Source organism: Pseudomonas sp. 05N432 (assembly GCF_056396945.1).
Genome location: NZ_JBFTMM010000031.1, coordinates 1 through 56,458, shown reverse-complemented (window position 1 = coordinate 56,458; position 56,458 = coordinate 1). Strand labels below are relative to the sequence as shown.

Below are 56,458 nucleotides of genomic sequence, written 5' to 3'. Positions count from 1 at the left end.
GAGATCCGCGAGATCATGTTGCGCATCCGTACCATTTCCCTGCGCATGGCCCTGGACCCGGATCTGAAGAACATTGCGCAGTACCGCAGCCAGATGGACACCCGCGACAAGGAACTGAGCGACAAGATTGCCGCCTACGACAAGCTGGTCACCACTGCCGAAGGCAAAGGGTTGTATGACCAGTTCAAAAAAACCTTCGCGGCCTATCGTTCGGGCATCGCCCAGTCCTTCGTCCTGGCCGAGCAAGGTCGGCGTGACGAATTGACCAAGCTGCTGCTGGTCGACATGAAAACCGTAGTCGACGGTTCCGGCAAACAGCTCAATGACCTGGCAGAACTGTTCGCCAAACAGGTCGCCACAGAAAGCCAGAACTCCGCAGCGCGTTACCTGAATTCGCGGCTGATTGTCAGCCTGTTCATCGGTCTGGCCGCTCTGGCGACCGTCGGACTCGCCATGTTGCTGACCCGCAGCATCGTGCGCCCCCTGACTGTGGCCCTGAATGCAGCCGAAAGCGTGGCGCGGGGCGACCTGACCCAACCCATCGAAACCCATGGCAACGACGAAGTCAGCCGTTTGCTCAAGGCGCTGGCGACCATGCAGCGCAACCTTCGGGAAACCCTGCAAGGCATCAGCGGTTCGGCCACGCAATTGGCCACGGCAGCGGATGAGTTGAACGCGGTGACCCTCGACAGCACTCAGGGCCTGCAACAGCAGAACAACGAGATCGAACAGGCGGCGACTGCCGTCAACGAAATGACCACCGCCGTGGAGGAAGTCGCGCGCAATGCGGTGTCGACTTCCGATGCGACCCGTCAGTCCAGTGAGTCGGCGCAATTGGGGCAGGAGCGGGTCAGCGAAACCGCCAGTGCCATCAGCGCCCTGGCCAACGATGTGCAGCACACCGGTGAACTGGTGCAGTCACTGGCCAACCAATCCCAGGACATCGGCAAGGTGCTGGATGTGATTCGCGCCATTGCCGAGCAAACCAATTTATTGGCCCTCAATGCGGCGATTGAAGCTGCCCGGGCGGGCGAAAGCGGTCGGGGTTTTGCGGTGGTGGCCGATGAGGTACGGGCGCTGGCGTACCGCACGCAGCAGTCGACCCAGGAAATCGAGCAGATGGTGCAGGGCATGCGCAAAGGGTCGAGCCTGGCGCTCGAGTCGATGCAGGCCAGCGCCTCCCGTGCCGCCAGTACGCGGCTACTGGCCGAGCGGGCGGGCGAAGCCCTGCAAACCATCACCGCGTCGGTGCATGAAATTCACCAGCGCAATCTGGTGATCGCCAGTGCCGCCGAAGAGCAGGCACAAGTGGCGCGGGAAGTGGATCGAAATCTGCTGAACATCCGTGATTTGTCGGTGCGTTCTGCGGCAGGTGCGGATCAGACCAGCGCTTCCAGCCATGAGCTGTCGAAACTGGCCAGCGCGTTGCAAGGCATGGTGCGGCGCTTTCAGGTGTAAATTTGAGCGATAAAAAATGTGGGAGCGAGCCTGCTCGCGATGGCGATAGGTCAGTCAACATTGAGTTAACTGGCAGTCCGCTATCGCGAGCAGGCTCGCTCCCACATTACTGGTTTTGTTAGTGCAGCTTCAGGCGCGGTTCAGTGCCACGCCCAATCCTGCTGCCGAGCATCAGCATCGCCGTGCGGAACGGGCCGTACAGCGCGACCTGGTGCATGCGGTACAGCGACACGTAAAACATCCGCGCCAGCCAGCCTTCAAGCATTACGCTGCCGGTCAGGTTGCCCATCAAGTTACCCACAGCCGAAAAACGCGACAGCGAGATCAGGGAGCCGTAATCGGTGTACTTGTACGTCGGCAACGGCTTGCCTTCGATGCGCAGTTTCAACGATTTGGCCAGCAGCGAGGCTTGTTGGTGTGCGGCTTGCGCACGTGGCGGTACGTTGCGATCGGTGCCGGTTTGCGGGCAGGCGGCGCAGTCACCAAAGGCGAAAATGTTTTCATCGCGGGTGGTTTGCAGGGTCGGCAGCACTTGCAGCTGGTTGATCCGGTTGGTTTCCAGGCCGTCGATATCCTTGAGGAAACCCGGCGCCCGGATCCCGGCTGCCCAGACTTTCAGGCTGGCCTTGATCTCCTGGCCGCTGGCCGTGATCAGCGCATCGGCAGTGACTTCACTGACCGCCGCGTTGGTCAGCACCGTGACCCCGAGCTTCTCCAGGGTTTTATGCACAGGGCCGCCGATCCGCTCCGGCAGGGCAGGCAGCACCCGTGGGCCGGCTTCGATCAGGGTGATGTGCATGTTTTCCGGCAGAATCCGGTCCAGGCCGTATGCGGCCAGTTCGTGGGCCGCGTTGTGCAGTTCCGCCGCCAGTTCAACGCCGGTGGCACCTGCGCCGACGATGGCCACGCTGATCTGTTGCACTGCATCGGATTGCCCGGCGTGGGCGCGCAGGTAGTGGTTGAGCAATTGCTGGTGGAAGCGCTCGGCCTGTTTGCGGGTGTCGAGGAACAGGCAGTGTTGCGCCGCGCCCTGAGTGCCGAAATCGTTGGTGGTGCTGCCGACCGAAATCACCAGCGAGTCGTAACCCACCTCGCGTGCCGGCACCAGTTCCCGGCCATTTTCATCGTAGGTAGCCGCCAGCTGGATTTTCTTCTGGGCACGATCGAGCCCGCTCATGCGCCCCAGCTGGAACTCGAAGTGGTTCCATTTTGCCTGGGCGACATAGTTGAGTTCGTCTTCGGAAGAGTTCAAGGAACCGGCCGCCACTTCATGCAACAGCGGTTTCCAGATGTGCGTCAGGTTCGCGTCGACCAGCATCACACTGGCGGTGCCACGCTTGCCCAGAGTCTTACCCAGACGGGTAGCCAACTCCAGACCGCCGGCGCCGCCGCCAACGATGACAATACGATGAGTCATGGGGATATCTCGCAAGGCTAAAGGAAATCGGTGCAATTACCCGAGCGAGCGCCACGCTGCTCATAGCGTCAGGTAACTGATAAGTCGGCTCACAAGGCCCAGGCCAATGGTCACTGCCAATACCACCACGAGGAGCATCCACGGCCGGAAAGGCCGGCGCTCGACTCGGTTCTGCGACAGTTGCAGATACTCTTCGACATGCTGCTGGTCGTCGGGTTTCAGGCGGCTGGTCATGATAAGCCCTCGTCAGGTAGACGTTGCTAAATGTATAGAAGCTACAGCAGGGGCGCCAACAATTGCTGTCGTGGGTTCACAGGCTGATCCCGACGTCGAAGAGGATGCTGCGCCCCAGATTACCGCGCAAAAAGTCCGGTGCATCGGGATGGGCAAACAGCACGCGGGCGAAGGTCGGGCCCACCAGTGACAGCGAGCGCCACCCCTGGCGCAGGTATTCGGTCGGCGGCGGGAAATGGCTGTTGAGGTCAAGCACTTCGCGCTTGAGGCTGGCGAAGGCGATGATGTCCAGTTCGCCCAGGTCCATCCCCCGCTCTTTGTAGTTATGGGCTTTTTTGCGCAAGGTCGGTGCCAGTCTCAGCAAGAACTCGTTGGCTGGAATACGCCTCGGCTTGGCTTCGCGGCGCACCAGTTGGCTCAGGGAGAACGCACTGCGCCGGCGTTGCAGTTCGTCGCGCCACTCGTCATTCAACCGTCGACCTTCGTCGAGCACGAAGAACACCTCGAAATTTGCCTCGCGAAACAGTACGTCCGGCGGTTCTCCGGCGGGGGTGAATTCGTCGACGCGGTAGGGAATGTTCAAGCCTTGCAGCAGGCGTTGGCAAACCCAACGCTCACGCTCCCATTTGCGGGCATTGGAAAGGAACGCGTTGGCTTGCTCGGCCGCGATGGTCAGCAAGCGCAAATAATCTGAGTCATCCATAGGCCAAGCTTAGCGTTCAAATGCGATCGCAAAGAAGACAGTTTGTCGGAGAGGAAAAACTTTCCCGGGTCTTCATCGTTGCAGGCATCCGGCGATCTTCCTCCAAAACCCGGTCCAGGGCACTGCACAAAACGGATAGCGATCTGCACAAAGCGGATATTGCCGTGCGCCAAGCGTCCCTACCCTCAGCTGTACGGACGTTTACCGCGTTACCGAAGCTCATAAAAAAACAACAACAAGAGAAAGATGCCATGCGCACGATCGACGTACATGAGGTTATCGACAACGCACGCTTCAACCGTTTTCACTGGAGGGTGCTGTGCTGGTGTGCCCTGATCATCATCTTCGATGGTTACGATCTGGTGATCTATGGCGTGGTGCTGCCGATGCTGATGAAGGACTGGGGGCTGAGTCCTCTGCAGGCAGGTGCATTAGGCAGTTATGCACTGTTTGGCATGATGTTCGGGGCACTGTTTTTCGGCCCGCTGTCGGACAGGATCGGCCGCAAAAAAGCCATCACCCTGTGCGTGATGCTTTTCAGTGGTTTCACCGTGCTCAATGGTTTTGCCAGCAACCCCACTGAATTTGGCATTTGCCGGTTCATTGCCGGGCTGGGGATTGGCGGGGTGATGCCCAACGTGGTGGCGCTGATGAACGAGTACGCGCCGAAAAGAATCCGCAGCACCCTGGTGGCGATCATGTTCAGCGGTTACTCAGTGGGTGGCATGCTCTCGGCTGGGCTGGGCATTGTGCTGATCCCGAGCTTTGGCTGGCAGTCGGTGTTTTATGTGGCGATTTTTCCGTTGCTGCTGTTGCCGCTGATCATGTACTTCTTGCCCGAGTCGGTAGGTTTCATGCTGCGTCAGGGCCGCAATGAACAGGCGCGCAAGGTTCTCCAACGGGTTGACCCGGCTTATGTTGCGCAAGCCACCGATCAACTGCACATGACCGAAGTAAAAGGCCGCGGCACCCCGGTTTTACAGCTGTTTCGTGAAGGCCGGGCGATGCGCACGCTGATGTTGTGGCTGGCGTTTTTCTGCTGCCTGTTGATGGTGTATGCCTTGAGCTCCTGGCTGCCGAAACTGATGGCCAACGCCGGTTATAGCCTGGGTTCGAGTCTGTCATTCCTGCTGGTACTGAACTTCGGTGCCATCTTCGGCGCGGTCGGCGGCGGCGTGTTGGGTGACAAACTCAACCTGCCGAGGGTCTTGGCGGTGTTCTTCGCCATCGCCGCCATATCGATCACCTTGCTCGGCTTCAACAGCCCGATGCCGGTGCTCTACCTGCTGATCGCCATTGCCGGTGCCACCACGATCGGCTCGCAGATCCTGTTGTATGCCTGCGCCGCGCAGTTCTATTCCAYGGCCATTCGTTCCACCGGATTGGGCTGGGCCTCGGGTATCGGCCGCAACGGGGCCATCGTCGGCCCGCTGTTGGGCGGTGCGTTGCTGGGGATCAGCCTGCCGCTGCAACTGAACTTCATGGCGTTCGCCTTGCCAGGGGCGGTCGCCGCCATCGCCATGGCCGTGTTCGCCCTCAGCAGTCAGCGCACCAGCAAAGGCGTCGCCTCGAGACTGGCGCCGACCAGCGTCTGACTCCCACCACCCGCATCGCAACGCTGCGGGTGGCATTCGCCAACCTGTCGATCAATAACAATAAGAGAAAAGCGATGAAACAGATTCTCCCCACACTGGGTTCAGTGGCGTCCCTGGCGGTCGCCTCGGGTTTCTCCAGTGGCTTGATGGCCGCGGAGGGCGGCTTTATCGAAGACACCAGCGCCACCTTGCAGGCGCGCAATTACTACTTCAGCCGGGACTTTTCCGACATCGTCGGGGCCAACAAACAGTCGAAGGCCGAAGAGTGGGCCCAAGGCTTCATCCTTAACGTCAAATCCGGCTACACCCAAGGCACCATTGGTGTCGGCGTGGATGTCATCGGCTTGCTCGGCCTCAAGCTCGACAGCAGTCCGGATCGGGTCAATACCGGGCTGTTGCCGGTACAGAGCGATGGGCACGCGGCGGATGATTACAGTCGTCTGGCCGGTGCGTTGAAGCTGCGTTACTCAAAGACCGAATTGAAGGTCGGTGAATTGCAACCCAACCTGCCGGTGCTGGCCTTCAGCGATATTCGCTTGCTGCCGCCGACCTACCAAGGGGCGAGCATCAGCTCTAGCGAGATCAACGGCCTGACCTTGCAGGCTGGGCATTTGAGTTCGACCAGCCTGCGCAACGAGTCCGGCGAGCAAAAGATGCAGGCCATGCTCGGCCATGTGCCGCAGCGCCAGGCCAGCAGTGACGGTTTCAACTTTGCGGGCGCCGATTACGCCTTCAATGACAAACGCACCTCGGTCAGTGCCTGGTACGGGCAACTGGAAGATATCTACAACCAGCGCTTCCTCGGCCTCAAGCACAGCGAACCGTTGGGCGACTGGACTCTGGGCGCCAACCTGGGCTACTACGACTCCCGTGAGGACGGCAAAAAATGGCTGGGCAACATCGACAACCGGGCGTTCTTCTCCTTGCTGTCGGCCAAGCATGGCGGCCATACGTTCTATGTCGGTTATCAGGGGATGTATGGCGACAGTGCCTTCCCACGGGTCTTCGCCAACATCTCGCCGCTGGGTAACGAGGTGCCGACCTACGAGTTCGCCTACACCGACGAACGCTCCTGGCAGGCGCGCTACGACTACGACTTCGCCGCCCTCGGGGTGCCGGGGCTGACCAGCACTGTGCGTTACATCACCGGCAACAACGTCGACACCGGCAAGGGTTTCGAAGGCAAGGACCGCGAACGCGATCTCGATCTCGGTTATGTGCTGCAGAGCGGCACCCTCAAAGGTCTCGGGATACGCGTGCGCAACGCCGTGGCGCGTTCCAACTACCGCAGTGATATCGACGAAAACCGCTTGATCCTCAGTTACACCTGGACGCTGCTATGACCGGCGTGCAAGAACGCGGGCCGCGCAAGATCGGTGCGGGTTTGTTGTTGATGAGTGCTGGCGTGGGCGCTGTGATGTTGGCCTGGGGTGATAACGGGCGGCTGCTGCTGGCTGGTGGGATCAACCTCGCATTGCTGTTCGCTGCGGCGCTGTCTCGTCGACAGCCACCGGTGACAGTGACGCCGCCGCTTGAGTCTGAAGTTCCCGAGCCGAGCGTGGAGCTGATCGAGTCCCCGACCCCGGCAGTGCAACCGGAGCGCGAATGGCCCGGTGCGATTGTGCACCTCACGCTGGAGCAATTGACCGAGTCGGTGCTGCAAACCGAGGAAGACATGCGTTTTGCCAATCAACTGGCGCGCACGGCCGGCGAGCGGGTGAAGGCGAGTGCGCTGAGCATGCAGTCTTCGGCCAGTGTGCTGGGGGACCTGAACCTCTACATGCAGCGTCTCGATCAAGTGTTCGATGAACTCGGCGCTCAGTCGATGCGCATCGGTGCGATTGTCGGCAGCATTCAGGATATTTCCCGCCAGACCAATCTGCTGGCGTTGAACGCAGCCATCGAAGCGGCACGGGCAGGCAGCCATGGCCGAGGCTTTGCGGTGGTGGCGGACGAAGTGCGTAATCTGTCACGTCAGGCGGCGGATTCCAGTGCGCAGATCAGGCAGATCGCGACGGGCCTGGAACAGTCCGCCGAGCATGCGCGCCAAGGTATCGAGCAGTTGGCCGGTTCAACGCGTCTGGGGCTGGAAAAGGCCGAAGTGGCGCTGCACTCGATGGGCGAACTGCAAAGTGGTGCGCTGGCCCGGGTCGAAGTGGTCGAGCGCATCATGGCGCGCTTGGCCGGGCTGCATGATCTGGCCTTGCAGGCGAAACGGATGGTCGTTTGAGTCGTGCGGCGAGCCAGGGATCACAGGTCGCTCGTGCAACTGCCCATGACCTGATAAGTCACGCGACGGGTCTGGCCTTGATGATCGATGTAGACCATGGTCGCCGGCACGACGTCGCAGGCGGTGGCGGTGTTCGTCACGGATACCACTTTGGCGATGTCCAGCGGTTGCGCCGGGTTGTACGGAGTGGTGGGTTCGTTGCCGGCGGCCATGGCGGAGGTGGCGACAACGGTCAGAAACAGGCTGATCAAGGTTTTCATTTTTGTGTGCTCCGTGTGGGTTCCGATGATTGAAGTCTATGCCTTGCCCGCTACCGATAAAGGGGCAAACGCCTGATGCAGCCTTACGTGTAACGCAACAGTCAGTGCCTGAGGAGGGCCTATGGATTTGCTCAACAACTTGCGGGTGTTTGTCCGCGTGGTGGACAGCGGCAGCTTTACCGCCGCCGCCGACGCGCTTGAACTCTCGACCGCGCAAGTGTCCCGATTGGTCGCGGATCTGGAGCAGCATGTGCAGGCGCGTCTGCTGCAACGCACCACCCGGCGGTTGAGCCTGACCGAGGCCGGCGAGCGCTTTTTGCTGCGCAGTCGGCAAATACTCGAAGAGATGGAAGAGGCTACGGCCGAAGCGCGTGGCGCTCATCTCAAGCCCAGCGGTCGGTTGCGGGTTCACAGCATGCATGGCCTGGGTGTGCTGATTACGCCGCTGATCGCTCGATACACCGAACTCTATCCTGATGTGGTGTTCGAGCTGACCTTGTCGCAACGCAATCCGGATCCGCTGGAAGGAGGCCATGACGTGGTGATTTCGATTGCCCATGAGCTGGCCGACTCGCAGTTTGTCGCCCAGGTCGTCGGGCAGATTTACAGCGTGCCCTGCGCCTCCCCGGGCTACCTGCAACGCCAGGGTGTGCCAGGCAACCCGCTGGCACTGAACGATCATCGATGCCTGCGCATGCTCGATCCGTTGTACAGCGATCAATGGGTGTTCCATGACGCGCAGGGTGAGCATCGCGTCAGCCCGGCGAAGACGTTTCAGTGCAATGTTGCCGAGTCGATGGTCAAGGCTTCCGAGGCGGGGATGGGGGTCAGTCTGTTGCCGTTTTATACCGCGACACGGCCGTTGAACGACGGCACGTTGCTGCGCCTGCTGCCTGCCTATCGCCCGCGTGAGCGCAATGTCTACGCGCTGTATCCGTCGCGGCGCTTTCTCGATGCGAAGGTCCGAACCTGGGTGGACTTTCTGAAGGCCGAGTTACCGCGCCTGTTCGCCGAGCATGAGGCAGTGATGAGCGATCCACGCCACTGGGCCTGAGGTCGAAGGGCGCGCGCAGGGCGGTGTAGACTCAAGGCTTGTTTCGGTTCAGGAAGGAGTCTGGAGTGAAGGTCTGCTCAGCAGGGTTAGCGGGTTTTGTGCCGTTGTGCGCGTGGGAGTGCCTGGCGCGATGATCAGTGCTGCACTGCTGTCACCCGAAACCCTCACGGTCGGCTGGCTGATCTACGTGCCGGTGCTGATCTGGGCCGTTGCCCGAGCGCCGTGGGTCGAGTTGTTCACTGACAGTCGACGTCAGCATTTGCTGTTTGGCACCGTGTTCGCGTTGTTCGTCCTCTGGCTCGTGCGACGGGACTTCGACACCGGCGTGTCTTATCACATCATCGGCATGACGGCGGTGACGTTATTGCTGGACTGGCCGCTGGCGATTGTCGGCGGGCTGGTGGCGCAGGTGGGGCTGGTGCTGCTCGGGCGTCAGGACCTCGCCGCAATGGGGGTCAATGGCGCATTGCTGATTCTGTTGCCGGTGCTGATCACCGAATGCTGCGCGATCCTGGTGGAGCGGGCGCAACCGCGTAATCCCTTTGTGTATATCTTTTGCTCGGGTTTTTTGGCCGCCGGGCTTTCGGCGTTGCTCTGCCTGCTGGTGGCGCTGGGGCTGTTGTGGTTCGACGAGCGTTTTGCGATGCCGGAATGGCTGGAGGATTTTGTCGGTTACCTGTGGCTGATCATTTTCCCCGAGGCGTTTATCAACGGCATGGTGATCAGTTCGCTGGTGGTGTTCTGTCCGGAGTGGCTGGAGACCTTTAACCGCACGCGTTATTTGTCGGCGCCGTGGAAGGACGACGACAAGCCTTGATCCATATCAAATGCTCGAATCGGCTGCGATTCCATGCTCTGGAAAATCCTCAGGAGCAGTGGCATGAGCGTTTACGAATGGGCAAGACAGGAATTGCGCAACAGTCTGGAGTCAGCGCATGAAGCCGGGTTTGAACCAGGGTTGAGCCTGCGCGCCTTGCTCAGTGCGGTGGTGCAGCAGAGCAAGGGCGTACGCAGTGTCGAGGATCTGGCCGATGAGTTGCAGTTTCTGGCGGAGAATCTCGATGACAGCCAGGACTACGGGTTTATGCGGCCCTGAGGGGCGGGATCAGTGGCGCGGGTCGAAGTCTTCCGAGAACAACTCGTCTTCAGAGTCGGGGCTGACCGGGATCTTGTGTTCTTCCGAGGCCCAGGCGCCCAGATCGATCAGTTTGCAGCGGTCCGAGCAAAACGGCCGGAAGGTGCTGGCTTCGCTCCATTCAACAGGGGCGCCGCAGGTTGGACATTCGACGACAGGGGGTTGGCTCATGACTGGCCTCCACGCAAAGTAAGGTAAAAGTGATGCAGGCGTTCGACCTCGCTGTGCAGCCAGGCGAGGTCGCGGTCGTTGACCACCACATCGTCGGCATGGCTGAGGCGGTCCTGACGGCTGGACTGGGCCTTGAGGATCGCCTGGACCTGCTGTTCGCTGGTCTGGTCGCGCTGCAGGGTTCGTTCGATCTGTAAGTGTTCCGGTGCGTCGATCACCAGCACTCGCTGGGTCATTTTGTACTGCCCGGACTCGATCAACAGCGGCGACACCAGAATCGCATAAGGTGATTGTGCGCGTGCCAGGTGAGCCGCGATCTCCTGAGCGATCAGCGGATGCAGCAACGCTTCGAGCCAGCGGCGTTCTTCGGGAACTTCAAAGATCAGCTTGCGCAGTGCCGCACGATTCAATTGGCCATCGGCTTGCAGCACGCCGGCACCGAAGTGCTCGGCAATCTGCGCCAGCGCCGGGCGACCGGGTTCGACCACCCAGCGTGCGGCATGATCGGCATCCACCGCATGCACACCCAGATCGATGAAGTGCTGGGCCGCCGCGCTTTTGCCGCTGCCGATGCCACCGGTCAGGCCGAGAATCCAGGGTTTTTCCACAGGGGTATTCATTTGAAACCGACAAACTGCCAATAGAAGCCGGTTATTTGACCACCCCAGAGCAAGGCAATCCAGCCGGCAATTGCCAGATAGGGTCCGAAGGGGATCGGCGTCGAGGTGTTGGCGTCTTTCAGGCGCAGCAAAATCACTCCCCCGACAGCGCCCACCAGCGATGAAAGCAGGACCGTCAACGGCAGAATCTGCCAGCCGCCCCAGGCACCAAGCAGCGCCAGGAGCTTGAAGTCGCCGTGACCGATACCTTCCTTGCCGGTCATCAGTTTGAACAGCCAATACACCGACCACAGCAGCAGGTAGCCGGCTACCGCCCCCCACATTGCCGCCTGCAAAGGTACGAAAAGATCGAAGCTGTTGACGATCAGACCCAGCCACAACAACGGCAATACCAGTACATCCGGCAGCAATTGGTGGTCGGCGTCGATCAGACACATCGCCAGTAACCCCCAACTCAAGACCAGCCCCCACGCAGCTGTCCAACCGAAGCCGAAGTGCCAGGCGACAAACGCCGAGAGCACGCCACAGGCCAGTTCGGTCAAGGGGTAGCGGGTACTGATCGGCGCTTTGCAATTCGAGCATCGGCCGCGCAATACCAGGTAACTGAGCAGTGGAATGTTTTCCCAGGCGCGGATTCGATGAGCGCACTGTGGGCAGTGTGAATGCGGCAGCATCAGGTTGTAGGTCGGGCCCGGTGCTTCGGGCGGTAAACCCAGTACGTCCAGGGCTTGTTGCCGCCAGTCGCCCTCAAGCATTTTCGGCAGGCGCMAGACCACCACATTGAGAAAGCTGCCGATCACCAGCCCGAGCACGAGTGCGGTGACAACAAACGCCAGTGGGTAACCGGCCATGAATTCACTCAAGGGCATGTTCAAATCGCCGAGCCGAGTTGGAAAATGGGCAGGTACATGGCAACCACCAGCCCGCCGACAATGACGCCGAGCACCACCATGATGAACKGTTCCAACAGGCTGGTCAGGCTGTCGACCATATTGTCGACTTCAGCTTCATAGTAGATCGCAACTTTGTCGAGCATGTCGTCCAGTGCGCCGGACTCCTCGCCAATGGCGGCCATTTGAATCGCCATGTTGGGAAATATCCCGCTGGTGCGCATCGAGAAGTTCAATTGCATGCCGGTGGAGACATCTTGCCTGATGCGCAAGACCGCCCGTTTGAACACGATATTGCCAGTGGCGCCCGCTACCGAATCCAGGGCTTCGACCAAGGGCACACCCGCGGCGAAAGTGGTCGACAGTGTGCGGGCAAAACGGGCCACTGCCGATTTGTAGAGCAGTGCGCCGACTATCGGCATTTTCAGCAATTGCGCGTCCAGCCAGTCGCAAAAGCGTTGTGAGCGCCTGAGCGCATGGCGAAAGCCCAGAGACCCACCGATCAGGCCGCCGAGCAACAGCCACCACCACGCCTGCATGAACTCGGACAGACCGATCACCATCAGGGTGAAGGCTGGGAGTTCTGCACCAAATCCGGAGAACACCGACTGAAACTGCGGGACCACTTTGACCAGCAGAATGCCGGTGACGATGATTGCGACAAAGACCACGGCCAGCGGATAGGTCATGGCTTTTTTGATCTTGGCCTTGAGGCTTTCGCTTTTTTCCTTATAGGTCGCTATCCGCTCCAGCAACGTGTCGAGCGCGCCGGCCTGCTCGCCCGCGTCGACCAGGTTGCAGTAGAGCTCATCGAAGTACTGCGGCTTCTTACGCAGCGCGGTGGCGAAGCTGTTGCCGGCGGCGACTTCCTGTTTCACCTCGTCCACCAGCTTGCGCATGTTCGGGTTGTCGAAGCCCTCGCCGATGATGTCGAACGACTGCAGCAAGGGCACACCGGCTTTCATCATGGTCGCCATCTGCCGGGTGAAGAGGGCAATGTCCAGCGGCTTGATACGGTTGCCGAGATTGAACAGCGAAGCGGTTTTTTTCCGTACTTTGCCCGGGTTGATACCTTGTTTGCGTAGCTGCGCCTTGATCACTGCCGGGCTATGACCGCTCAGCTCGCCGGATATTTTGCTGCCTTTCCTGTCAGTGCCTTCCCAGGCGTAGACGCTGACCTTGATTGCTTTGACCGCCATGACTCAATCCTTGGTGACCCGGTTGATTTCTTCAAGGCTGGTGACGCCCTGCATGGCCTTGAGCAGGCCCGAGGTGCGCAGGTCATTGAAGCCGTCCTTGCGCATCTGCGTATCGATTTCCAGAGAATTGCCTTCAGCCATGATCAGCCGTTGCAGCTCCGGGGTGTTTTTCACCACTTCATAAATACCGACTCGCCCTTTGTAGCCGTTGTTGCAGTGATCGCAACCGACGGGTTCGTAGATCGTGAAGGAGCCGATGCGTTCCCGTGGGAAGCCTTCCTTGATCAGGGTATCGTCGGGAATCGAAAGGCTTTTTTTGCAGTGGCTGCACAGCTTGCGAGCCAGGCGCTGGGCAATGATCAGGTGCACGGCCGTGGCGATGTTGAACCCCGGGATGCCCATGTTGTGCAGGCGGGTCAGGGTTTCAGCTGCGCTGTTGGTGTGCAGGGTGGAAAGCACCAGGTGCCCGGTTTGCGCAGCCTTGATCGCAATTTCGGCGGTTTCCAGGTCGCGGATCTCGCCGACCATGATCACGTCCGGGTCCTGGCGCAGAAATGAGCGCAACGCCTGGGCGAAGTCCAGGCCTTGCCTGGGATTGACGTTGACCTGGTTGATGCCTTCCATGTTGATTTCCACCGGGTCTTCGGCGGTGGAGATGTTGATGTCGACGGTGTTGAGGATATTCAACCCGGTGTACAGCGACACGGTTTTCCCTGAACCCGTCGGCCCGGTAACCAGTATCAGCCCCTGAGGTTGCTTGAGCGCCGCCATGTACAGGTCTTTCTGGTCGGGCTCGTAACCCAGCGCATCAATGCCCATCTGCGCGCTGGAGGGGTCGAGAATCCGGATCACGACTTTTTCGCCCCACAACGTTGGCAGGGTGTTGACCCGAAAATCGATGGATTTGCTTTTCGACAGGTGCATCTTGAGCCGCCCGTCCTGGGGTTTTCGACGTTCCGAGATGTCCAGGCTGGCCATCACCTTGAGACGGGCAGCGATGCGATTGGCCAATTGAGTCGGCGGTCTGGCGACTTCGCGCAGCATGCCGTCGGTCCGCACCCGCACCCGATAGATTTTTTCGTAGGGCTCGAAATGCAGGTCTGAGGAGCCGCCCTTGATCGCGTCCAGCAGCATCTTGTTGACGAAGCGCACCACCGGGGCATCGTCGGAGTCCTGGCCGGTGACAGCGTCCTGACGCTGGTCGTCGACGGCTTCGATGTCCAGGCCCCCGAGGTCGATATCGGCCATGTCTTCCAGGCCCGTGCTGTGGCTGTCGAAGAATTTCTCGATGGCGTCGCTGAGCTTGTCGTCTTCGACCAGGATCGCTTCGGTGGTGAGCCCGGTGCTGAACTGGATATCGTTGATCGCCTGCTGATTGCTCGGGTCGGAAATGCCTACGAACAGTTTGTTGCCGCGCCGCCAGAGTGGCAGGGCGTGGTGCTGGCGAATCAGCTTTTCACTGACCAGGTCTTTGGGCTGGGAGTCTTTGTCGAGACAGTTGAGGTCAAGGAAGGCGACACCGAAATGCTCGGAGGCAATTTCCGCAACCTGGCGACTGCTCACCATTTTGTTCTGTACCAGATAGCTGACCAGGGAAACGCGATTGCGTTGAGCTTGCTGATACGCCTGTTGCGCGCTTTTGTCAGTGAGCAGTTCGGCCAGCACCAATTGCTTGGCCAGGCCGCTGAGAGCGATGTCATTCATTCGAGTACCAGGCACAGACAGTTCAAGACTTATAGCCTAGTCAACGGATGGGAGCGCACCAGCACTCTTGAGGTGACAAAAAGTGTCAGATAGTGCGGTTCCTCGGGGTACGCACCGGGCTTTTGCCGATCTGACACCCTGTAAGCAGGGGGCGCAGGGGTTGGCATGTGCTGTGCTTTGACTGGTTCAGGACATGAGATTTCGCCTCATGCATGGAGCCTGTTCTATGAATAATCAAAAAGGTTTTACCCTCATCGAGCTGCTGATCGTGGTGGCAATCATCGGCATCCTGGCGACGTTCGCGTTGCCGCTGTATTCCAAGTATCAAGCGCGGGCGAAGGTCACTGCGGGGCTGGCGGAAATTTCAGCACTGAAGGTGCCTTTTGAAGACATTATCAATCAGGGCACCGACCCGACACTGGCGCTGATCGGTGGCACGGCAACTACCGGTAACTGCACAATCACGGCATCGGGTACTGCTTCCAGCGGTGCAGGCACGATTGTTTGCACGATTGTCAATGCACCAGGTCCGGTGCTCAGCAAAACCATCACGCTGACGCGGACACTGGCCGGTGGCTGGACCTGCGCGACCACCGCGTTGCAGGACTATGCGCCCAAGGGTTGCACAGGCGTCTGATCCTGTATCGAAGCCTCAATGCCTCGCCTCTACGGACGCGAGGCATTTTTTCGACCGTTCGATGGCATCGCGGTAATTCGATAAAAGCCGCAACTTGCATGTCAACAACACCCGGGTCATGCATTTTGCATGACTTCAGTTAATTGGTTTTTTTGTAATATATTGATTTTTATCGGTTTATTTCGCTGTCTCAAGTTGGCACAGCCTTCGCACTGTCTCTGTTAACCCTGCTGAGAAGGCATGCAGCAGATTTTCTGGAAGAACAGGAGTTACTCGTATGAAGACGTTCGCTATCGCTGCCGCAGCTGCAACCGCTCTGACCCTGACCATGGCCAACGCTGCATTTGCGCAGACCACTCAAGCCACACAGTCGCCGATGGTGGTGGCTGCCGGTGAAATGACCAAGGCCGAGGAAGCTACTTCCGATACCTGGATCACCACTAAAGTGAAAAGCGATCTGGTCACCGAGAAAGGGATTCCTGGCACCGACATCAAAGTCGAAACCAACAAAGGCGTAGTTTCCCTATCGTCGAAAGTAGCCATTACCCAGTCTCAGAAAGAAATGGCCGTCGCTATCACCAAGAAAATCAAAGGCGTCAAAGCCGTATCGGCTGATGGCCTGATGACCCAGTAAGACCCAGGGTTTCCTGAGCCGGGAGAAGGGAATCTTGAGAGCGCTGTAGAACCAATGTGGGAGCGAGCCTGCTCGCGATGGCAACTCTTCATTCATCCTCTATGTTGAATGTCAGTCAGCTATCGCGAGCGGGCTCGCTCCCACATTGGCACATTGGATAGTCGTAACTTCAGCTACCGCGCTTGCTGGTGATTCGTACCAGACGGTTGCCTTCAAAACGCAGATATTGGTACATGCCGCTGTTCGGGCCGTAGGTCCATTCCTCAACCGGGACTTCTTCCCGGCGATTGGCGCTGCGTTTGTAGCCCAACGCATCACGTGCAACCGGCTCGCCACATTTGTGCAGCACTTCACTTGTGCGATCGCCGACACTGATCAACTGACTGCCGCAGCGCAAGGTATCGGTCTGGGCTTGCACCTGGCTGGCAAAGAGCGCCAGTGCCAGGCTGATCAGCAATCGGCTATTCATGTTTACTCCGCGTCCAGGTGCATGGGCGTGACGACTTGGCCATCGCTTTCGGCTTCGCCCAGGTTAGCGTCAACGAAATACACCCGGTCATCGGCGAGCTGGGTTTTGTCGACCAGGTAGTCCTTGATGGTGCTGGCGCGATCCTGACCCAGTTGGCGCAGCAGCGCGGTGTCTGAAGACCAGAACTTGATCACGCCTTCACGCAGTTTGGCGGTGCGTTCTGTTTTGTCCAGTTGCGTCCATTCGGCCGGTGGCTGGGTTTTCAGGCGCGTGCGGTAGATGGCTTCGAGCAGCGGGCCYTTTTCGCTGTCCGGGACTGCCAGCAACGAGGCTTGCGCAGGGACTTTGTCGCCGCGACGCTGGAGCATTTTGTAGTAGTTGTACTGGTATTCACGTTCCAGTCGCTGTTCGGCAATCAAGGGGCCATCGCTCTTCTCGGCAGCGGTGCCTTCGATTTCCAGGCGAAGGGCCGGACGTTCCTTGAGCGCTTTGGCGAGGGTATCGAGCGCCGACTCGGCGTTTTTGCTCAGCTCGCTTGAGCCAGGTGCGAACGACACGCTGCCCAGGTCCTCGGCCCCACTGCCGTTGACCAGCCCGCCAATGAGCTTGAAGGGCGCCTCGGCCGCGCGCACGATCAGGTTGCGCAGGGTCTGCCAGATGATCGGCATGATGCTGAATTGCGGGTTGTTCAGATCGCCCGTTATCGGCAGATCAATGGAAATTTTGCCATCGCTGTCCTTGAGCAAGGCGATGGCCAGTTTCAGCGGCAAGCTCACGGCGTCCGGGCTGTCGACTTTTTCACCCAATTGCAGTTGCTCCACCACCACTTTGTTTTCGGCTTTCAACTGGCCTTTGACGATCTGGTAGTGCAGGTCGAGATTGAGCCGGCCCTTACGAATCCGATAGCCGGCAAATTTGCCGGAGTAGGGGGTCAGGGTGGTCAGTTCGACGCGTTTGAAACTGGTGGCGATATCCAGCGCGGTCATCGGGTCGAACGGGGTGACGCTGCCCTTGATGGTCACCGGGGCGTAGCGGTCGACTTTGCCCTTGATGTCGACGGCGGCGGGTTTGACCTGGCGGCTGTCGATAGTGCCGATCTGGCCGTTGAGCTGTTGAATGGCAGTGGCGAAGTTCGGTGTCAGGCTGAAGTCGGCGAAGTTCGCCGAGCCGTCGTTGATGGCAATCGCGCCGATGTGGATGCCCAGCGGCTTGTCCTTGCTCGCAGCAGGTTTTGCGGCGGCGGTTTTGCTACCGCTGTCAGCCGGTTGCGGGATCAGCAGGTCATTGATGTTGGTGGTGCGGTCATCGTTGATCATGAAACGTACATACGGCTGAAACAGGTTGATCTTGTCGATCGACAGGCTATCGCCGTGTTGGTAGTTCAGGCCTTCGACCACCACTTGCTGCCACTTGAGGAAGTCGCGGGTTTTCATGGTGTCCAGGGTGTGCAATTGATCGACCTGAGCGCGGCCAGTGACGCTGAACGCCAGTGGCTCGGTGCTTTTCAGGTCAACCGCCAAGTCGCTGCCGAGCATCCCGGAACGCAGCTCCAGACGAATGAACGGGGTGATATAGGACTGGGCGACACGCAGGTCGATGTCTTTGGTCTGGACCTTGAGCTTGGCGCTGATTGGCGCAAGGTTGACCTCGCCGTCCGCGAGAATCTTGCCCTGCTTGCCCAGGCCGGTATCGACCTTGAGGGAGAACGGCGAACCATTGAGGCTATCGAAATTCTTCACGTCGACGTTCAGCGGGCCAAGCTCCAGTGCCACCGCCGGTTGGGCCTGACGGTCGGCCAGGTGCACTTGATAGTTGCGCAGCTCGACATCCTTGAGCAGCACTTGCCAGGGTTTGCTCGGCACCGCGGGATCGGGTTTTGGTTGCGGCGAGTCTGCCGCCGCCGGGGCCTTGGTCGACTCGGGTTTGGTGGCCGGTTTGGCCGGTTGACTGGCGAAGAGTTTCTGCCAGTCGAGTTGGCCATCGGCTTCACGGGCGGCCCAGGTTTCGAGCTTCTGGCTGCGGATCTTGCCGACGATCACTTGTTGTTTGACCAGATCGACCGTGGTCTCGCTGACGTCCAGACGTTCGAGGCGCACCAGTGGCCGGCCATCCGGGGCCTTGATGGCGAACGGAGCAACGCTGACCGAAGCGTTGCTCAGCAGCAGTTCGGTTCCCTGCGTCAGGTTGAACTTGTAATCGGTGCTCAGGTTCAGCGTTCCGTCTTCGAGCACCAGCGGCAATGCGTCACGCACATAAGGCCACCAGGATTTCATTTTGCCGTCGGTGACTTTCAGTGTGCCTTCGGAGCTGATGGGCACCAGGCTGATGTGGCCGGTCCAGTCGATCCGGCCACCCGCCGGGCCAGCTGCGACGAGGGTCATGGCGGCGTTGTCGTCGGGCAGGGTACTGAGGTTGTTCAACTCCAGATTGAGCGTGTCGTAGAGGAACTCGATCGGCTCGCTCGGGCGCAGGTCCTGGAAGTGCACATAACCACCGGCCAGGTTGATGTGGTCGATGCGCAGCGGGAAGGGTTTGGCATTCGGGTCAGCAGGGGTCGGCTCGCTGGCCGGCAACTTGAACAGTTGCGTGAGGTTCAGGCTGCCGTCCTTGTTGAACAGAATCTCGGCTTTCTGCTTGTCCAGCCGCAAATCGGTCAGGTGCAGTGCGCGGGTCCAGAGGCTATCGATTTGCAGGTTGGCGTACAGGCGCTCGAAGGCGAGCTGTTCCTTGCCCGGCTCGCCGATGTTCAGGCCCCACACAGTCAGTTCAAGACTGAAGGGATTGAGTTCGATCCGTTGAATGTGCGCAGGCACCGCCGCGTAGTTGGCCAATTGTTGATTGGCGATCCGCAAGGCAATGCCCGGTAAAATCAGAAACCCCAACAGGCTGTAAAGGGCGACGGCAATCAACAAGGCGCCGATGGCGCGAATCAATCCTTTGGGCATGTTCGGCTTCAACTATCGGAATCGGGAGTGCCTTGGAGTATGGCATGCGACTCTGGTTCCGAAGCAATCACCTTGAACTGTAATTGTCTGGTTTTTTCGAAAGCGCTCAGAGTTGCAGGATCAGGGTTTTCAGCGGCGGCTGCTGATCCATCGACGGAAAGTCGCCACCAGGTGTCAGCACTTTCCAGTCACGCACCGGGCGTCCGGCCTTTTCTGCGCAGCGCAACACCTGCTCACGCCAGTCGTCCATGCTGACTTTCGCCAGGTTGTTGCAGCAGATCAGCACGCCATCATCGGCGGTGGTCAACAGCGCCGGTTTGAGCAGGCTTTGATAGTCGCGCAGCAGGTCAACGGTGCCGAATGCGCTTTTGGCCCAGGCTGGAGGATCGAGCAGGACCAGGTCGTATTGACGCTGTTCCAGGCGCGGGTAACTGGGCAGTTTCTGCCCGCGGCGCTGGCTGATCGGCAGGCCGGCGAGTTGGCGGATGGCCGGGAAATAATCGGACTGCACGAACTGCATGGTTGGCAGCTGCGGGTTGAGCAGGCCGTTCTCGCGGCCGACGGCCAGGTTGCCCTCGGCGAAATCCAGATTACACACCTCGCGTGCCCCGCCGGCCGCAGCGCAAAGGCCGACGCCACAGGTGTAGGCGAACAGGTTCAGCACGCTTTTGCCGGCGCTGTGGTCCTTGACCCAGCCGCGGGCGTTGCGCAGGTCGAGAAACAACAGAGGGTCTTGCCCGGCGTGGCGACCACGGACGCGGTAGTTCAGGCCCCATTCGTGGCCGACCATATCGGCAAGCGCGGCTTCATCGGCGCGGTAGACCGTGTCTTCGCGATCAATGCGCGAGTTACCCCGCGAGCGGTCGTTGTAGACCAACAGGGTGTCCAGGCCGAGATGCTGGTTGATGATCGCGTGCAACGCGAGCAAGTCATCGCGTTCCAGTGACTGGTGAAAGCTCTGGACCAGCAGTTGTGGGCCATAACGGTCGATGGTCAGGCCGCCGGCACCTTCCTGGCTGCCATGAAACAGTCGATAGCAGTCGGTGCCTTGCTGGTGCAGCTCGGCGAGCAAGTCTTGGCGATGATCGAGGGCGGCGCGCAGCGCCTGATTCAAGGAAGACATGCGGAGCGCCTTGCTGGGGAATTTGGCGCGAGAGTTTAACAGCTTGGCGCGGGACCGAGGTGCTGCCTTCGCGAGCCTGCTCGCGATGCTTTGAAGTTTTCTTCAAGTCAGCAGGCCCATCCGCCGTTTGGCCCGCTGCACCGAACCATTGCGCACCGCCCAGCGCAGCATCGGGGCACTGCGATTGACGCTGGCGCGAATCAGTTTGCGTTGCAGCGGATTCTGATGGACACCGAGCATGTCACTGGCCCAGTCGGGCAGCAGGTCGATGCCCGCCTGCATCATCAGCCCGCCGAAGGGCCTGGCCAGGCGGCTGGGTGACGGTGCAGCGAGGAGCAACCGCAGCACTTCGCGGCTGCGTTCATCGCACAGTAGTAGTGGGCGAACTCGCTCAAGGTACTCGCTGATTTCCCGCCGAGAGCGCGGAACATCGCGGGCGCCCAGTCGTTCGGCGACCAAGGCGATTTCAGCGTAGTAACGGTCCTGATCGGCGGGCGAAAGATTCGGATTGCGGTAGCGCAAATGCGCGGCGAGAAAATTGCTGACTTCGGCCACGTGCACCCAGGTCAGCAGGTCCGGATCGCTGGCGGCATAAGGGCGGCCATCGGGTGCGGTGCCGACCACTTGCAGGTGAATGGTGCGCACTTTCTCGATCAGCCACTCGGCGTCCTGACGCGAACCGAAGGTGGTACCGGAGATGAACTGCCCGGTGCGGCGAAGTCGACCGAGCATGTCTTCACGGAAGTTCGAGTGGTCCCAGACCCCGGCCAGCGCCAGCGGATGCAGGGCTTGCAGCATCAAGGCGCTGATGCCGCCAATGAGCATGCTGCTGAAGTCGCCATGCACTTGCCAGCTCACCGAGTCGGGACCGAAGAGGCCGGGATCACCCTTGGGGTTTTCCAGGTCGAGCTTGCCCAGTGAAAGGCCGGACAGGCTCATGATCTGGGTTTCGATGCGGCTTCGGATGAATTCCATGACGACTCGGTGGCAACAACATTAAAAGGTGCGCGGCCAGCGGCCGCGCCTGGGTGATCAGATCATTGGTTCAGACGCTTGTCGATCAGACCAGCGACCACACCGGGATCGGCCAGGGTCGAAGTGTCGCCAAGGCTATCGAGCTCATTGCAGGCGATCTTGCGCAGGATACGCCGCATGATCTTGCCCGAACGGGTTTTCGGCAAGGCCGGCGCCCATTGAATCAGATCGGGTCTGGCGAAACTGCCGATTTCCTGGCTGACGTGGGCCAGCAGTTCTTTTTTCAACGCGTCGCTGGGTTCGATGCCGTTCATCGGCGTGACAAAGGCGTAGATGCCCTGGCCCTTGAGGTCGTGGGGGTAACCGACCACCGCGGCCTCGGCGATGCTGTCATGCAGTACCAGTGCGCTTTCGACTTCGGCGGTGCCGATGCGGTGTCCGGAAACGTTGATCACATCATCGATGCGCCCGGTGATCCAGTAGTCGCCCTCTTCATCGCGCCGTGCGCCGTCGCCGGTGAAGTAATAGCCGGGGTAGGGTTTGAAATAGGTATCGACCATTCGTTGCGGGTCGCCGTAGACACTGCGGATTTGCCCTGGCCAGCTTGATTTTATGGCGAGCACGCCGCTGCCGGCGCCGCTGATTTCCTTGCCTTGTTCATCGAGCAATACCGGTTGCACGCCGAACATCGGCCGGGTCGCGCAGCCGGGTTTGATCCGTTGTGCGCTGACCAGCGGGCTGAGCATGATGCCGCCGGTTTCGGTCTGCCACCAGGTGTCGACGATCGGGCAGCGCTGCTCGCCAACTGCGTTGAAATACCAGTCCCAGGCTTCCGGGTTGATGGGTTCGCCGACACTGCCTAGCAGCCGCAAACTGGCGCGCGAGCTGTCTTTCAACGGCTCCAGGCCTTCGCGCATCAGGGCCCGCAAGGCGGTGGGTGCGGTGTAGAAGATGTTCACCTGGTGCTTGTCGATGACTTGCCAGAACCGCGAGCTGTTCGGGTAGCTTGGCACGCCTTCGAAGATCAGGGTGGTCGCGCCATTGGCCAGTGGCCCATAGACGATATAGCTGTGGCCGGTGACCCAGCCGACGTCGGCGGTGCACCAGAAGACTTCGCCGTCGCGGTAGTCGAACACGTACTTGAAGGTCATCGCCGCTTGCAGCAGATAGCCGCCAGTGGTGTGCAGCACGCCTTTGGGTTTACCGGTGCTGCCGGAAGTGTAAAGGATGAACAACGGGTCTTCGGCGTCCATGGGTTCTGGCGGGCAGTCGTCACTGACATCGCGCAGAGCCTGGTGATACCAGAGATCGCGGCCTTCGACCCAATTGACCTCGATCTGTGTGTGTTCGACCACGACGACGGTACTGACGGCCGGGCAACTGAGCAGCGCTTTGTCGACGTTCTGTTTGAGCGGTACGTATTTACCGCCACGTACCCCTTCATCGGCGGTAATCACGGTACGGCAGTCTGCGTCGAGGATCCGGTCACGCAGGGAGTCGGGGGAAAACCCGCCAAAGACCACCGAGTGCACGGCGCCAATACGTGCGCAGGCGAGCATTGCGTAGGCGGCTTCAGGGATCATTGGCATGTAGATGCACACCCGGTCGCCTTTTTTTACGCCCCGGCTTTTCAGCACGTTGGCCAGGCGGCAGACGTAATGATGAAGCTTTTGGTAGGTGATGTGCAGCGATTCAGCCGGGTCGTCGCCTTCCCAGATGATTGCGGTCTGTTCACTGCGTTGGGCGAGGTGGCGGTCGATGCAGTTATAGCTGACGTTGAGCTGAGCGCCGGCAAACCATTGTGCCGCGCCGGTTTTGATGTCCGAGTGTTGAACGCTTTGCCAGGGGCTCGACCAGTCGAGAAAACGCTTGGCCTGTTCGGCCCAGAAGATGTCGGGTTGCTCGATGGATTGGCGGTACAGGCGCTGGTAGTCGTCCTGACTCAGTTGCGCAGCCTGGCGGACGGCATCGGCTTTGGGGAACGTGCTGATATCGAACATGGCGGTTCCTTATGCTTGTATTGCACAAGTTATAAAGATGCGCCGAGTGACTATCGGGTTCAAGTCGTACAGGAAACCAATGTGGGAGCGAGCCTGCTCGCGATGACGGCTTAACATTCAACGAAAACGTTGGCTGAAATTCCGCTATCGCGAGCAGGCTCGCTCCCACAGGTTTTGCAGAGCGTTTCAGATCAACCGCGATGACGACCGCGGAAGTAGTTGATCAGGCCCTGGGTCGAAGCGTCTTCGGCCGGGGTTTCCTCGCTGCCGACCAAGCGGCTGTAGACGCCTTTGCCCAGCTCCTTGCCCAACTCCACGCCCCATTGGTCGAAGGCGTTGATGCCCCAGATCACGCTCTGCACGAACACCTTGTGCTCGTACATCGCGACCAGCGCGCCAAGACGACGCGGGCTGATGCGCTCGACTACCAGGGTGTTGCTCGGGCGGTTGCCCGGGATCACCTTGTGCGGCGCGAGTTTTTGCACCTGGTCTTCGGCCACGCCTTTTTCACGCAGCTCGGCTTCCGCCTCGGCGCGGGTCTTGCCGAGCATCAGCGCCTGGCTTTGCGACAGGCAGTTGGCGTACAGCCACTGGTGGTGGTCGGCAACCGGGTTGAAGCTGACGATCGGCACGATGAAGTCGGCTGGAATCAGTTGGGTGCCCTGGTGCAGCAACTGGTGATAGGCGTGTTGACCGTTGCAACCGACGCCGCCCCAGATGACCGGACCGGTATCGGTGGAAACCGGCGTGCCGTCCTGACGTACGCTCTTGCCGTTGGATTCCATGTCCAGTTGCTGCAAGTGCTTGGTGATGTTACGCAGGTAGTGGTCGTACGGCAGGATCGCGTGGCTTTGCGCGCCCCAGAAGTTGCCATACCAGACACCCAGTAATGCCAGCAGCACCGGCATGTTCTGTTCAAACGGTGCGCTCTGGAAGTGCTGGTCCATGGTGTAGGCGCCGGACAGCAGTTCCTTGAAGTTCGACATGCCGATGGCCAGGGCAATCGGCAAACCGATGGCCGACCACAGCGAGTAACGCCCGCCAACCCAGTCCCACATCGGGAAGATGTTCTCTTCGCGAATACCGAAGGCCACAGCCGCCGCGTTGTTGCTCGAAACGGCGATGAAGTGGCGATACAGCTCGGCTTCGGAGCCGCCCTGAGCCAGGTACCAGGCGCGCGCGGCCTGGGCGTTTTTCAGGGTTTCGAGGGTGTTGAAGGATTTCGAGGAAACGATGAACAGTGTGGTTTCGGCACGAATCTTTGCCGACAACTCATGGAATTCGCTGCCGTCGATGTTCGCCAGGTAATGGCAGCGCACGCCTTTCTGGGCGTAGGACAACAGCGCTTCGGACACCAGCTCAGGGCCGAGGAACGAACCACCGATGCCGATGTTCACCACGTCAGTGATCGGCTTCTCGGTGTAACCGCGCCACAGGCCGTCGTGAATGCGCCCGACCAGCTCGGTGATCTGGTTCAGCACTTTGTGCACGTCAGGCATGACGTTGACGCCATTGACCGACAGCTTGTCGCCCACCGGGCGGCGCAGGGCCGTATGCAGCGCCGGACGGCCTTCGGAGGCATTGACGATTTCGCCGTTGAACAACGCCTTGATCGCGTCCTGCAAGCCGACTTCGTTCGCCAGGCCCACCAGCAGATTACGGGTTTCGGTGTTGATCAGGTTTTTCGAGTAATCAAGAAATAGCCCACAGCTGCTCAGTGTGAACTGGGTAAAACGCTGCGGGTCGGCATTGAACGCTTCGCGCATGCTGAAATCCTGCATGGCTTGGCGGTGATCATTCAGCGCCTGCCAGGCTGGCAGAGCGGTAACGTCATGAGGAGTGCGGTAGTACGCCATCGCTGCGGGTTTCCTTTTACTTGGACTGCCTTTAGGACACTGAAAAATCCGGAATGTCCTGTTTGATGACAGGCACCCTCCGGTTGAACTGCGAATAAACGATTAAATAGCGCAGGGCGATAACAGTAAACCTCGCGGTGTGATCTGTCTTGGCTTTGTCTGACCTGTGGCCGGTACTTTTTTGTACCGGCACATCAGGTAGCCAGGCAGGCGGGTTTTCAGTGTTCGGAGTACGGGGGAGGGTTCAGGCGACCTGAACCGGGATGGCATTGCTGGTATGGCTCAACTCGTTGCCTGGAGCCATGTAGAGCATGCGCGGTTTGAAATTGAGCAGTTCGGCTTCGCTGTAATGAGCGTAGGCGCAGATGATCACCCGATCACCGACCTTGGCCTTGTGTGCGGCGGCGCCGTTGACCGAGATCATGCGCGAGCCTTCTTCGCCACGGATGGCGTAAGTGGTGAAGCGTTCGCCGTTGTCGACGTTGTAGATCTGGATCTGTTCGTACTCACGGATCCCGGACAGGTCCAGCCATTCGCCGTCGATGGCGCAAGAGCCTTCATAGTCGAGCAATGCGTGGGTGACTTCGGCGCGATGCAGCTTGGCCTTGAGCATGATGGCGTGCATGAGTGTTTCCTTGGGCTGATCCGAACCGCGGCAGTTTGCCCGAAGCCTTTGAGGCCGGCAATGGCTCGCTCCCACATTCAGTTTTGCAGTGTTCAGACTAGCGCGTCGAGGTTCAGGTGCAGGTTGTCGATCAATCGAGTCGTGCCCAGGAAGGCGGCGGCAAGGATTACCAGGTCACGGTCATCCGCGGTCGCTGGGCGCAGGGTCAGCGTGTGGCGGATTTCCAGGTAATCAGGACGCAAACCGGCGGCCTGGAGCTGATCGATCTTCCGTGCCAGGAGCGCCGGATAATCGCGTTCACCCTGCTTGATGGCCTCGGCGATGTCGCTCAGCGTGCGATACACCACGGGCGCGACGGCTCGCTGCTCTTCGCTGAGGAAACCATTGCGCGAGGACAGCGCCAGGCCGTCGGCCGCTCTTACGGTGGGCTCGCCAATGATCTGGATCGGCATGTTCAGGTCATGCACCAGCGCACGAATCACCGCCAGTTGCTGAAAGTCTTTCTGGCCGAAGACCGCCAGGTCCGGCTGGACCATGTTGAACAACTTGCTGACCACGGTCGCCACACCTTCGAAATGTCCGGGGCGGCTGGCGCCACACAGGCCTTCAGAAAGCAGTGGAACGCTGACGCGGGTCTGGCCGGCCATGCCGTCCGGGTACATTTCCTCGACGGTCGGGGCGAACAGCAGGTGACAGCCGGCTTGCAGCAGTTTCTCCTGGTCGGCGGCCAAGGTCCGCGGATACTTGTCGAGGTCTTCGCCGGCACCGAATTGCAGCGGGTTGACGAAAATGCTTGCGACCACAAAGTCCGCTCGTTGGGCGGCTTTGGTGACCAGTGCGACGTGGCCGCTGTGCAGGTTGCCCATGGTTGGTACGAAGCCGATACGTTTGCCTTCGCCGCGAGCGCGGGCGACGGCGGCACGCAGTTCGCGTACGGTCTTGACAGTGTTCATGCAGAGAATCCGTGTTCGGCGCCAGGGAAGGTTGCGGCTTTGACTTCAGCGACGTAAGCGCTCAGGGCGGCTTGAATGCTGTCTTTGCCAGCCATGAAGTTCTTCACGAACTTCGGTGCGCGGCCGGTGATGGACAGGCCGAGCATGTCGTGCAGTACCAGTACCTGACCGTCGGTGGCATTGCCGGCGCCGATGCCGATCACCGGAATCTTCACCGCTTGAGTGATTTCGTGGGCCAGCTCGCTCGGTACACATTCGAGCAACAGCATCGCCGCGCCGGCCTGTTCCAGGGCAATCGCGTCGGCGCGCATCTGCCGGGCCTGGTTTTCATTGCGGCCCTGAACTTTATAGCCGCCGAGAATGTTCACCGACTGCGGCGTCAGACCCATGTGCGCGCACACCGGAATACCGCGTTCGGCCAGCAGACGAATCGACTCGGCCAGCCACAGTGCGCCTTCGACCTTGATCATGTGTGCACCGGCCTGCATCAACTGGGCACTGTTGGTCATCGTTTGCTCGATGGTGGCGTAGGCCATGAACGGCAGGTCAGCGAGGATCAAGGCATCGGTGTTACCACGCTTGACCGCGGCGACGTGGTAAGCCATTTCGGCGTTGGTCACCGGCAGGGTGCTGTCGTGTCCTTGCAACACCATGCCAAGGGAGTCGCCCACCAGCAGCACTTCAACACCCGCCTCATTGCAAGCGTGGGCGAAGGTAGCGTCGTAGCAGGTCAGCATGGTGATTTTTTCACCCTTTTGCTTGAGGCTCTGCAATGTGGTCAAGGTGATAGCTGGCATGTAAGAAATCCTCATTCAGGCGCTTGGAAAACTACTGCGGGTAACGCGCGTGATTCTTCATTTACTCAGGCGCACGGTCTTGTGTCGTGCTTGAAAAGCCTGGATTGCGCCCTGTAGTGCCGGGTTGGCGGCAGCGGGACGCCTATAGTCGTGAGGAGAACTCGGGAAGTCAATTGGATGTGTTACCGCAATGTTACGCCGTTGGTGTTACCGGCGTTACTGATGCGATTCAGCAGGTTTCTCAGGAGCAACACAAACCAATGTGGGAGCGAGCCTGCTCGCGATCGCGGACTATCAGCCAACGTTTTCGATGAATGTTCAGCCGCTATCGCGAGCAGGCTCGCTCCCACAAGGGTGATTCATGTCAGCTCTGGGGGAGGCGTTCCAGTCCGACGAACGGACATGCAGCGAGCAGCTCACGCAGGTAACGGCCGTCCGCCAATTGCAGATCAGCGGGCGCCAGTTCGGCTAATGGGTACAGCACAAAAGCTCGGGCCTGCATGTGGTAATGGGGGACTTTGAGGCGGGGTTCGTCGATCAGTCGATCACCGAACAGCAGGATATCCAGATCCAGCGTGCGTGGGCCCCAGCGCTCATGACGCTCGCGACCCTGGTCTATTTCGATGGCTTGCAATGCATCGAGCAGCTCAAGCGGCGTCAGCGTGCTGTCGAGCGCGGCCACCGCGTTGGTATACCGCGGCTGGCCCGGCAGCAAGGAGTCGCTTTGATAGAAGGACGAAACTCCCACCAGCGCTGTCTTGGGTAACTGCGCGAGCGCTTCGACGGCGCTGCGCAATTGTTCCGCGGGGGCGGCGAGGTTGCTGCCCATGCCAATGTAAATGCGTTCCATCGATTTACTCGCCCGACGCACTCGGTACGCCAGCGGCACGTTTGCGCTTGGCGCCACCGCTACGGCGACGTTTACGCGGCGCACCGCTGGCACCGTCGTCCTTGCCACTGAGGTCGCGAATCATGTCGCGGCGTTCGCTTTCGTTGCCGTCCTGATAGTCCGTCCACCATTCGCCCAGGCCATTGGTCTGTTCGCCAGCGCTTTCACGCAGTAGCAGGAAGTCATAACCGGCACGGAATCGCGGGTTGTCCAGCAACAGGTCGGCACGTTTGCCGCTGCGGCGCGGCAGGCGCTCCTGCATGTCCCAGATCTCGCGGATCGGCATGGTGAAGCGCTTTGGAATCGCGATCCGCTGGCATTGCTCGCTGATCAGTTCGTGAGCCGCTTCCTGCATGGCCGGAATCGGTGGCATGCCACGATCCTGCAAGCGCAGTACGCGGGCCGGCAGGGCTGGCCAGAGCAGGGCGGCAAACAGGAACGCCGGCGTCACCGGTTTGTTCTGCTTGATCCGCAGATCGGTGTTGATCAGCGCTTCGCTGATCAGGGTGTGGGTGTAGGTCGGGTTGTGTTCCAGGGCTTCGGCGCTGGCCGGGAACAGTGGGTCGAACAATTGCAGGTCGACCAGCATCTCGAAGGTGTCCGCTGCATGACCCGAAAGGAACAGCTTCAACACTTCTTCGAACAAGCGCGCCGACGGGATCTCGCGCAGCATCGGTGCCAGGTTGCGGATTGGCAAAGCGCTGTGTTTCTCGATACCGAAGTCCAGCTTGGCAGCGAAACGCACCGCACGGAGCATCCGTACCGGGTCTTCCTGGTAACGCTGGGTCGGGTCGCCGATCAGGCGGATCAGGTGATTGCGGATGTCGTGTACGCCGTTGGCGTAGTCGAGAATGCGCTCGCTGACCGGATCGTAATACAGGGCGTTGATGGTGAAGTCGCGGCGTTGCGCGTCTTCTTCCAGGGTGCCGTAAACGTTGTCGCGCAGAATGCGCCCGCTTTCGTTACGCGAGGACTGGTTGCTGTCTTCTTCCTCGTCGTTTTGCGGGTGATTGGCGCGGAACGTCGCGACTTCAATGATTTCGCGACCAAAATGGATGTGCACCAGTTTGAATCGGCGCCCGATGATCCGCGCATTGCGAAACTCGGCGCGAACCTGTTCCGGCGTGGCGCTGGTGGCGACGTCGAAATCCTTGGGTGTGATATTGAGCAGCATGTCACGCACACAGCCACCGACCAGGTAAGCCTGGTAGCCGGCGCTCTGCAGGCGTTCGACGATGTTCACCGCGTAACGGCTGAACTGAGCCCGTTGCAGCGAGTGTTGGCTGCTGTTGAGCACTTCAGGCGTGCTGCGAATGTGTTGCGTACGACGCAAGGGAGAACGGAATGACTGGAACAGCTTCTTCAGCATGGGATGCACTGTTTGAAGGAATGTTCGGCCAAAACGAAGAATGACCGCATGATGGGCCGGGATTCTAGCATTTAGTCGGGGGATGGTGTAGGAAGCTGCGCAAGGTCTCTGTAGCAGCTGTCGAGCCATGCGAGGCAGCGTTCGGCGCGGGCCGCGTTGGCCAAACGCCAGAAACCACAAGGGGAGCCGAAGCTCCCCAAGAAGTAGTTGCATGCTCTATTTTTATTTTTGGTTTCGGGCTTCTTGTTTTTGTGTCGCGCCCTTGTCATGAAGGTTTCCTTCATGACCCTCCCAATCGGGAGCCAAGAGCAAACGGATTGCTTTGGTCGCTGTGTTGCAATGATCTATGCGATCCAACCAGTTCAGGCTCTGCCTTAGGGCAGTTTTTGTTGTTCTCGGCCTGGTTGCGGGGCAAGCCCCAAATACAACGCCTCTCCAAAAGAATCAGTTAGCTACGCCTCTCGCCGTCTTGTTTTTGTTGTGCGTGAGTCGATTCGTCTTATTTTTATTGTCTTGTGCATTGCTTGTTATTGTTCTTGTACCAAACATATAGCAGGTGCCGTGCCAACTTTTTCGAGCCCCAGTAAAACAAGGGGTTAGGTGCCTGGATCGACTTTTTCGGGGCAAAAAAAGCCGGGGCTTCGTTACCGTAAGCCCCGGCTTCTGTTACGAGAAAAAGCTGCGGTAACAGTTTTTTCACATGGTCATGTGTTACTCGCACACTCGACAGGTGACGTTCAGCTCTCGCTGGTCGCGCCGGTCTTGCGCCGTGGGATACCCAGGCGCTGGCGGCGCTCCCACAGGCATTTGCGACTGACGCCAAGTTTGCGGGCCAATTCGGTTTCGGTCATGTGATCCTGGTGTTCGAGGACGAAGTGCTGGAAGTAGTCTTCCAGTGACAGGTCTTCGGTGGGCTCGTGGCTGGTGTTACCGGTGCTGCCCTGTTGCGGTGCCAGGCCGATGAACTCGTCGTCTTCAAGATCGCTGAGCTCGATATCGATGCCCAGCAACTCGGCGGAAATCTCCGGGCTCTCACACAGGATGACGGCACGCTCGACAGCGTTTTCCAGTTCGCGCACGTTACCCGGCCAGGAGTAATGACGAATCGCCTGTTCGGCGTCCGGAGCGAATTTAAGGTCGGTGCGATTCACGCGCGCGCTCTGGCGGGCGAGGAAAGCATTGGCGATTTCGTTGACGTCCGCGCCACGCTCACGCAGGGCCGGCAGTTTCAGGGCGATAACGTGGAGACGGTAATACAAGTCTTCACGGAACTGGCCAATCTTGGCCAGGCTCTTCAGGTCACGGTGAGTCGCAGCGATCAGGCGTACGTCGACCTTCTGCGATTGCACCGAGCCCACGCGGCGGATTTCACCTTCTTGCAGCACGCGCAGCAGGCGCGCCTGGGCTTCAAGTGGCAGTTCGCCGATTTCATCAAGGAACAAGGTGCCGCCGTCGGCTGCTTCAACCAGGCCCGCGCGCCCGGCGCTGGCGCCGGTAAACGCGCCTTTCTCGTGGCCGAACAGCTCGGACTCGATCAGGCTTTCCGGGATGGCTGCGCAGTTCACCGAAATCATCGGCGCCTTGGCGCGTTTGGACAGGTTGTGCAGGGCGCGGGCGACCAGCTCTTTACCGGTGCCTGATTCGCCCTGAATCAATACATTGGAATCGGTAGGGGCCACTTTACGGATTTTGCCGTACAGATCCTGCATCGGTGGGCACGAGCCAATGATGCCGATTTCGCCATTGCTGTTATCGACAGCGGACTTCGCGGAGCCGCTGGCTTTGCCGACCGCAGGTTCGCCCACGGAGCTTTGCGCCGATTGCCGGTCACGCAGGATGCGCGCGACGGCCTGGAGCATCTCGTCATGGTCGAAAGGCTTGGCGATGTAGTCCACCGCGCCCATCTTCATTGAGTCGACTGCCGAGCGCAGGCTGGCGTAGCTCGTCATGATCAGCACCGGCTTGCCCTGGCCCAGCTTGATCAGTTCGGTGCCCGGTGCGCCAGGCAGGCGCAGGTCACTGACAATCAGGTCGAACGTGGGAATGCTGAAGCGTTCTTGTGCTTCCTGCACTGAACCGGCTTCGCTGACCTGGTACTGGTTACGTTCCAGCAGGCGGCGCAAGGCGGAGCGGATAATTGTTTCGTCTTCGACGATCAAAATGTGCGGCATTGATTCGATACTCTCGACGGTCTCAGTTCACAGCGGACGTCGCTTCGACATGACGCGGTAAGGTCACCCGGATACGGGTGCCGCGTTGGCTTTGTGTGTCAGCCGGGCTGTCGATGGTGATTTGTCCATAATGCTCTTCAACGATGGAATAGACCAGTGCAAGGCCCAGACCGGTGCCTTCGCCAGGATCCTTGGTGGTGAAGAAGGGTTCGAACAATCGGTCCATGATGCTCGACGGGATACCACTGCCTTCGTCTTCCACGATCAGATCGATCGTGTGTTCGTTGGCTTCACTTTTTACTCGGACCGCACTGCCGGCCGGCGATGCGTCGCGAGCGTTGGACAGCAGGTTGATCAATACCTGTGCGAGTCGCTGAGGATCGCCATCGACCCAGTGCTCGGGATCGCACAGGTTGAAGAACTGCACTTCGAAGTTGCGGCGGTTCAGCGCGAGCAGACCAATGGCATCCTGGGCCACCTCGGCCAGACAGACCGGTTCGTCATTGTGTTGGTGGCTGCCGGCGTGGGCGAAGCTCATCAGCGATTGAACGATGCGTGACACCCGCTTGGTCTGCTCGAGGATTTGCCCGCTGATTTCCTTCAGTTCGCTGTCTTCTTCACGCTCTTCGCGCAGGTTCTGCGCCAGACACGCGATGCCGGTGATCGGGTTGCCAATTTCATGGGCCACGCCGGCCGCCAGTCGACCGATACTCGCCAAACGTTCGGAGTGCACCAGTTTGTCTTCGAGCATCTGGGTTTCAGTCAGGTCTTCGACCAGCAATACCAGGCCACTGTTACCGGGCGCGAGCGGTTCGTCGATCGCCGCTTTGTGCAGGTTCAGCCAGCGCGTCTGGCCGTCCAGGGCCAGGTGCTGTTTGTGCAAATGCTCGTCTGGAAGATTGATGAAGCCTTGCAGCAGTTCTTTCCACGGCTCGCCTAGAGTGCCCAGGCGTGAACCGACCACGCGCTGTGCGGCGATCCCGGTCAGCTCCTCCATGGCTTTGTTCCACATGAGGATTTCCTGATCCTTGGCCAGCGAACAAACGCCCATCGGCAATTCTTGCAAGGTCTGGCGGTGATAGCGGCGCAGGGCATCGAGTTCGGCGGCAAGGCCGGTGAGGCGCGAGTGATAGTCCTCGAGACGGCTTTCGATGAAGTGAATGTCTTCGGTGACATAGTTTTCACCGCCGGCCTTGTACGGCAGGAAGGTTTCGACCATGTCTTGCGCAACGCTCGGGCCCATCAGGCCGGATAGGTTGGCTTCGATTCGGTCTCGCAGTCGGCGCAAGGCGTACGGGCGGCGCTCGTCAAACGGCAGATAGAGGTCGCGCAGGGCCTGTTCGACTTCTTTTTGCGCGGCTTTGGCGCCCAACGGTTTGGCCAGTTGGGTGGCGAACTCCTGGGGTGACGCGGCGTGCAGTTCGCGGCGTTGCGGGCGACGCACGTTGTCTACGGCACAGGCTTCGGCGGCGCTGGCTTCTTCGGTACTGGCGTTGGTGAACAGCGAAATCAGCGTGAACATCAGCACGTTGGCCGCCAGCGACGCGATCGCCGCCATATGCCAACTGGTGTCGTCGAGCACGTAGATCATGTTCAGCAGCGGGATATAGAAGCCTTGCAGGTTGCCGACCAGCGGCAACAGCATGGTCACCAGCCAGACCAGAATCCCCGCCAGCAACCCGGCGATGAAGCCGCGACGGTTGGCGGTTGGCCAATACAGGACGGACAGTACGCCGGGCAAGAACTGCAGGGTGGCAACGAATGCGACGATGCCCAGGTTGGCCAGGTCTTGCTCGGCGCCCAGCAGCAGGTAGAAACCATAGCCGGCCATGATGATCGCGACGATCAAGGCGCGGCGGGTCCATTTCAGCCAGCGGTAGATGTTGCCTTCGGCAGGCGGCTGATACAGCGGCAGCACCAGGTGGTTCAGGGCCATCCCGGACAGCGCCAGGGTGGTGACGATGATCAGTCCGCTGGCAGCTGACAAACCACCAACGTAGGCCAGCAGCGCCAGGGCCTTGCTGTTGGCGGCGATGCCGACGCCGAGGGTGAAGTATTCCGGGTTGGTGGTGGCACCCAGTTTGAGGCCGGCCCAGAGAATCAACGGTACGGCCAGGCTCATCAGCAGGAGGAACAGCGGCAAGCCCCAGCTCGCACTCACCAGCGAGCGCGGGTTGAGGTTTTCGGTGAACGTCATGTGGTACATGTGCGGCATCACGATCGCCGAGGCGAAGAACACCAGCAGCAGCGTGCGCCATGGGCCTTCTTGCAGCGGCGTGTGCAGGGCGGCGAGGGCGGTCTGGTTCTGCAGCAGCCAGACTTCCAGCTGTTGCGGACCGTCGAACACGCCGTACAAGGCATAGAGGCCGACGCCGCCAATGGCGATCAGCTTGATCACCGATTCAAAGGCAATCGCGAACACCAGGCCTTCGTGTTTCTCCCGGGTCGCGATATGCCGCGAGCCGAAGAAAATCGTGAACAGGGTGATCAGCGCACAAAAACTCAGGGCGACCCGATGTTGCACCGGCTCATGGGTGAGGATGCCGATCGAGTCGGCCACGGCCTGAATCTGCAGTGCCAGCAACGGCAGCACGCCGATCAGCATGAAAATCGTGGTTAGCGCGCCGGCCCAGGTGCTGCGGAAACGAAACGCAAACAGGTCGGCCAGAGAAGAAAGCTGATAGGTGCGGGTGATCTTAAGAATCGGGTACAGCAACACCGGCGCCAGCAGAAACGCCCCGGAGACACCTAGATAGCTGGACAGAAAGCCGTAGCCGTACTGATATGCCAAACCAACCGTGCCATAAAACGCCCAGGCACTGGCGTAGACACCCAATGACAAGGTGTAGGTCAGCGGGTGGCGAATGATCGCTCGCGGGATCATTCCGCGTTCACTGATCCAGGCAACGCCGAACAGCACCGCCAGGTAGGCGGCACTGATCAGGATCATCTGGGTCAGGCTAAAGCTCATCGGCATCTTTTTGGCTCTGCAGGATGAAGGTCACGACGATCAGAATCAGCCACAGCAGATACGGGCGATACCAGGCGCCAGTGGCGTCGATCCACCAGTCCATGATGGCTGGGGAGAACAGATAGATCCCCACTACCAGGAGCAGGACCAAGCGATAGATGTACATCTCGGCCTCTCTTTATTGTGCGCGTGCCCGAAAACGTGCGGCGATGGTAACGGATGGGCGCTAACCTGCAAGCTTAGTCAGCGTAATTGCGCTTCGGGCAGTGTCAGTGTGCGCGGGATTAACGTCGCATCCCAGTGCCTGATGCCCCAGTTCAGTACTTCCCCGGGGCTGGCGTCGTCGAGTTCGTGGCCAGGTTTTTGTCCCAGTGCGCGCAGGGCACGCAGCAACAGGGGCGTGGCCTGATCTGCGGTCAATGGCGGCGAGCGATAGGACTTGCCGAGCTTGTTGCCGTCCGGCTGGGTAATCAGCGGCAGGTGCAGATAGCGCGGTTGCGGCAGGCCGAGCAGTTCCTGCAGGTACAACTGGCGCGGGGTGGAATCGAGCAAGTCGGCACCGCGGACAATATCGGTGATGCCTTGCCAGGCGTCGTCGAGCACCACTGCCAGTTGATAGGCATAGAGCCCGTCGCGCCGACGTATCACGAAGTCGCCGACCTCACGACCCAGGTGTTGGCGGTACTCGCCTTGCACGCGGTCGGTGAAATGATATTCCAGTTCCGGGACGCGCAAGCGGATTGCGGCGTCTTCGCTGGCATGACCGGCGTTGCGGCACAGGCCTGGATAAATCCCGTGATAAGGCGCCAGTTTTTTCCGCGAGCAGGTGCAGGCGTAGGCCAGGCCGTGGTTGAACAGTTGATTCAACACCTGCGCGTAGGCGTCGTGACGGTCGCTCTGGCGGACCATTTCGCCGTCCCATTCGAAACCGTAGCTTTCCAGTGCCTTGAGGATCGCCGCCTGGGCGCCGGGCTCCTCCCGAGGCGGGTCGAGGTCTTCCATGCGCAACAGCCAGCGGCCGCCAACCGAACGGGCATCAAGGTACGAGGCCAACGCCGCGACCAGCGAGCCGAAGTGCAGGTGCCCGCTGGGGGTGGGAGCGAAGCGCCCGATGTAGGCGGGGGATTTGATGGCAGTCATGGGCGCGATGTTAATTGAAAGAACAAAACAGTCAGAAACAAAAACGGAGCGTTCGCACGCTCCGTTCTTCGTTCAAGCGGCCACTTACTTGCCGACTTGCTTTTCCTTGATTTCTGCAAGGGTCTTGCAGTCGACACACATGTCGGCGGTAGGGCGGGCTTCCAGGCGTTTGACGCCGATCTCGACACCGCAGGACTCGCACCAGCCGTATTCTTCGTCTTCGATCAGTTGCAGGGTCTTGTCAATTTTCTTGATCAGCTTGCGCTCGCGGTCGCGGGCACGCAGTTCGAGGCTGAATTCTTCTTCCTGACTGGCACGGTCGGCCGGGTCGGGGAAGTTCGCCGCTTCGTCCTTCATGTGATCAACAGTGCGGTCGACTTCCTGCATCAAGTCCTGTTTCCACTTGTTCAGGATCTTGGTGAAGTGCGCGCGCATGGACTGCCCCATGTACTCCTCACCCTTCACTTCTTTGTAGGGTTCGAAGCCGCTGATCGACTGGTTCTGCTGTTGCTTTGCTTGGGTGGGCATGAAATGGACCGCCTCTACTCTTGTAATCCATTGCGCAGGATTGCTCCATCACCGACACCTGCCGGCCCTGCGGCTGCAAGCGGGCGAACTTACCAGATCAAATCGGAGCGCGCTACTCCCGGATGTCGAGGCTGCGGTCCGCAAGGCTTGCAAATGTTTGCAAAGCCTTGTCTGGCGGGTCTGGAGGCCTGATCAGATATTGATTTTAGTCAATCCTGAGCCATATGTATCAGCTCTTTTACGGGTGAACTTCCGGTTGTGACCGCTTTAGGTTCTCGCTCGTTCCCGGGCTTGGGTAGAATCAATTCTTTTCCCCGTTGAAGGAAGGCTAATGGCTCAGCCCTACAGTGCGCGCAGCCGCGCTATCGAACCTTTCCATGTCATGGCATTGCTGGCGCGCGCCAATGAATTGCAAGCGGCCGGGCACGACGTGATTCACCTGGAAATCGGCGAACCGGATTTCACCACCGCCGAGCCGATCATCAAGGCCGGCCAGGCGGCGCTGACGGCGGGGAAAACCCGTTACACCGCGGCTCGCGGCATTCCAGAGCTGCGTGAAGCCATCTCGGGCTTCTATGAGCAACGTTACGGTTTGAACATCGACCCGCAGCGCATCCTGATCACGCCGGGCGGTTCTGGCGCGTTACTGTTGGCCAGCGCTTTGCTGGTCGATCCCGGTAAACACTGGCTGCTGGCTGACCCGGGGTACCCGTGCAACCGGCATTTCCTGCGGCTGGTGGAAGGTGCGGCGCAATTGGTGCCGGTCGGCCCGGACGTGCGCTATCAACTGACACCAGGCCTGGTCGAGCGTTACTGGGACCACGACAGCGTGGGCGCACTGGTCGCTTCACCGGCCAACCCGACCGGGACCATCCTCACTCGCGATGAGCTGGCCGGGCTGTCTGCAGCAATCAAAGAGCGCCACGGCCATCTGGTGGTGGACGAGATTTATCACGGCCTGACCTACGGCACCGACGCCGCCAGTGTGCTTGAAGTCGATGACAGCGCTTTTGTGCTGAACAGTTTCTCCAAGTATTTCGGCATGACCGGCTGGCGCCTTGGTTGGCTGGTCGCCCCGGAGGCTGCGGTCGGCGAGTTGGAAAAACTCGCGCAGAACCTTTACATCAGCGCGCCGAGCATGGCCCAGCACGCAGCACTGGCCTGCTTCGAGCCGGACACCATCAGCATTCTCGAAGAGCGCCGGGCCGAGTTCGGGTGCCGACGTGACTTCCTGTTGCCAGCCTTGCGCGAGTTGGGTTTCGGGATCGCCGTGGAGCCGGAAGGCGCCTTCTATCTGTATGCCGACATCAGTGCCTTTGGCGGTGATGCGTTTGCCTTCTGCCGGCACTTTCTGGAAACCGAACACGTTGCCTTCACCCCGGGCCTGGATTTTGGTCGGTATCAGGCCGGTCATCACGTGCGGTTCGCCTACACCCAGAGCCTGCCGCGTTTGCAGGAGGCGGTTCAGCGGATTGCCCGTGGCCTGCGGAGCTGGCAAGGCTGATGCATTTCAATCCTCCTCTGGAAGAAGGTCGGCTGATTCGTCGCTACAAGCGTTTTCTCGCCGATATCGAAACCGTTGGCGGCGAGTTGCTGACCATTCACTGCCCCAACACCGGATCGATGTTCAATTGCATGGTCGAAGGCGGGCAGGTCTGGTTCAGCCGCTCCAATGATCCGAAACGCAAGTTGCCCGGCACTTGGGAGATCAGTGAAACCCCACAAGGGCGGCTGGCCTGCGTGAACACCGCGCGGGCCAATACCTTGATTGAAGAAGCGCTACGTGGCGGTTTGATCAGCGAGCTCAATGGCTTTATCGGGCTCAAGCGTGAAGTGCTGTATGGTCAGGAAAACAGCCGCATCGATTTTCGTCTCGATTACCCGAGTGGGCCGGCCTTCGTCGAAGTCAAAAGCGTCACGCTGGGCTTCGACGGCTCAGCGGTCGCGGCGTTTCCGGACGCGGTGACTCAGCGCGGTGCCAAGCACTTGCGCGAGCTGGCATGCCTGGCGCGGGACGGTATTCGTGCGGTGCAGTTGTATTGCGTCAATCTGACCGGCATTGACTCGGTGCGCCCGGCCGAGGAGATCGATCCGGGTTATGCGGCCGCGTTGCGCGAGGCGAAAGCGGCCGGGGTTGAAGTGTTGGCGTACGGTGTGAGCCTGACCTCGAATGAGGTGCGCGTTGACCGTCGACTGGAGGTGTTGCTCGACGCCTAAAGTTGAACCCAGATGCCCTGGCTGTCTTCGCGGCACGCCAGGGCACTGAGGGACTGCCCGGCACAGGGCCCGGCCACGCATTCACCGCTTTCGATCAGAAACAGTGCGCCATGGGTGGCGCACTGGATCAGGCTGGCGCTGGGGTCGAGAAACTGGTCTGGGTGCCATTCGAGGCCGACGCCGCGATGCGGGCAGCGATTTTCGTACACGTAGACCCGGCTTTCACGGCGTACGGCAAACAACTTCTGGCCGTTGATCTCGAAGCCACGGCTGCTGGCATCGACCAGCTCGGCGCTGGAGCAAAGAAACTTCATGACTATCCTCAAGTGCCAAAGGCTCTGGCCTCTGGCGGTGATGCGTGCGCGCTCACTGGTTAGCAAATGTGTCTGCGCTTGACGTGCAAATGCAAACAATTATCAAATGGGTGTTTCGCCCGTGGTGGCTGCGTAGCTGACGACGCCTTGATCCTGCGGGAAAACTCCACAAAGGAAACCCTGTTATGCGCCTGAGTACCAGCGCTATTGCGCTCTGTGTCGGACTTTTGGTCAACCATGGGGCTCAAGCGACCGAATTGCCGCAACGCTGGGTCAGTGCCGGCGGGGCTTTGTCGGAGTGGGTGAGTGCGTTGGGCGGCGAGTCGAAACTGGTCGGCGTTGACAGCACCAGCCAGCATCCCGAATCGCTCAAGGCCTTGCCGAGTATCGGTTATCAGCGGCAATTATCGGCAGAAGGCATCCTGAGTTTGCGTCCGCAGATTCTCATTGGCACCGAAGAAATGGGCCCACCGCCAGTGTTGTCGCAGATTCGCGGTGCCGGGGTGCAGGTTGAGTTGTTCTCTGCACAACCTGACTTGCCAACCCTGCAAGGCAACTTGCAGCACCTGGGTAAATTGCTCGGTAGCGAGCCGCAGGCCACGGCGTTGTTCCAGAGTTATCAACAGCAACTTGAGCAGCAGAAAGCCTGGGTCAGACAGGCTCAGGCCAAACAAAAAGCGCCGGGCGTGTTGCTGTTGCTGGGGCACGCTGGCGGCAAGCCGTTGATCGCCGGCAAGGACACCGCAGCCGATTGGCTGTTGCAACAGGCGGGTGGGCATAACCTGGCGACCCATACCGGTTACAAGCCTTTTTCCGTTGAGTCCCTCGCGGGCCTGGCGCCAGACGTGCTGGTGTTTGCCGACCGGGCGCTGACCGGTGACGCCGCGCGTACCGCGTTGTTCAAGGAAAACCCGATTCTCGCGTCGACGCCAGCGGCCAAGGCCGGGCGGGTGTTCGAGCTGGACCCGACGCTGTTGGTTGGCGGCTTGGGGCCACGCTTGCCTTTGAGCCTGGTGACGCTGTCCGCCGGGTTCTATCCCGATGAATCGGCCAAGGCAACCATCGCCCCATGAGTACTCTGGTCAAACCCCGTTCGTTGTTCATCGCGCTGAGCCTGCTGTGTTTGCTGGCGATCTGGTTGTCATTGGCCCTGGGGCCGGTCAGTTTGCCGCTGCTCGATACGTTGCGCGCCGCGATGCGGATGATTGGATTACCGATTCCTGCTGAAGGGCTGGAGCAGGCCGAACTGATCCTCGGGCAGATTCGCTTGCCGCGAACCTTGCTCGGCTTGGCGGTGGGCGGGGTGCTGGCGTTGTCGGGCGTGGCGATGCAGGGCTTGTTCCGCAATCCGCTGGCMGATCCGGGGTTGGTCGGTGTTTCCAGTGGTGCCGCGCTGGGTGCGGCGATTGCGATCGTCGGCGGCGCGCTGTTTGGCGGTTTGCCTGAGGCGATCGGCCCTTATCTGTTATCGCTGTGTGCGTTTCTGGGTGGGCTCGGGGTGACGGCACTGGTTTACCGTCTTGGTCGGCGTAATGGCCAGACCAACGTGGCAACCATGTTGCTGGCAGGCATCGCCCTGACGGCGCTGGCCAGTTCGGCGGTGGGTTTGTTCACCTATCTGGCGGACGACGCGACCTTGCGTACGCTGACTTTCTGGAACCTGGGCAGCCTGAATGGCGCCAGCTATGCGCGACTGTGGCCATTGTTGCTGGTGAGCGCCGCGGTAGCACTGTGGTTGCCGCGCCGGGCCAAGGCGTTGAATGCGTTATTGCTCGGTGAGTCCGAGGCCAGTCATTTGGGGATCAACGTCGAAGGGCTCAAGCGCGAGCTGGTGTTCTGCACCGCGCTGGGCGTCGGTGCCGCTGTTGCGGCGGCAGGGATGATCGGTTTTGTCGGGCTGGTGGTGCCGCATCTGGTGCGACTGTTGGCGGGACCCGATCATCGCGTGTTATTGCCGGCCTCAGTACTGGCAGGCGCCAGCCTGTTGTTGTTTGCCGATCTGGTGGCGCGGTTGGCGCTGGCCCCGGCTGAATTGCCGATTGGCATCGTTACGGCGTTTATCGGCGCACCATTCTTTCTATATTTGCTGCTACGAGGTCGCGCCTGATGCTGCGAGTGGAAAACCTGCAGATCTGCCGCGGCAAGAAAATTGTGCTGGCGGATATCGATCTTGAGCTCAAGCCGGGTGAAGTCCTCGGGGTGCTGGGCCCCAATGGCGCAGGCAAAAGCACCTTGCTCGGGGCGTTATGTGGTGAGTTGCACCCTGATCACGGCCGTGTCTGGCTTGATCAGCGCGAGCTAAGCCAATGGGATGGCACACAGCGGGCGCAACGCCTGGCAGTATTGCCCCAGACCTCTACCCTGGATTTTGCGTTCCGCGTCGAGGAGGTGGTCGGCATGGGCCGTTTACCGCATCAAACAGGCCGGGTGCGCGATGACGAGATTGTCGCCGCTGCTTTGCAGGCCGCCGATGTCGGGCATTTGAGTGGCCGCAGCTACCTCGCCCTGTCCGGCGGTGAACGCCAGCGTGTGCATCTGGCGCGGGTACTGGCGCAGCTTTGGCCGGGGGCGGCCGGGCAAACCTTGCTGCTCGACGAGCCGACGTCGATGCTCGATCCGCTGCATCAGCACACCACCTTGCAGGTGATTCGTGAATTTGCTGATCGCGGTGCGGCGGTGCTGGTGATTCTGCATGACCTGAATCTGGCGGCGCGTTACTGTGATCGTATTCTGCTGCTCGAGGGTGGCCGTCCGCATGCGTTGGACACGCCGCAGCAGGTGCTGCGGCCGGAGCCGCTCAAAGCCGTGTTCGGGCTGGATGTGTTGGTGCAGCCGCACCCGGAGCGCGGGCATCCGCTGATCATCGCCCGTTGAGGTGAGCTCATGCGTGGGATATTGATTCTGGCGCTGTTATTACTGGTGTCATGCCAAAACATGGCACCCAGTGCCGTGGATCAACCGGCGGGTGTGATTCGCGATCTGCATAGCGGTCAGCGCCTGAGCGCACAAGCGCTGGTCGATCGGTTGGCCGGGGCGCCACGGCTGATCGTTGGCGAGCAGCATGACAATCCCGATCACCATCACGCGCAACTGTGGTTATTGCAGGCACTGGCCCAGCGCCGGACTCAGGGCAGCGTGCTGCTGGAAATGCTGACGCCGGATCAGCAGGCGCGTGTCGATGAAATCCATGCGTTGGACACCGCTCGCTGGCCTGCCGATTTGCCGGCGGCGTTGGCTTGGCAATCGGGTTGGGACTGGAATCTGTATGGGCCGATTGTGCGGTATGCCCTGGCTCAGCCCTATCCGTTACTGGCGGCGAATCTGGACTCGACTGACATTCGGCGGATATACAAGCAAGCGCCGGCCGTAAGCGGAACCCGGTCGAATGCGCCAGTGGTCAGGATTGAGCTGCTGGCGCAAATCCGTGAGTCTCATTGCGGGTTGTTACCCGAAAGCCGGATGCCGGCGATGCTGGCAGTTCAGCAACAACGTGATCGGCAAATGGCCGCACAGCTGCTGGCAGCGCCCGCGCCGGCATTGTTGTTTGCCGGCGCTTATCACGCACGGCTGGACATTGGCGTACCGCTGCATGTGCAAGATCTTGGCGAGCATTCGGCGCCCGTGGTGGTGATGCTGGCGGAGAAGGGAGCTGTGGTCTCGTCGGCATCGGCGGATTACGTCTGGTACACGGCCGCCCGACCTGTGCAGGACTATTGCGCGCAGATACGCCAGTAACACGCAGTCAGCGAGTCTCTCGAAGTACTTTTCGACAGGCAAAAAAAGACCCGGCAAGAGCCGGGTCAAATAACCGTGATTAGCCTGATGAGGAGATAATCCGAGAGTCCGAACCAATGGTCTTTCGGAAGATCAGCTGATCTCGCGATCAGTTGTGATAATCATAACGATTCTCATTTGTAAGTCAATCGCTGATTTCTGAATTCTTTGCTCTTTTGCCAAACACTCGTCTGGATTGCCTGTAAAAGCTGGGCTTTAGACCTTGTGACGTGACGAAATGGCTTCAAGTTGTTTATTGAGTGCTTCCTTGCGATCAGCGGGAATATCGTTCCAGTGCACATCCATCAGCGCCCCCTCAATCGCATACAACAACACCTTCGAGGCGCGAAACCCGCGAGTGCGTACCGCCCGATAAGCATCCACCGCGCCCAGGCGGCGCAAGTCCGAGGCGCTGTGGATGCCCACGGCATGCAGCCATTGCGCCGATGTCTTGCCAAGGTTTTTCAGGTGTTGCAGTTCATCATTCATCAAGCCTCCTTGCGACAGCCGAAGAGTGCGTGGGCAAGCCTCACAGGAGTGTAGCGGTCAGTAGGAAAAGCGTGGTTGTTTGGTCAGTTTGAACGCAAAAGCTTCTAAGGCGTTCTACCAGATAGCTCTGGAAAGGGCGGTAGCAGCGGCAGGAAAGGACTTGGGAGATCAGGCATGCAGTCCGGCGCGCAGTGGGGGCACCGGACTTCAGGTGACGGCAGGTGTTAGCGGGTGCGGTAGCGCAGGCGAGTGCCGAAATTCATCGACATGAGAATTTCGTCAGCGCTCAGCTCGGAGGGAAAATAGGCACCGGAGATTTGTGCGTGAGCCAGGCTCGCGCCTTCCAGCGAAGCATCACGAAAATCAATGCCGCGCAGGTCGGCAGAGCGGAAGTAGGCATCGCTGAAATCAATACCTTCAGCGTTCAGCTCGCGCAGGTCGAGGCCACGAAAGTCGCCACCCACCATATCGATAGGCCCGGACTTGGGCCTTTCGCGATTGAAGCCTTCGATGTCATCTTTGTGCAGCAGGGCATACAGCGGGGTGTCGAGAAGTTTCGGCTGGCTCATAAGGTGTCACCTGTTGGTTTTATGACGCCAGTATAGTGCCACTATTTTGAGTACGTGAAGCCGGTTAGGGCTTCACGCCTGAAATAGTTTCTTACAGTCCCGGAAGACGCTGACGAATCTGCGCGACCACGGTGTCGAGGGTTCCGCTTTCATTGGTCTGAACGCGTTTGCTGCAGAGAATCTCTGCTGGGGTCAGCGGCTCGCGATTGGCTTGTTGAGCCGCGATAACAGCCAGAGTGGCGTCGGACGGATCGTTTTTGTCTGCCTGACGCTGTGCGAGCCAGCTCTCGATCACGGCTTGTGGCGCATTGCAATCAAGGATCAGGAATGGCGCACCGGTCGCTTCGGCGATTTTTGCCGCGCTGTCGCGTTGTTCACGCTTGAGGTAAGTCGCGTCGATGACCACCGGGAAACCGGCGCGCAAAATCACGCCAGCGATTTCATGCAGGCGGGAATAGGTGGCAGCACTGGCGTCGGCGCTGTAGATACCGGCTTGCAGGTCGTTCGGTACGTGCTGTTCGCCGAACAGGCGCTTGCGTTCGACATCGGAACGCAGGCGAATCGCGCCCAGTGCTTCTACCAGACGCATGGCTACGTGGCTTTTACCGACGGCGGAAACACCATGGGTGATCGCCATGAAGCGCGAAGGAATGGTGCTGTAACTTTCCGCCAGGTTGGCGTAGTTGCGGTACTGGCGCAGGGTGGTAGCACGCTGCACCGGATCGGCCTCGGCGGGCATGCTGAACAGGGCGACCTTGGCGCGAACCAGTGCGCGGTAGGCTTTATAGAAGTTCAGCAGCTCAAGGCCCTGATAGTCGCCGGTCAGCTCCAGGTATTGGCTTATGAAGCGGCGAGCCAGGCTTTTCAGGCCACGGTCTTCAAGGTCCATCGCCAGGAAACCGGTGTCGGCATAGACGTCGGTGAAGCGGAACGGCTCGTTGAATTCGATGCAGTCGAAAATCACCACGTTGCCGTCGATCACAGTGACGTTGCCCAAATGGATATCACCGTGGCATTCGCGGATGAAACCTTCGGCCTTACGTTGTACCAACAGTGGTTTCAGGCGTTCGAAACTGCTTTCGGCCCAGGCTTGCAGGGCGTCGAGTTGCAGCAGGTCGGCTTTTTCGCTGAGGAACGGGCGGATTTGTTCGAAGTTCTGCCGCACCGGTGCCATGACGCTTTCAGGCGTGCCGGCTTCATGAGCTGCCGGAACCTTCGGGGTGCTCAGGTGGAACCGGGCGATCTGCCTGGCCATCTCGTCGATGTGCGCAGTCGTCAGTTCGCCATTGGCCTGCAGGTTGCTGAGCAACTGGCTTTGCGGGAACTGGCGCATTTTCAGCGCGTAATCGAGCACTGGACCGGTGCCGCCCAATTGCGGCGCTTCAACACTGCCGGTGATCGGCAACACTTCAAGGTACAAATCGTTGGTCAGACGCTGGTTCAGACGCAGTTCTTCGGCGCAGAAATGTTCGCGTGACTCGAGACTGGTGAAGTCGAGGAAGCCGAAATTGACCGGCTTCTTCACTTTATAAGCATAGGGGCCAGTGAGCAGCACCCAGGAGATGTGCGTCTCGATGACCTGGAATCCCTCCACAGGATGCGGGTAGAGGGCCGGATTTTGCAGGGCAGCGATCAGGGACTGGCTCACAGGTGATCCTTCAGGGTCTGGAAAAATTCAAGGGCAACATTATGGCGGCAAGCCGGGCTAACGCAAACCTCGTCGGGCTCATGTTGATCAGGAATAAAGTGCGTATAATCCGCCGCCATGACTCGTACCCGATCCCCTCGTTCCCCTAAAAAACCTCCTTCTAGCGGCCTGCGCCCCTGGTTAGGCTGGGCGCTGAAGCTCAGTCTGGTCGGCCTCGTGGTGCTGGCAGGCTTCGCGGTTTACCTCGATGCCGTGGTCCAGGAGAAATTCAACGGCAAGCGCTGGACCATTCCGGCCAAGGTTTATGCGCGCCCGCTCGAGCTGTTCGTCGGACAAAAGCTGAGCAAGGAAGACTTTCTCGTCGAACTCGATGCCTTGGGGTATCGCCGCGAAAGCGTGGCCAATGGACCGGGCGCGGCATCGGTCAACGGCAATACCGTCGATTTGAACACCCGTGGTTTCCAGTTCTATGAGGGGCTGGAGCAGGCTCAACCGGTACGTGTGCGTTTCTCGGGCGATTACGTCGCCGAGCTGTCGTCGACCAACGGTTCAAAACTGTCGGTGGTGCGCCTCGAGCCGCTGTTGATCGGTGGCCTTTACCCGAAAAACCTCGAAGACCGCATCCTGATCAAGATCGACCAGGTGCCGCCGTATCTGCTCGATACGCTGGTGGCGGTGGAAGACCGCGACTTCTACCACCACTTCGGTGTGTCGCCGAAGTCGATCATGCGGGCTGTTTGGGTCAACACATCGGCCGGGCAAATGCGCCAGGGCGGTAGTACGTTGACGCAGCAACTGGTCAAGAACTTCTACCTGACCAACGAGCGCAGCCTGAGCCGTAAGCTGACCGAAGCGATGATGGCGATGCTGCTTGAGTTGCACTACAAAAAGCCGGACATTCTTGAGGCTTACCTCAATGAAGTGTTCATCGGTCAGGACGGTCAGCGCGCCGTGCACGGTTTTGGTCTGGCCAGCCAGTTCTTCTTCAGCCAGCCGCTATCCGAACTCAAGTTGCATCAAGTCGCGTTGCTGGTGGGCATGGTCAAAGGGCCGTCCTACTACAACCCGCGTCGCTATCCGGAACGCGCGCTTGAGCGACGCAATCTGGTGCTCGATCTGCTGGAACAGCAAGGTGTCGCTACTGCCGAGCAAGTCGCCGCAGCGAAGAATATGCCGCTGGGCGTGACCAAGCGCGGCAGCCTCGCCGACAGTTCGTTCCCGGGCTTCCTCGATCTGGTCAAGCGTCAACTGCGCGAAGACTACCGCGAAGAAGACTTGACCGAAGAAGGTCTGCGGATCTTCACCAGTTTCGACCCGATCCTGCAGATGAAAGCCGAAGCCTCGGTTAACGATACCTTCAAGCGCCTTGCCGGCCGCAAAGGTTCGGATGACGTTGAAGCGGCGATGGTCGTGACCAACCCTGAAACCGGTGAAGTCCAGGCGATGATCGGTAGTCGTCAGGCCAGCTTTGCCGGCTTCAACCGCGCGCTGGATGCCGTACGGCCAATCGGTTCCCTGATCAAGCCGGCGGTGTACCTGACCGCGCTTGAAAAACCGAGTCAGTACACCTTGACCAGTTGGCTGTCCGATGAGTCTTTCTCGGTCAAAGGCGCAGATGGTCAGGTCTGGAAACCGCAGAACTATGATCGTCGCTCCCACGGTACGGTTTTCCTCTACCAGGGGCTGGCGCATTCCTACAACCTGTCGACGGCGCGTCTGGGGCTGGAAGTCGGTGTACCGAACGTCCTGAAAACCCTTGGGCGTCTGGGCATCACTCGCGAGTTTCCGGCCTTCCCGTCGATGCTGTTGGGGGCGGGTGGCATGACGCCGATAGAAGTCGCAACCATGTACCAGACTCTGGCCAACGGTGGTTTCAACACGCCGATGCGCGGGATTCGCAGCGTACTGACCGCCGAAGGTCAGCCGCTCAAGCGTTATCCGTTCCAGATTCAGCAGCGTTTCGATCCGGCGTCCATCTACCTGATCCAGAGCGCCATGCAGCGCGTGATGCGTGAAGGTACCGGCAGCTCGGTTTACAACGTTCTGCCCAAGACACTGACGCTGGCGGGTAAAACCGGTACCAGTAACGACTCGCGAGACAGCTGGTTCGCGGGTTTCAGCCAGGATCTGCTGGCAGTGGTCTGGCTGGGGCGCGATGACAACGGCAAGACGCCGTTCACCGGTGCCACGGGTGCATTGCAGGTCTGGACCAGTTTCATGCGCAAGGCCGACCCGTTGCCGCTGGATATGCCGCAGCCGGATAATATCGTTCAGGCCTGGGTCGATTCGCGTACCGGGCAGGGTTCTGAAGCCAGCTGCCCAGGCGCAGTGCAGATGCCGTATATTCGCGGCAGCGAACCGCCTCCTGGCGCTGCGTGCGGTGGTTCAGGCCCCTCGCCAGGCGAATCGGTGATGGATTGGGTCAAGGGCTGGATGAATTAAGCAAAGAGGGATTCAAGTGAACAAGTGGTTTATTCCAGCGGTTACGGTGACAGCCCTGGCTTTGCTCAGCGGTTGCTCCAATGTGCAGCACGGCTCGATTCCAGTGGTCGACTCCGGTACGGCCGTGTCCAACAGTGAGCGGATCTCTGCCAATGGCGGTTTCCGCAAAAGCACCGTGAAACGTCCGGCACAAGCCCAGACTCAGGCGATCCCGCAGGGTGACACTGGCGTGGTGGTAATGATCCCGGGCGGTGGCGCGACGACGTCGACGCCAATCAGCACGCAGCCGATCAGTCCTGGCCCGATCAGCTCCGGTCCGATTACTCCGGGGACGTATGACAGCGGACCGATGCAGTCGGCACCAATCAATCAGGGTAACTACAGCATGCCATCGACGCCGAGCGGGATTCCTCCCGCGAGCAGCGCCGGCGGTTTGTCTGCCGACGAGCAGCTTGACGGTCCGGTGCTGGCCTTGCTGACCACTGCGCAGCAGCAACAGGCGAGCGGCGATCTCAATGGTGCGTCCTCCAGCCTTGAGCGTGCCCAGCGGGTTGCTCCGCGTGAGCCGCAAGTGCTTTATCGTCTGGCGCAGGTGCGCTTGGCCCAAGGTGATGCAGCTCAGGCCGAGCAGTTCGCTCGCCGTGGTTTGACGTTTGCCAATGGGCGTCCGGATTTGCAGGCGAGCCTGTGGGAATTGATCGCCCAGGCGCGTGAGAAACAGGGCGACTCCGCAGGCGCGGCGCAGGCTCGTCAAAAGGCCAAGGTTTCGCTCTGATGGATGTCCGTTTTCCGAAGATCGCTGAACAGCTGCTGCTGATCGAGCGCGAGTTGCGTCTTCAGGGCTGGTGGGACGAGGTTCCACCAAGCGCTGAAGCGCTGGCCAGTGTCGAACCATTTTCCGTCGATACGCTGGATTTCGAGCAGTGGCTGCAATGGATCTTCCTGCCACGCATGAAGACCATCCTCGAGAACAACCTGCCGCTGCCGAATGCCTCGGGCATTCAGGAAATGGCCGAGATGGTCTTTGCTTCGCGTAATGTCCAGGGCAGGGATCAGCAGTTGCAAGCCTTGCTCAAAGAGTTCGATCAGCTCATCACGACCTCCCGCTAAGCCGGAAACTGCCAGCGTCTACTGGCAGTTATCCTGGATCTGTTTTTGTGTTTCGGTGATGCGTTCCTGACGCTGTTGGTCTGTCAGGCGACGCATCTCACCGTCGACTTCCTCGCGTAACCTCGGATTGTTCTGCAGTTGAGCCAGGTTCGTTCGTGCCTGTTCGCAGAACGTCTTGAGCTGGGCTTGCCTCTCGGCGACCTGCTTTTTCACTGTGTTATCGATGGCCTGTTGGTCGCCTATCGCGCTGCTGCGCGGTGGTGTGATCGGTTTGCCTGCGGGCAGGGCGGGTTTCACTACGGTGGCTTCCTGGCCTTGAGGCGGCTGTGCATCAAAATGGGTAACGCCCTGGCCATCGATCCACTTGTAGATCGGACTGGCCATGCACAAAGGGCTCAGGCCAATCAGCAGACTGGCCGTGAAGATCAACGTTCGCATGCCGTTTCCTTGTCGTGGGTTGCGCAATTGAAGCTAACACACCTGCTATTTATAGGTTTTTTCTTGCGTTCTCATGCGCTTAGTTCGAATAAAGCACATTGACGGCTTGACTTGCAGAGGGCGAAACAGAAGAATCCAAAGTCCGCTGTAGAGGGACTGCCAGAAGCAGGCCCGCTCGGCAGATCATGAGGCGCACATCCGCGCCGACCTGTTACACCCGCAACGCGTTACCTCGCGCTGGGTGGGAAAGCCCCGCAACACTTGGGACGATCCCAATACTTGCTCAGTCAGTGCTGACGTAGTCGGCGACCACCGTCGCTCATGCTCTGCCGAGAAGTAAACCTATTAAGACCCGTCCCCTTATGTGGGCGGTATTCTGGCGTTTTAGAGGTGAACAACGTGGAGCTTTTATCTGGCGGTGAGATGCTCGTCCGCTTTTTGCGTGACGAAGGCGTCAAATATATCTACGGGTACCCGGGCGGTGCTCTCCTTCATGTATACGATGCCCTGTTCAAAGAGCCGGAAGTGACCCACATCCTGGTTCGTCACGAACAGGCTGCGACCCATATGGCTGACGGCTATGCTCGTGCTACCGGTAAAGCCGGTGTAGTACTGGTGACCTCCGGCCCGGGCGCAACCAACGCCATCACCGGTATTGCCACGGCCTACATGGACTCCATTCCGATGGTGATCATTTCCGGCCAGGTGCCTAGCACCATGGTAGGCACCGATGCGTTCCAGGAAACCGACATGATCGGTATCTCCCGGCCGATCGTGAAACACAGTTTCATGATCAAGCACGCGTCGGAAATCCCGGAAGTCATGAAGAAAGCGTTCTACCTGGCGCAATCCGGTCGTCCCGGTCCTGTCGTTGTCGATATCCCGAAAGACATGACCAACCCGGCCGAAAAATTCGAATACGTCTTCCCGAAAAAAGCCAAGCTGCGTTCCTACAGCCCGGCGGTTCGTGGTCACTCCGGGCAAATCCGCAAGGCAGCAGAAATGCTTCTGGCGGCCAAGCGTCCCGTGCTGTATTCGGGCGGTGGCGTGATCCTGGGCGGTGGCTCCGCGCCGCTGACCGAGCTGGCGCAAATGCTCAACCTGCCAGTGACCAACACCCTGATGGGCCTGGGCGCCTACCCTGGCACCGACCGTCAGTTCATCGGCATGCTGGGCATGCACGGTAGCTACACCGCCAACCTGGCCATGCACCATGCTGACGTGATTCTTGCTGTCGGCGCGCGTTTCGATGACCGCGTGATCAACGGCCCGGCCAAGTTCTGTCCGAACGCCAAGATCATTCACATCGACATCGATCCGGCTTCGATTTCCAAGACCATCAAGGCAGACGTGCCTATCGTTGGCCCGGTTGAGAGCGTCCTGACCGAAATGGTCGCGATCCTCAAGGAAATCGGCGAGACCCCGAACAAGGAGTCTGTTGCCAGCTGGTGGAAGCAAGTTGACGAGTGGCGTGGTGATCGTGGCCTGTTCCCGTATGAAAAGGGYGACGGTAGCGTTATCAAGCCGCAAACCGTGATCGAAACCCTCTGCGAAGTGACCAAGGGCGATGCCTTTGTGACCTCCGACGTGGGCCAGCACCAAATGTTCGCGGCGCAGTACTACAAGTTCAATAAGCCGAACCGCTGGATCAACTCCGGTGGCCTGGGCACCATGGGCTTCGGTTTCCCGGCGGCTATGGGCATCAAGTTGAGCTTCCCGGATGCCGACGTCGTCTGCGTGACGGGCGAGGGCAGTATCCAGATGAACATTCAGGAACTGTCCACCTGTCTGCAATACGGTTTGCCGGTAAAAATCGTCATCCTGAACAACGGTGTTCTGGGTATGGTTCGCCAGTGGCAGGACATGAGTTACGGCAGCCGTCACTCGCACTCCTACATGGAATCGCTGCCTGACTTCGTCAAGCTGGCAGAGGCCTATGGTCACGTCGGCGTGCGCATCACCGACTCGAAGGATTTGAAGTCGAAGATGGAGGAAGCGTTCGCCATGAAAGATCGCTTGGTGGTGCTCGATATTTCGGTCGACACCAGCGAGCACGTCTATCCGATGCAGATCAAAGACGGCTCCATGCGCGATATGTGGCTGAGCAAGACGGAGCGTACGTAATCATGCGGCATATTATTTCCTTGCTTCTGGAAAAYGAACCGGGCGCTCTGTCTCGTGTAGTCGGCCTGTTCTCGCAGCGCAACTACAACATCGAGAGCCTGACCGTGGCACCTACCGAAGACCCGACCCTGTCGCGTCTGACGCTGACCACTGTTGGCCACGATGAAATCATCGAGCAGATCACCAAGAACCTGAACAAGCTGATCGAAGTGGTCAAGCTGGTCGACCTGTCGGAAAGCGCTCATATCGAGCGCGAACTGATGCTGGTCAAGGTCAAGGCCACCGGCGCCCAGCGCGCCGAGATCAAACGCACTACCGATATTTATCGTGGGCAGATCGTCGATGTCAGTGCCAGCGTGTATACCGTTCAATTGACCGGTACCAGCGATAAGCTCGACAGTTTCATTCAGTCGATCGGCACTGCCTCGATTCTGGAAACCGTACGCAGTGGCGTCACCGGGATTGCCCGTGGCGACAAAGTACTCAGCATCTAAACCAAATTAGCGAATGGCCTGAACGGCCTGGATATATAGGGGAAATTCATGAAAGTTTTCTACGATAAAGACTGCGACCTGTCGATCATCCAGGGCAAGAAAGTTGCCATCATCGGTTACGGTTCCCAGGGCCACGCTCAAGCGTGCAACCTGAAAGACTCCGGCGTTGACGTTACTGTCGGCCTGCGTAAAGGTTCGGCCACTGTTGCCAAAGCCGAAGCACACGGCCTGAAAGTGACTGACGTTGCTTCCGCTGTTGCTGCAGCCGACCTGGTCATGATCCTGACCCCGGACGAGTTCCAGTCTGCCCTGTACAAGAATGAAATCGAGCCGAACATCAAGAAAGGCGCCACCCTGGCCTTCTCCCACGGCTTCGCGATCCACTACAACCAGGTTGTGCCGCGCGCTGACCTCGACGTGATCATGATCGCGCCGAAAGCTCCGGGCCACACCGTGCGTTCCGAGTTCGTAAAAGGCGGCGGTATCCCTGACCTGATCGCTATCTATCAGGATGCTTCCGGCAACGCCAAAAACGTTGCACTGTCCTACGCTGCTGGCGTTGGCGGTGGTCGTACCGGCATCATCGAAACCACCTTCAAGGACGAGACCGAAACCGACCTGTTCGGCGAACAAGCCGTTCTGTGCGGCGGTACCGTTGAACTGGTCAAGGCCGGTTTCGAAACCCTGGTTGAAGCTGGCTACGCGCCAGAAATGGCCTACTTCGAATGCCTGCACGAACTGAAGCTGATCGTTGACCTCATGTACGAAGGCGGTATCGCCAACATGAACTACTCGATCTCCAACAACGCCGAATACGGCGAGTACGTTACCGGCCCTGAAGTCATCAACGCTGAATCCCGTCAGGCTATGCGTAATGCCCTGAAACGTATTCAGGACGGCGAATACGCCAAGATGTTCATCAGCGAAGGTGCTACCGGCTATCCTTCGATGACCGCCAAGCGTCGTAACAACGCTGCACACGGCATCGAGATCATCGGCGAGCAGCTGCGCTCGATGATGCCGTGGATCGGTGCCAACAAAATCGTCGACAAAGCCAAAAACTAAGTCACGAGTTTGTACAGAAAACGCGGCTTAGGCCGCGTTTTTTCGTTTGAGTGGTCGGTTCTGGTATAAAGCTGCATCGTTTGCGGCCGAACCGTTGTCGCTGACACCTGTCGAAACTTTCCACACCGTTGCAAGGTAATGTCCATGAGCGAACGTCCCGAAGAGCCAAACCAGGCCTCTGACGCCGAAAGCCTGCTACCCATCGATGAGCATGTCGAAGAAGGGCATGACGCTGAAGGCCGTAAAGTCCGGCATCGTGGTATCTATCTTCTGCCGAATCTGTTCACTACTGCGAACCTGTTCGCAGGGTTCTATTCCATCATCAACTCGATGAGCGCACAGAGCGCCTTGAGTGCCGGTGATGCTGCAAGTGCGAGCAAGTACTTTGCTTTTGCGGCGATCGCGATTTTCGTCGCCATGGTCCTCGACGGCCTTGATGGCCGGGTAGCGCGCATGACCAATACCCAAAGCGCCTTCGGTGCCGAGTACGACTCGCTGTCGGACATGGTCGCCTTTGGTGTCGCGCCGGCATTGCTGGCATTTGGCTGGGCGCTGGGGGATATGGGCAAGGTTGGCTGGATGGTTGCCTTCATCTATGTTGCGGGCGCGGCATTACGTCTGGCGCGCTTCAATACTCAGGTCGGCACTGCGGATAAACGTTACTTCATCGGTCTGGCCAGTCCGGCGGCTGCCGGTGTAGTTGCAGGCATTGTCTGGGCATTCAGTGATTACGGGATTCAGGGCTCCAAGATGTCCTTCCTGGTTGCGCTGATGGTTGCCGCCGCCGGGATGCTGATGGTCAGCAATATCAAGTACAACAGCTTCAAAGAGCTGGACCTGAAGGGGCGTGTACCTTTCGTGGCGATCCTGGCTGTGGTGCTGGTGTTTGCGGTGGTCTTCAGCGATCCGCCACGCATTCTGCTGCTGGTTTTTCTCGCCTATGCAGCTTCTGGCCCGGTGCAGTACCTGTTGCATCTTCGTCGGCACAAAAACGCCGAGTGATGTAATTTCCCCCATACTCCGCAGTCTATTGGTGCATCTGTCCTCCAATTCTGCGGAGTTGCCATGTTATTCAAGTTTCCCAAGTCGTCCGACTGTCATGAGTCGGACGTCACGCCTGAGTCTCTCTATCTCTCTCGTCGCAGTGTGCTTGGTGGGGTGATCGCCGGTATGGCGGTCAGCGGCCTGCCACGATGGGCCAGCGCTGACAGCGCGGCTCGGTACGCGGATGTCGAACCGGGCAAGGCACCTTCCTGGTTTTCCGAAAAACTCCCTGCTACCAAATGGGGAGCAGTGACCGTCAAGGATGAGGCGATCACGCCATTCAAGGACGCGACGCACTACAACAACTTCTACGAGTTCGGTACTGACAAGGGCGATCCCGCGCAGAACGCTGGCGCGCTGAAAACCGAGCCGTGGTCTGTGGTTGTCGATGGTGAGGTGAATAAGCCAGGGCGTTATGCGCTGGAGGACTTCATGAAGCCGTATCAGTTGGAGGAGCGCATCTATCGCCTGCGCTGTGTGGAAGCGTGGTCGATGGTGATTCCGTGGATCGGCTTTCCCATCTCGGCGTTGCTCCGTCAGGTCGAACCGACCTCCAAGGCGAAATACATTCGTTTTGAAACTTTGCAGGACCCCAAGACCATGCCGGGGCAGCGCTCTGGTTTTGCCTTGATCGACTGGCCTTATGTAGAAGGGCTGCGTCTGGATGAGGCGATGAATCCGTTGGCGATTCTTGCGGTCGGCATGTATGGCCGTGAGCTGCCCAACCAGAACGGCGCTCCGTTGCGCTTGGTGGTGCCTTGGAAATACGGGTTCAAGAGCGTCAAATCCATCGTACGTATCAGTCTGGTCAGCGAGCAGCCGAAAACCACCTGGCAGAGCATCGCGTCCGATGAGTATGGCTTTTACGCGAACGTGAACCCGACGGTTGATCATCCGCGTTGGACTCAGGCCAGGGAGCGGCGCCTGCCTAGCGGGCTGTTCAAGCCTAATGTGCGTGAGACACAGATGTTCAATGGCTACGCAGATGAAGTCGCGTCTCTCTATACAGGCCTCGATCTGCGGAAGAATTACTGATGCGCTTTCCAGTGTGGCGCATTAGCGTCTTTATAGTTGCATCGGTGTGGCCATTACTCTGGCTGTATGAAGCCTGGAGTTTTGCCTTGGGGCCGGATCCCGGGAAAGTGCTGGTGGATCGACTGGGGTTGGGGGCTTTGATCCTGCTATTGGTCACCTTGAGCATGACGCCTATACAGAGGCTGACAGGATGGGCGGGGTGGATTGCCATTCGGCGGCAGCTCGGGCTGTGGTGCTTCGCTTACGTTGTTCTGCATTTGAGTGGCTATCTGGTTTTCATTCTCGGTCTTGATTGGTCTCAGTTGGGGGTAGAACTGAGCAAGCGGCCGTACATTATTGTCGGCAGTCTGGGATTCCTTGGTCTTCTGGCGCTGGCGGTTACATCCAATCGTTATAGTCAGCGACGATTGGGTGTCCGTTGGAAAAAGTTGCATCGCTTGGTCTATGTGATTCTTGGCCTTGGATTGCTGCATATGCTTTGGATAGTTCGGGCGGATCTAAAGGAGTGGGTGATCTATGCATCTATAGGCGCACTGCTATTAATGCTGCGAGCACCCTCTGTAATGCGCCGAATCCCTCGTTTAATGACCAGAAATGCACCTTCTGCAACAAAAGCGTAATTAACCCTTGACGGCAGATTCTGGACGTCTATAATTCGCCCCACTTCCGGCGCAGTCGAAACGGAAAACTCCTTGGTAAACAAAGAGTTACGCGGTTTTCGGCAGTGGTTACGCTTCAGTTCATCGAAGTCCGAAGGAGTTGAAAGAGCGGTGTTGTTTGGCTCTTTTAGCGGTTCGATCGTCTCGGTCGAAAGCGGAGAAAAAGAGGTGTTGACAGCAGCGAGTAACGCTGTAGAATTCGCCTCCCGCTAACGAGAGATCGGAAGCGCAAGTGGTTGAAGGAAGCGCAAGTGGTTGAAGTTGCAAAGGAAACTTTGAAAACT

53 protein-coding genes and 1 pseudogene (1 of these 54 cut by a window edge) are annotated in these 56,458 nt (G+C 59.3%); 24 read left to right on the top strand and 30 right to left on the bottom strand.

The genetic code is table 11. The annotated features are described in order from the left end of the window. A protein-coding gene (locus AC1DHT_RS28455) for a methyl-accepting chemotaxis protein (RefSeq protein WP_477750010.1) crosses the window boundary here: on the top strand, positions 1–1,458 show its 3' portion. 168 nt of this gene lie to the left of the window's left edge; the window shows 1,458 of its 1,626 coding nt (coding positions 169–1,626); its start codon lies beyond the left edge, outside the window; it ends in the stop codon at positions 1,456–1,458. Between the two features lie 118 nt (positions 1,459–1,576). Here AC1DHT_RS28455 and AC1DHT_RS28450 read toward each other — a convergent pair whose 3' ends face one another. The 3 genes from AC1DHT_RS28450 to AC1DHT_RS28440 form a co-directional block, all read right to left on the bottom strand. Continuing rightward, entirely contained in the window at positions 1,577–2,875 is a 1,299-nt protein-coding gene (locus AC1DHT_RS28450; RefSeq protein WP_427546285.1) for an NAD(P)/FAD-dependent oxidoreductase, read from the bottom strand. Between the two features lie 60 nt (positions 2,876–2,935). Next, on the bottom strand, positions 2,936–3,109 hold the full coding sequence (locus AC1DHT_RS28445; protein WP_054595534.1) for a DUF3094 family protein: 174 nt from the start codon (positions 3,107–3,109) through the stop codon (positions 2,936–2,938). Between the two features lie 76 nt (positions 3,110–3,185). Further along, positions 3,186–3,812, bottom strand: coding sequence for a DUF1780 domain-containing protein (locus AC1DHT_RS28440; protein WP_054595535.1), 627 nt, complete (start codon positions 3,810–3,812; stop codon positions 3,186–3,188). 251 nt (positions 3,813–4,063) lie between these two features. Between AC1DHT_RS28440 and AC1DHT_RS28435 the strand changes: the two genes are divergently transcribed. From AC1DHT_RS28435 to AC1DHT_RS28425, 3 genes and pseudogenes are all read left to right on the top strand, one after another. Further along, positions 4,064–5,407, top strand: a complete 1,344-nt coding sequence (locus tag AC1DHT_RS28435; protein ID WP_477761558.1) for an aromatic acid/H+ symport family MFS transporter — start codon at positions 4,064–4,066, stop codon at positions 5,405–5,407. Positions 5,408–5,481: 74 nt separating this feature from the next. Continuing rightward, positions 5,482–6,750 carry an OprD family porin gene (locus AC1DHT_RS28430; protein ID WP_427546289.1) on the top strand — a complete coding sequence of 423 codons (1,269 nt, stop codon included), beginning with the start codon at positions 5,482–5,484 and terminating at the stop codon, positions 6,748–6,750. Between the two features lie 494 nt (positions 6,751–7,244). Next, a pseudogene (locus AC1DHT_RS28425) lies at positions 7,245–7,637 on the top strand (methyl-accepting chemotaxis protein); the annotation flags it as partial. 20 nt (positions 7,638–7,657) lie between these two features. On the opposite strand, the gene AC1DHT_RS28420 reads toward AC1DHT_RS28425, so the two are convergent. Further along, positions 7,658–7,897 (bottom strand): DUF2790 domain-containing protein, encoded by a 240-nt coding sequence (locus AC1DHT_RS28420; RefSeq protein ID WP_427546291.1) that lies wholly within the window; start codon positions 7,895–7,897, stop codon positions 7,658–7,660. A gap of 121 nt (positions 7,898–8,018) precedes the next feature. Here AC1DHT_RS28420 and AC1DHT_RS28415 point away from each other — a divergent pair, with 121 nt between their 5' ends. From AC1DHT_RS28415 to AC1DHT_RS28405, 3 genes are all read left to right on the top strand, one after another. Then, positions 8,019–8,951, top strand: coding sequence for a LysR family transcriptional regulator (locus tag AC1DHT_RS28415; RefSeq protein ID WP_427546293.1), 933 nt, complete (start codon positions 8,019–8,021; stop codon positions 8,949–8,951). Positions 8,952–9,081: 130 nt separating this feature from the next. Then, on the top strand, positions 9,082–9,768 hold the full coding sequence (locus AC1DHT_RS28410) for an energy-coupling factor ABC transporter permease (RefSeq protein ID WP_427546296.1): 687 nt from the start codon (positions 9,082–9,084) through the stop codon (positions 9,766–9,768). 63 nt (positions 9,769–9,831) lie between these two features. Beyond that, the gene (locus AC1DHT_RS28405) at positions 9,832–10,047 is read left to right on the top strand and encodes a hypothetical protein (protein ID WP_054595542.1); all 216 of its coding nucleotides are present in this window, start codon (positions 9,832–9,834) and stop codon (positions 10,045–10,047) included. A gap of 9 nt (positions 10,048–10,056) precedes the next feature. Here AC1DHT_RS28405 and yacG read toward each other — a convergent pair whose 3' ends face one another. The 5 genes from yacG to pilB are packed head-to-tail and all read right to left on the bottom strand — an operon-like array spanning position 10,057 to position 14,670. Continuing rightward, positions 10,057–10,257: a DNA gyrase inhibitor YacG gene (gene yacG, locus AC1DHT_RS28400; RefSeq protein WP_123423619.1), complete on the bottom strand. Its 201-nt coding sequence runs from the start codon at positions 10,255–10,257 to the stop codon at positions 10,057–10,059. Beyond that, a complete protein-coding gene (gene coaE, locus AC1DHT_RS28395; protein WP_427532277.1) occupies positions 10,254–10,877 on the bottom strand; it encodes a dephospho-CoA kinase in 624 nt (207 codons plus the stop codon). The genes yacG and coaE overlap by 4 nt, the downstream gene beginning before the upstream one ends. After that, on the bottom strand, positions 10,874–11,746 hold the full coding sequence (locus tag AC1DHT_RS28390) for a prepilin peptidase (protein WP_477761557.1): 873 nt from the start codon (positions 11,744–11,746) through the stop codon (positions 10,874–10,876). Before AC1DHT_RS28390 ends, coaE begins: the two co-directional genes overlap by 4 nt. A gap of 2 nt (positions 11,747–11,748) precedes the next feature. Next, positions 11,749–12,966: a type II secretion system F family protein gene (locus AC1DHT_RS28385; protein ID WP_477761556.1), complete on the bottom strand. Its 1,218-nt coding sequence runs from the start codon at positions 12,964–12,966 to the stop codon at positions 11,749–11,751. Positions 12,967–12,969: 3 nt separating this feature from the next. Beyond that, positions 12,970–14,670: a type IV-A pilus assembly ATPase PilB gene (pilB, locus tag AC1DHT_RS28380; protein WP_427546303.1), complete on the bottom strand. Its 1,701-nt coding sequence runs from the start codon at positions 14,668–14,670 to the stop codon at positions 12,970–12,972. Between the two features lie 226 nt (positions 14,671–14,896). On the opposite strand from pilB, the gene AC1DHT_RS28375 reads away from it, so the two are divergent. Further along, positions 14,897–15,307: a pilin gene (locus AC1DHT_RS28375; protein WP_054595548.1), complete on the top strand. Its 411-nt coding sequence runs from the start codon at positions 14,897–14,899 to the stop codon at positions 15,305–15,307. Between the two features lie 277 nt (positions 15,308–15,584). After that, a complete protein-coding gene (locus tag AC1DHT_RS28370; RefSeq protein ID WP_427546305.1) occupies positions 15,585–15,941 on the top strand; it encodes a BON domain-containing protein in 357 nt (118 codons plus the stop codon). A 169-nt stretch (positions 15,942–16,110) separates the two neighbouring features. On the opposite strand, the gene AC1DHT_RS28365 is transcribed toward AC1DHT_RS28370, so the two are convergent. From AC1DHT_RS28365 to dksA, 16 genes are all read right to left on the bottom strand, one after another. Beyond that, the gene (locus tag AC1DHT_RS28365) at positions 16,111–16,410 is read right to left on the bottom strand and encodes a DUF2845 domain-containing protein (RefSeq protein ID WP_427546307.1); all 300 of its coding nucleotides are present in this window, start codon (positions 16,408–16,410) and stop codon (positions 16,111–16,113) included. 2 nt (positions 16,411–16,412) lie between these two features. After that, complete coding sequence (locus AC1DHT_RS28360) at positions 16,413–19,355, bottom strand: DUF748 domain-containing protein (RefSeq protein ID WP_427546309.1); 2,943 nt, start codon at positions 19,353–19,355, stop codon at positions 16,413–16,415. Positions 19,356–19,461: 106 nt separating this feature from the next. Then, positions 19,462–20,478, bottom strand: a complete 1,017-nt coding sequence (locus AC1DHT_RS28355) for a class I SAM-dependent rRNA methyltransferase (RefSeq protein WP_427546311.1) — start codon at positions 20,476–20,478, stop codon at positions 19,462–19,464. A 102-nt stretch (positions 20,479–20,580) separates the two neighbouring features. Further along, positions 20,581–21,453 (bottom strand): oxygenase MpaB family protein, encoded by an 873-nt coding sequence (locus AC1DHT_RS28350; RefSeq protein ID WP_427546313.1) that lies wholly within the window; start codon positions 21,451–21,453, stop codon positions 20,581–20,583. Between the two features lie 62 nt (positions 21,454–21,515). Next, positions 21,516–23,453 carry an acetate--CoA ligase gene (gene acs, locus AC1DHT_RS28345; protein ID WP_427546315.1) on the bottom strand — a complete coding sequence of 646 codons (1,938 nt, stop codon included), beginning with the start codon at positions 23,451–23,453 and terminating at the stop codon, positions 21,516–21,518. A gap of 191 nt (positions 23,454–23,644) precedes the next feature. Further along, complete coding sequence (pgi, locus tag AC1DHT_RS28340; RefSeq protein WP_145022128.1) at positions 23,645–25,309, bottom strand: glucose-6-phosphate isomerase; 1,665 nt, start codon at positions 25,307–25,309, stop codon at positions 23,645–23,647. Positions 25,310–25,553: 244 nt separating this feature from the next. Continuing rightward, entirely contained in the window at positions 25,554–25,934 is a 381-nt protein-coding gene (gene panD / locus AC1DHT_RS28335) for an aspartate 1-decarboxylase (RefSeq protein WP_427546317.1), read from the bottom strand. A 92-nt stretch (positions 25,935–26,026) separates the two neighbouring features. Next, the gene (panC, locus tag AC1DHT_RS28330) at positions 26,027–26,887 is read right to left on the bottom strand and encodes a pantoate--beta-alanine ligase (RefSeq protein WP_427546319.1); all 861 of its coding nucleotides are present in this window, start codon (positions 26,885–26,887) and stop codon (positions 26,027–26,029) included. Beyond that, positions 26,884–27,684: a 3-methyl-2-oxobutanoate hydroxymethyltransferase gene (gene panB / locus AC1DHT_RS28325; RefSeq protein ID WP_427546321.1), complete on the bottom strand. Its 801-nt coding sequence runs from the start codon at positions 27,682–27,684 to the stop codon at positions 26,884–26,886. Before panB ends, panC begins: the two co-directional genes overlap by 4 nt. Positions 27,685–28,048: 364 nt before the next feature. Continuing rightward, on the bottom strand, positions 28,049–28,534 hold the full coding sequence (gene folK, locus AC1DHT_RS28320) for a 2-amino-4-hydroxy-6-hydroxymethyldihydropteridine diphosphokinase (RefSeq protein ID WP_427546323.1): 486 nt from the start codon (positions 28,532–28,534) through the stop codon (positions 28,049–28,051). Between the two features lie 4 nt (positions 28,535–28,538). Next, positions 28,539–29,942 carry a polynucleotide adenylyltransferase PcnB gene (locus AC1DHT_RS28315; RefSeq protein WP_427532250.1) on the bottom strand — a complete coding sequence of 468 codons (1,404 nt, stop codon included), beginning with the start codon at positions 29,940–29,942 and terminating at the stop codon, positions 28,539–28,541. A 737-nt stretch (positions 29,943–30,679) separates the two neighbouring features. Further along, on the bottom strand, positions 30,680–32,113 hold the full coding sequence (locus AC1DHT_RS28310; protein ID WP_054595560.1) for a sigma-54-dependent transcriptional regulator: 1,434 nt from the start codon (positions 32,111–32,113) through the stop codon (positions 30,680–30,682). Between the two features lie 22 nt (positions 32,114–32,135). Next, positions 32,136–35,090: a sensor histidine kinase gene (locus tag AC1DHT_RS28305; RefSeq protein WP_429538969.1), complete on the bottom strand. Its 2,955-nt coding sequence runs from the start codon at positions 35,088–35,090 to the stop codon at positions 32,136–32,138. Further along, positions 35,074–35,250 carry a hypothetical protein gene (locus tag AC1DHT_RS28300; protein ID WP_003176118.1) on the bottom strand — a complete coding sequence of 59 codons (177 nt, stop codon included), beginning with the start codon at positions 35,248–35,250 and terminating at the stop codon, positions 35,074–35,076. Before AC1DHT_RS28300 ends, AC1DHT_RS28305 begins: the two co-directional genes overlap by 17 nt. 77 nt (positions 35,251–35,327) lie before the next feature. After that, positions 35,328–36,224 (bottom strand): tRNA glutamyl-Q(34) synthetase GluQRS, encoded by an 897-nt coding sequence (gene gluQRS / locus AC1DHT_RS28295; protein ID WP_427546620.1) that lies wholly within the window; start codon positions 36,222–36,224, stop codon positions 35,328–35,330. A gap of 84 nt (positions 36,225–36,308) precedes the next feature. After that, on the bottom strand, positions 36,309–36,752 hold the full coding sequence (gene dksA / locus AC1DHT_RS28290; protein WP_427534217.1) for an RNA polymerase-binding protein DksA: 444 nt from the start codon (positions 36,750–36,752) through the stop codon (positions 36,309–36,311). A gap of 331 nt (positions 36,753–37,083) precedes the next feature. Here dksA and AC1DHT_RS28285 point away from each other — a divergent pair, with 331 nt between their 5' ends. Both AC1DHT_RS28285 and sfsA read left to right on the top strand, forming a co-directional pair. After that, positions 37,084–38,256, top strand: coding sequence for a pyridoxal phosphate-dependent aminotransferase (locus AC1DHT_RS28285; protein WP_427546617.1), 1,173 nt, complete (start codon positions 37,084–37,086; stop codon positions 38,254–38,256). Next, on the top strand, positions 38,256–38,969 hold the full coding sequence (gene sfsA / locus AC1DHT_RS28280; RefSeq protein ID WP_427546614.1) for a DNA/RNA nuclease SfsA: 714 nt from the start codon (positions 38,256–38,258) through the stop codon (positions 38,967–38,969). Before AC1DHT_RS28285 ends, sfsA begins: the two co-directional genes overlap by 1 nt. Here sfsA and AC1DHT_RS28275 read toward each other — a convergent pair. Continuing rightward, entirely contained in the window at positions 38,966–39,283 is a 318-nt protein-coding gene (locus tag AC1DHT_RS28275) for a Rieske (2Fe-2S) protein (protein WP_427546612.1), read from the bottom strand. The genes sfsA and AC1DHT_RS28275 overlap by 4 nt on opposite strands. A 185-nt stretch (positions 39,284–39,468) precedes the next feature. Between AC1DHT_RS28275 and AC1DHT_RS28270 the strand changes: the two genes are divergently transcribed. Genes AC1DHT_RS28270 through AC1DHT_RS28255 form a run of 4 tightly spaced genes read left to right on the top strand, consistent with a single transcriptional unit; the run spans position 39,469 to position 43,018 of the window. Continuing rightward, positions 39,469–40,356 (top strand): heme/hemin ABC transporter substrate-binding protein, encoded by an 888-nt coding sequence (locus AC1DHT_RS28270; protein ID WP_427546609.1) that lies wholly within the window; start codon positions 39,469–39,471, stop codon positions 40,354–40,356. Between the two features lie 50 nt (positions 40,357–40,406). Further along, on the top strand, positions 40,407–41,390 hold the full coding sequence (locus AC1DHT_RS28265) for a FecCD family ABC transporter permease (RefSeq protein WP_427534221.1): 984 nt from the start codon (positions 40,407–40,409) through the stop codon (positions 41,388–41,390). Beyond that, complete coding sequence (locus AC1DHT_RS28260; RefSeq protein WP_427546606.1) at positions 41,390–42,157, top strand: heme ABC transporter ATP-binding protein; 768 nt, start codon at positions 41,390–41,392, stop codon at positions 42,155–42,157. The genes AC1DHT_RS28265 and AC1DHT_RS28260 overlap by 1 nt, the downstream gene beginning before the upstream one ends. 9 nt (positions 42,158–42,166) lie before the next feature. After that, positions 42,167–43,018 carry a ChaN family lipoprotein gene (locus AC1DHT_RS28255; protein ID WP_427546603.1) on the top strand — a complete coding sequence of 284 codons (852 nt, stop codon included), beginning with the start codon at positions 42,167–42,169 and terminating at the stop codon, positions 43,016–43,018. Positions 43,019–43,273: 255 nt separating this feature from the next. Here the strand turns inward: AC1DHT_RS28255 and AC1DHT_RS28250 are convergent, their stop codons facing one another. The 3 genes from AC1DHT_RS28250 to AC1DHT_RS28240 all read right to left on the bottom strand — a co-directional run bounded on the left by AC1DHT_RS28250 (position 43,274) and on the right by AC1DHT_RS28240 (position 45,763). Then, positions 43,274–43,546: a TfoX/Sxy family protein gene (locus AC1DHT_RS28250; RefSeq protein ID WP_019691679.1), complete on the bottom strand. Its 273-nt coding sequence runs from the start codon at positions 43,544–43,546 to the stop codon at positions 43,274–43,276. 224 nt (positions 43,547–43,770) lie between these two features. Continuing rightward, positions 43,771–44,115 carry a pentapeptide repeat-containing protein gene (locus AC1DHT_RS28245; protein ID WP_054595571.1) on the bottom strand — a complete coding sequence of 115 codons (345 nt, stop codon included), beginning with the start codon at positions 44,113–44,115 and terminating at the stop codon, positions 43,771–43,773. Positions 44,116–44,206: 91 nt separating this feature from the next. After that, complete coding sequence (locus tag AC1DHT_RS28240; protein WP_427546600.1) at positions 44,207–45,763, bottom strand: bifunctional aminoglycoside phosphotransferase/ATP-binding protein; 1,557 nt, start codon at positions 45,761–45,763, stop codon at positions 44,207–44,209. Positions 45,764–45,880: 117 nt separating this feature from the next. Between AC1DHT_RS28240 and mrcB the strand changes: the two genes are divergently transcribed. From mrcB to AC1DHT_RS28225, 3 genes are read left to right on the top strand one after another with little or no spacing between them, the layout of a single operon-like run. Further along, positions 45,881–48,205 (top strand): penicillin-binding protein 1B, encoded by a 2,325-nt coding sequence (gene mrcB / locus AC1DHT_RS28235; protein ID WP_427546597.1) that lies wholly within the window; start codon positions 45,881–45,883, stop codon positions 48,203–48,205. Between the two features lie 16 nt (positions 48,206–48,221). Next, positions 48,222–48,980 (top strand): tetratricopeptide repeat protein, encoded by a 759-nt coding sequence (locus AC1DHT_RS28230; protein ID WP_427546594.1) that lies wholly within the window; start codon positions 48,222–48,224, stop codon positions 48,978–48,980. Then, complete coding sequence (locus AC1DHT_RS28225) at positions 48,980–49,315, top strand: YqcC family protein (protein ID WP_427546592.1); 336 nt, start codon at positions 48,980–48,982, stop codon at positions 49,313–49,315. Before AC1DHT_RS28230 ends, AC1DHT_RS28225 begins: the two co-directional genes overlap by 1 nt. Positions 49,316–49,333: 18 nt before the next feature. On the opposite strand, the gene AC1DHT_RS28220 is transcribed toward AC1DHT_RS28225, so the two are convergent. Continuing rightward, entirely contained in the window at positions 49,334–49,753 is a 420-nt protein-coding gene (locus AC1DHT_RS28220) for a DUF4124 domain-containing protein (RefSeq protein WP_427534201.1), read from the bottom strand. 399 nt (positions 49,754–50,152) lie between these two features. Between AC1DHT_RS28220 and AC1DHT_RS28215 the strand changes: the two genes are divergently transcribed. The 6 genes from AC1DHT_RS28215 to msrQ all read left to right on the top strand — a co-directional run bounded on the left by AC1DHT_RS28215 (position 50,153) and on the right by msrQ (position 56,135). Then, the gene (locus tag AC1DHT_RS28215) at positions 50,153–51,877 is read left to right on the top strand and encodes an acetolactate synthase 3 large subunit (protein WP_427534200.1); all 1,725 of its coding nucleotides are present in this window, start codon (positions 50,153–50,155) and stop codon (positions 51,875–51,877) included. A gap of 2 nt (positions 51,878–51,879) precedes the next feature. Beyond that, entirely contained in the window at positions 51,880–52,371 is a 492-nt protein-coding gene (gene ilvN / locus AC1DHT_RS28210; protein WP_003205610.1) for an acetolactate synthase small subunit, read from the top strand. A gap of 48 nt (positions 52,372–52,419) precedes the next feature. After that, positions 52,420–53,436 (top strand): ketol-acid reductoisomerase, encoded by a 1,017-nt coding sequence (ilvC, locus tag AC1DHT_RS28205; protein ID WP_003185459.1) that lies wholly within the window; start codon positions 52,420–52,422, stop codon positions 53,434–53,436. A gap of 144 nt (positions 53,437–53,580) precedes the next feature. After that, the gene (gene pssA / locus AC1DHT_RS28200) at positions 53,581–54,438 is read left to right on the top strand and encodes a CDP-diacylglycerol--serine O-phosphatidyltransferase (protein ID WP_054595577.1); all 858 of its coding nucleotides are present in this window, start codon (positions 53,581–53,583) and stop codon (positions 54,436–54,438) included. Positions 54,439–54,501: 63 nt separating this feature from the next. Next, a complete protein-coding gene (msrP, locus tag AC1DHT_RS28195) occupies positions 54,502–55,515 on the top strand; it encodes a protein-methionine-sulfoxide reductase catalytic subunit MsrP (protein ID WP_427546589.1) in 1,014 nt (337 codons plus the stop codon). Further along, on the top strand, positions 55,515–56,135 hold the full coding sequence (msrQ, locus tag AC1DHT_RS28190; protein ID WP_427546587.1) for a protein-methionine-sulfoxide reductase heme-binding subunit MsrQ: 621 nt from the start codon (positions 55,515–55,517) through the stop codon (positions 56,133–56,135). The genes msrP and msrQ overlap by 1 nt, the downstream gene beginning before the upstream one ends. The last annotated feature ends 323 nt before the right edge of the window (positions 56,136–56,458 follow it).

Excerpts from the sequence above, each read along its gene's own strand:
- AC1DHT_RS28450 (WP_427546285.1), bottom strand. The coding sequence starts at position 2,875 with ATGACTCATCGTATTGTCATCGTTGGCGGCGGCGCCGGCGGTCTGGAG.
- AC1DHT_RS28445 (WP_054595534.1), bottom strand. The coding sequence starts at position 3,109 with ATGACCAGCCGCCTGAAACCCGACGACCAGCAGCATGTCGAAGAGTAT.
- AC1DHT_RS28440 (WP_054595535.1), bottom strand. The coding sequence starts at position 3,812 with ATGGATGACTCAGATTATTTGCGCTTGCTGACCATCGCGGCCGAGCAA.
- AC1DHT_RS28430 (WP_427546289.1), top strand. The coding sequence starts at position 5,482 with ATGAAACAGATTCTCCCCACACTGGGTTCAGTGGCGTCCCTGGCGGTC.
- AC1DHT_RS28420 (WP_427546291.1), bottom strand. The coding sequence starts at position 7,897 with ATGAAAACCTTGATCAGCCTGTTTCTGACCGTTGTCGCCACCTCCGCC.
- AC1DHT_RS28415 (WP_427546293.1), top strand. The coding sequence starts at position 8,019 with ATGGATTTGCTCAACAACTTGCGGGTGTTTGTCCGCGTGGTGGACAGC.
- AC1DHT_RS28410 (WP_427546296.1), top strand. The coding sequence starts at position 9,082 with ATGATCAGTGCTGCACTGCTGTCACCCGAAACCCTCACGGTCGGCTGG.
- AC1DHT_RS28405 (WP_054595542.1), top strand. The coding sequence starts at position 9,832 with ATGAGCGTTTACGAATGGGCAAGACAGGAATTGCGCAACAGTCTGGAG.
- yacG (WP_123423619.1), bottom strand. The coding sequence starts at position 10,257 with ATGAGCCAACCCCCTGTCGTCGAATGTCCAACCTGCGGCGCCCCTGTT.
- coaE (WP_427532277.1), bottom strand. The coding sequence starts at position 10,877 with ATGAATACCCCTGTGGAAAAACCCTGGATTCTCGGCCTGACCGGTGGC.
- pilB (WP_427546303.1), bottom strand. The coding sequence starts at position 14,670 with ATGAATGACATCGCTCTCAGCGGCCTGGCCAAGCAATTGGTGCTGGCC.
- AC1DHT_RS28375 (WP_054595548.1), top strand. The coding sequence starts at position 14,897 with ATGAATAATCAAAAAGGTTTTACCCTCATCGAGCTGCTGATCGTGGTG.
- AC1DHT_RS28370 (WP_427546305.1), top strand. The coding sequence starts at position 15,585 with ATGAAGACGTTCGCTATCGCTGCCGCAGCTGCAACCGCTCTGACCCTG.
- AC1DHT_RS28365 (WP_427546307.1), bottom strand. The coding sequence starts at position 16,410 with ATGAATAGCCGATTGCTGATCAGCCTGGCACTGGCGCTCTTTGCCAGC.
- AC1DHT_RS28355 (WP_427546311.1), bottom strand. The coding sequence starts at position 20,478 with ATGTCTTCCTTGAATCAGGCGCTGCGCGCCGCCCTCGATCATCGCCAA.
- AC1DHT_RS28350 (WP_427546313.1), bottom strand. The coding sequence starts at position 21,453 with ATGGAATTCATCCGAAGCCGCATCGAAACCCAGATCATGAGCCTGTCC.
- acs (WP_427546315.1), bottom strand. The coding sequence starts at position 23,453 with ATGTTCGATATCAGCACGTTCCCCAAAGCCGATGCCGTCCGCCAGGCT.
- pgi (WP_145022128.1), bottom strand. The coding sequence starts at position 25,309 with ATGGCGTACTACCGCACTCCTCATGACGTTACCGCTCTGCCAGCCTGG.
- panD (WP_427546317.1), bottom strand. The coding sequence starts at position 25,934 with ATGCACGCCATCATGCTCAAGGCCAAGCTGCATCGCGCCGAAGTCACC.
- panC (WP_427546319.1), bottom strand. The coding sequence starts at position 26,887 with ATGAACACTGTCAAGACCGTACGCGAACTGCGTGCCGCCGTCGCCCGC.
- panB (WP_427546321.1), bottom strand. The coding sequence starts at position 27,684 with ATGCCAGCTATCACCTTGACCACATTGCAGAGCCTCAAGCAAAAGGGT.
- folK (WP_427546323.1), bottom strand. The coding sequence starts at position 28,534 with ATGGAACGCATTTACATTGGCATGGGCAGCAACCTCGCCGCCCCCGCG.
- AC1DHT_RS28315 (WP_427532250.1), bottom strand. The coding sequence starts at position 29,942 with ATGCTGAAGAAGCTGTTCCAGTCATTCCGTTCTCCCTTGCGTCGTACG.
- AC1DHT_RS28310 (WP_054595560.1), bottom strand. The coding sequence starts at position 32,113 with ATGCCGCACATTTTGATCGTCGAAGACGAAACAATTATCCGCTCCGCC.
- AC1DHT_RS28305 (WP_429538969.1), bottom strand. The coding sequence starts at position 35,090 with ATGCCGATGAGCTTTAGCCTGACCCAGATGATCCTGATCAGTGCCGCC.
- AC1DHT_RS28300 (WP_003176118.1), bottom strand. The coding sequence starts at position 35,250 with ATGTACATCTATCGCTTGGTCCTGCTCCTGGTAGTGGGGATCTATCTG.
- gluQRS (WP_427546620.1), bottom strand. The coding sequence starts at position 36,224 with ATGACTGCCATCAAATCCCCCGCCTACATCGGGCGCTTCGCTCCCACC.
- dksA (WP_427534217.1), bottom strand. The coding sequence starts at position 36,752 with ATGCCCACCCAAGCAAAGCAACAGCAGAACCAGTCGATCAGCGGCTTC.
- AC1DHT_RS28285 (WP_427546617.1), top strand. The coding sequence starts at position 37,084 with ATGGCTCAGCCCTACAGTGCGCGCAGCCGCGCTATCGAACCTTTCCAT.
- sfsA (WP_427546614.1), top strand. The coding sequence starts at position 38,256 with ATGCATTTCAATCCTCCTCTGGAAGAAGGTCGGCTGATTCGTCGCTAC.
- AC1DHT_RS28275 (WP_427546612.1), bottom strand. The coding sequence starts at position 39,283 with ATGAAGTTTCTTTGCTCCAGCGCCGAGCTGGTCGATGCCAGCAGCCGT.
- AC1DHT_RS28270 (WP_427546609.1), top strand. The coding sequence starts at position 39,469 with ATGCGCCTGAGTACCAGCGCTATTGCGCTCTGTGTCGGACTTTTGGTC.
- AC1DHT_RS28260 (WP_427546606.1), top strand. The coding sequence starts at position 41,390 with ATGCTGCGAGTGGAAAACCTGCAGATCTGCCGCGGCAAGAAAATTGTG.
- AC1DHT_RS28255 (WP_427546603.1), top strand. The coding sequence starts at position 42,167 with ATGCGTGGGATATTGATTCTGGCGCTGTTATTACTGGTGTCATGCCAA.
- AC1DHT_RS28250 (WP_019691679.1), bottom strand. The coding sequence starts at position 43,546 with ATGAATGATGAACTGCAACACCTGAAAAACCTTGGCAAGACATCGGCG.
- AC1DHT_RS28245 (WP_054595571.1), bottom strand. The coding sequence starts at position 44,115 with ATGAGCCAGCCGAAACTTCTCGACACCCCGCTGTATGCCCTGCTGCAC.
- mrcB (WP_427546597.1), top strand. The coding sequence starts at position 45,881 with ATGACTCGTACCCGATCCCCTCGTTCCCCTAAAAAACCTCCTTCTAGC.
- AC1DHT_RS28225 (WP_427546592.1), top strand. The coding sequence starts at position 48,980 with ATGGATGTCCGTTTTCCGAAGATCGCTGAACAGCTGCTGCTGATCGAG.
- AC1DHT_RS28220 (WP_427534201.1), bottom strand. The coding sequence starts at position 49,753 with ATGCGAACGTTGATCTTCACGGCCAGTCTGCTGATTGGCCTGAGCCCT.
- ilvC (WP_003185459.1), top strand. The coding sequence starts at position 52,420 with ATGAAAGTTTTCTACGATAAAGACTGCGACCTGTCGATCATCCAGGGC.
- pssA (WP_054595577.1), top strand. The coding sequence starts at position 53,581 with ATGAGCGAACGTCCCGAAGAGCCAAACCAGGCCTCTGACGCCGAAAGC.
- msrP (WP_427546589.1), top strand. The coding sequence starts at position 54,502 with ATGTTATTCAAGTTTCCCAAGTCGTCCGACTGTCATGAGTCGGACGTC.
- msrQ (WP_427546587.1), top strand. The coding sequence starts at position 55,515 with ATGCGCTTTCCAGTGTGGCGCATTAGCGTCTTTATAGTTGCATCGGTG.